A 57671-nucleotide genomic window follows, 5' to 3' on the forward strand; every position below is an offset into this window, starting at 1 on the left:
TAAAGGGCATTTTCCACAAGAGGTTGCAACACCAACTTGGGTAAGACTAGGTTACCAAAAGCAGGATCTTCAGCAATCTCATACTCCAGCTTTTCACCATAGCGTTGTTTCTGGATAAAGAGGTACTGGCGGACATGATTGATTTCATCAGAAAGAGAAATCAAATCCTTTCCTTGATTGAGCGCCAAGCGGAAATAGGTTGCCAAGGACTTGGTCACCTGAACCACTCGCTGACTATCCTGAAACTCAGCCATCCAGATGATAGTGTCCAAAGTATTATAGAGGAAATGGGGGTTAATCTGGCTCGACAATGCTTGAAGTTCATACTGCCGGGTCGCTTCTTCCTGCCTGCGCACATCTGCCATCAACTGGTCAATCTGATCCAACATGGCATTAAACTGGCGAGTCACTTCTCTCAGTTCATAGGCGCCAGCTTCCTTAGCACGCAGATTTTGTGTACCAGAAGCAATTTCCAGCATGGTTTCTCTTAGATCCTTCAAAGGGGCAATCCAGCGTTTGAGACTGAGCCAAACCAAGCAGAGACAGGCAAGAAGAGATAAGGCACTAGCACCAAGCAAGGTCCACATGAGTTGACTCCGAACCTGGTCTAACTTCTCCAACGAAGACACGCCTATAACCGTCCAATCTGTTCCTGCAATCTTTTCCTGACTGACGTATGATTGATGGTCCAGCGTATAGCCCTGCCCCGTATCGATGTAGGGTTTCATGGCCTCCATTTCACTCGCTGAGCTATAGACAGTACGTTTAGGATGGTAGACAAATTCATGGTTTTCATTGATGATAAAGGCAAACCCCTGCTGACCCAACTGGAGTTGGTTGAGATAGGCTTCCAGAGTTTCGTAGGAAATATCCAAACGAAGTACGCCAAGATTGGCCCCCTCTGCATCAACAAGTTCTTGAGTGACAGAAATAACCCACTGACTATCTGATTTACGAGCTGGGGTTAAAACTGGCTTAGCTCCCTGATGAATAGCCTTTTGGTACCAATCCTCAGCCATCATATCTGAGGAAGTTTTCATCTGCACACTATCATCTGTAGAAATAACCTGACCGGATTTGGTGACCAGTACCACCGTTTTCAAGTCCTGGTCTGCCTTTAAGATCGTCAAAAACAGATCTCGGATTCCCTTGGCTTGGTCTTGGTTAGGATTCTCAGCATAGGCTAAGACATCCTTCTGCTGGGTCAAACTGGTAGAGGTAGTTTCTAATTTTTTGATATATGACTGAATAAAGTGGCTAGTTTGGCTGATAGTTGTTTGGCTATTGCCCTCAATAGTGGCCTCAATGGCTGATGAACTAGATTGATAATAGAAAGTCCCAACCAGAGCTAGGAGAATGAGAAAGACCAGAAAGATGGAAATAACCATTCTGACTAAGAGAGAAGAACGCTTCATCGGCCTTCTCCCTTCTTAAACTGACGAGGTGTCACACCTGCAATCTGTTTAAAACGTTGAGTAAAATAGTTCATATCTTCAAAACCAACCTTTTCGGCTATCTCATAAATCTTTAAATCTGTGGTCAGAAGCAAGAGCTTGGCCTGTTTGACACGCTCTCTCACCAGATAATCCTGAAAAGGCAAGCCCAACTCTTTCTTAATTAAGGAACTCAGATAAGTCGGACTAAAACCTAGGTCACTGGCCAAAGACTTCAAACTAAACTGACTGTCAGCTAGATGGGACTGGATTTTCTGAGCAATATTTCCCTCAAACTTATCGGTTAATAAATCTTGTAACTGCTCTTCTTTTTCTTCCTTGTCTAGTTTTTGCTTGATTTTCCCTAACATTTTCTCAATATCCTGACGCGAAAAGGGCTTGAGCAAGTAGTCATCTACACCGAGTTTGACAGCAGACAAGGCGTAATCAAAATAATCGTAACCTGTCAAAAATACCAGATGCACCTGAGGATAGGTTTCTCGTACCAGACTGGCCAACTGGATGCCATTTAGCTGAGGCATATTGATATCAGTTAAAATGATATCTGGCACCTGCTTTTGGATCAAGTCCCAAGCCTGCCTTCCATTTTCGGCCTGACCGATGATTTCCATATCGTAGGCTGCTACATTGACCAACTTGGTCAAGCCTTGTCTTACTAGATATTCATCCTCTACGATTAAGATTGTGTAGGTCATGCTCTGCTCCTTTGTCACTTACTAGTATCAGTATAGCAAAATTCTCCACTAACTGCTTAGGAAAGACTTCTTAATCGACATAATCTAGTAAATAGGCATAGCCTTTTTCTTCCATTTGGTCTTTGGGAATAAATCGGATAGAAAGACTATTGATACAGTAGCGCAAGCCACCCTTGTCCTGAGGCCCATCTGTAAAGACATGGCCAAGGTGAGAATCTCCAACTCGACTTCTCACTTCCATGCGCGTCATATTGTAAGACTTATCTTCCTTGTAAGTGACAACATCTGGACTAATTGGTTGGGTGAAACTAGGCCAGCCACAACCAGACTCAAACTTGTCTTTTGATGAAAAGAGGGGTTCGCCAGTTGCCACATCCACATAGATACCAGATTCGAATTTATCCCAGTAGCGGTTTGAAAAAGCTCGTTCTGTTTGATTTTTCTGGGTAACTGCGTACTCCTCAGGTGACAAGGTCTTTTTCAATTCTTCATCGCTTGGTTTAGGATATTTGCTGGCATCAATGACGGGATAGGCAGCTTGATTGACATTTATATGACAGTAGCCATTTGGATTTTTCTTGAGATAGTCTTGGTGATAATCCTCCGCCACCACAAAATTCTTCAAGTTTTCCTTTTCAACTGCCAGAGGTTGGTCATATTTCTTAGCAACTTCATCAAAGACTTGGTTGATTACCTCCAAATCCTTGTCATCTGTGTAATAAACGCCAGTACGATACTGGGTTCCCACATCATTTCCTTGTTTATTTTTGCTGGTTGGATTGATAATGCGGAAGTAATGAAGCAGGATCTCCTTGAGGGAAATTTGATTGGCGTCGTAAGTGACATGGACGGTTTCCGCATGACCTGTTTGGTTAATCAATTCGTACTTGGTTGTTTCCCCTCTACCGTTTGCATAGCCAGAAACGGCATCTGTCACTCCAGGCACGCGTGAGAAGTATTCCTCCACTCCCCAGAAACATCCTCCAGCTAGATAAATTTCGTGCAAGTCTGCGTCTTTACTCACTTCTGTTTTTTTCACTGTTTTTCCTCCTTGGCTAACTGACGCTTTCTCAATTTGCGAGCTGTCTGTCTGCCCTGCATTTCGCATCAATAGAAAATAGAAACCGGTTAGGACTAGGAGAATGACCCCTGCCAAGACAAAAAGTTTTACTTTATCATTCATAGCCTTTCTCTACCCCATTTCTTTCAATTCTTTTAAAATCATTTCCTTATCCATAAAACCTGGTTGCGTTTTGACCAGCTTGCCTTCCTTGTCTATAAAGGCTTGAGTCGGATAAGAACGGACACCATAACTTTCCAAGAGTTTACCTGATGGATCAATTAAAACTGGAAAATTTTTATAATCCAATCCCTTGTACCAATTCTTAAAGTCCGCTTCAGATTGCTCCCCCTTGTGTCCAGGAGACACCACTGTCAAGACCACATAGTCATCACCAGCATCCTTAGCGATTTCATCCGTATCTGGAAGGCTGGCTAGACAGATGGAACACCAAGAAGCCCAGAATTTAAGATAGACTTTCTTGCCCTTGTAATCAGACAAACGATAGGTCTTGCCATCTACACCTGTCAGTTCAAAATCAGCGACTTCCTGACCTTTAGTCGCAGTTTTCGAACTAACTTGTTCTGTTTTGGTTTGCTCCTTCATAGTAGACTCGTCTGCCATGTTTTTAGCCGAACAGGCTGCCAAGCAACAGATTGAGCCTACTCCAAGGAGACATGTTTGCCATTTTTTCATTTCTTTTTCCTCTCTATTCAAATAATGTAGTCAAAATGGAAGCATTTCCCAAAAGAACCAAGATTCCCATCACGATAATGAGGAAACCACCTACTTTTTTGAGGGTTCCGAGATAAGGATGGAGTTTTCGGAAATGTTTCAAAACATAGCTAGAGGCAAGAGCTAGAACCAAAAATGGTAGCGCCAAACCCAGCGTGTAAACCAACATGAGACCAGCACCCTGCAAAGCTCCTGAACCACCTGAAGCCGCCAAGGCCAAAACAGAGCCCAGAACTGGCCCCACACATGGCGTCCAAGCAAAACTAAAGGTCAACCCCAGTAAAAATGCCTGACTATAGCCGTTACCCTTTTGCCCCTGTCTCTTTAATTGTAGTCTTCTTTCCTTGTAAAGCCCCTGCAAATGTAGGACTTCCATCTGGTGTAAGCCCAAGAGAATGATAATCGCACCTGTCACATACTGAAACCAGGAAGCATAAAGCAAATTGCCTAAAAAACCAGCTCCATAACCCAGTAAGATAAAGATAAAAGAAATCCCCGCTATAAAGGCCAAAGTTCGCAATAAACTAACAAGTGAGATTGAAAATTTTCCACTAGAAGCCTGAGCATCATTCTTATCATCCAACAAGACCCCCGCATAGACTGGCAACAAGGGTAAAATACAAGGAGAAAAGAAGGAAAGAATTCCAGCAAGAAAAACACTAATAAAAAAGATTACATTGTCCATTGCCTTCCTCCATTCTTTGATTTGATAGGTCTATTATATCCCCAAAACTCCAGAAAAAACAGGGACAATGATAGGGAAAAATAGGAATTTAATCAGTTTATTTAGAAATCTGGCACAAAAAAAGCCAGACAAGGTCTGACTTTGGTAGAAACAGAAAAGAGAATCACCTGTCCTCCCTACTTATCTGGTAATAAATAAGGTCCGCAACGTAGTCTTTTCTCTCCACACCATTGGCAATGGTTTTTAGATAAGACATTCCCGCTTTTTCCATCACACGGCCTGAAGCTGGGTTGAGACTGGCGTAACGAGCTCTGACTTTTTGAAAGCCTGCTTGAGTAAAACAGAAGTCTAGCACAGCTTTCAAGGCCTCTGTCATCATACCTCGGCCCCAAAAGTTTTTTCCTAAAACATACCCAATTTCACAACTTAAATCTTCCTCGTGCATTTCAATGATGCTGATATCTCCTATCACATGCTCTGGGTTCTCTTTGAGACAAATGGCCCATTTGTAATAGTTGGGATTGGTATAGGATGCAACCCAATTTCGAATCGAGTTCCGAGTCACCTCGACATCAGGATGAGGATCCCAAGAGACATAGATTAGATTCTCAGCAGACGAAGCCCAATTTTGAAACATGGCTTCCGCATCACTCTCCACAAATCTTCTCAAGATTAATCGGTCTGTCTGTAACATTTGCGTACCGATTGCTTTCATAATGTTACCTCGCTTTCTAAGCTTAAGGCTCAAGCTAAAAAGGTCCCCCGGACCTTCCTCGCTTTCTCATTTCCAGGCTCAGGGTAAAAAGGTCCACAGGACTAACTCTCACTTTTTTATTTCAAGGTGAGAGGCTAAAAACCTCCACTGGAGGTTTTTACTCCCAAAAGTCATCAAAGACGGTAATTGGTAGGTGGCGTTTGTGTTGGCCTTTGTGCCACCAGTTTTCGATAGTTGCTTGGGCTTCTGGACTGATGGTTTTGCCTTCAAGGTAGTCGTCAATTTCATTGTAAGTGACTCCCAAGGCTACTTCGTCTGCAAGTCCAGGTTTGTCTTCTTCTAGGTCTGCTGTTGGGATTTTTTCATAAAGAGCTGAGTCTGCACCAAGTTCCTTCAAGAGTTGTTTCCCTTGACGTTTATTGAGGCGATAAAGTGGGAGAATATCTGCACCACCGTCACCAAACTTTGTAAAAAAGCCTGTGATATTTTCCGCAGCATGGTCTGTTCCAATGACGGCTCCGCTATGGGCACCCGCAAGGGCATATTGGGCAATCATACGACTACGAGCTTTAATATTGCCCTTGTTAAAGTCTGAAACAGGACTTCCTGTCGCTTCAACTGCAGCTGTCATAGCATCAGCTGATTCCTTGATATTCACAACCAAGCTGACATCTGGCTGGATGAAAGCAAGAGCTTTTTGAGCATCTGCTTCATCAGCTTGCACTCCATATGGCAGGCGGACAGAAATAAATTGGTAGCTGTCATCTCCTGTCTCTGCTCGCATTTCTTCCATAGCTAATTGCGCCAAGCGCCCTGCCAAGGTTGAGTCCTGACCCCCAGAAATCCCTAGTACAAAGGTTTTAAGGAAAGGATATTTTTTCAAGTATCTCTTTAAAAAGTCAATGGAACGACGAATTTCCTCTTGGGCGTCAATCACTGGTTTGACACCTAGTTGCTGGATAATGACCTCTTGCAAACTCATTCTTCTTCTCCTTCACCAAGGGCTTCTTTGCGCATCTTGTCAATCAAGTCCATTTTGTCCTGCCAAATATCACGCGCCAAGTCCACTGGATAGTGTTGCGGATTGAGTACCCGTTTATACTCATCCCAAAGCTTGTCAAATTCCTTACGAGCATAGGCTTGAATCTCAGTTAAACTAGGCAAGTTGTAAACTAATGTTCCTTCTTTGAAAATTTCCACCAAGAGAGGAACGGCATCAAAATTTCGAACGGTCTTCTTGATGTAAGTATAAGTTGGATGGAACATCTTGATTTCAGTCATGGCGCTCACATCCACACCATCATAAGTAATGTAGTCACCTTCTGACTTGCCTTTTTCACGGCTGGTAATGCGCCATACCTGCTTCTTACCTGGGGTCGATACTTTTTCAGCATTGCTTGAAAGCTTGATGGTATTGCGCATCTTACCAGTTTCATCTTCGATAGCCACAATCTTATAAACTGCCCCAAGAGCTGGCTGATCATAGGCTGTAATCAGCTTGGTACCCACCCCCCAGACATCAATCTTGGCGTGTTGCATTTTGAGGTTAAGGATGGTATTTTCATCGAGGTCATTGGAAGCGTAAATTTTGGCATCTGGATATCCAGCCTCATCTAACTGTTGGCGAACTTTCTTGGAAATATAGGCTATATCCCCTGAGTCGATACGAACGCCTTTAAAATTAATCTTGTCTCCCAGTTCACGAGCTACCTGAATAGCAGCTGGCACACCGATGCGAAGCGTATCATATGTATCTACTAGAAAGACACAGTCACGATGGGTTGAAGCATAGGCCTTAAAGGCCTTATAGTCGTTTCCATAAACCTGTACCAAGGCATGAGCATGAGTACCTAAGACAGGAATACCAAAGAGCTTCCCTGCTCGCACATTGCTAGTCCCGTTGGCTCCACCAATCACGGCTGCGCGTGTTCCCCAGATAGCTGCATCCATTTCTTGCGCACGACGTGTTCCGAATTCCATCAAAGGCTCATCTTCAATGACTGAACGAATACGTGCTGCCTTTGTCGCTATCAAGGTTTGAAAATTAACGATGTTTAAGAGAGCCGTTTCGACCAATTGGCATTGGGCTAGAGGGCCTTCAACTTGAACAATTGGCTCATTAGCAAAAACAAGGTCCCCTTCTTGGGCAGAACGAACCGTCAACTCCAACTTGAGATTGCGGAGGTAGTCTAAAAATGCCCCATGATAGCCAAGCGTCTCCAAGTAGTCAATATCGCTATCTGAAAAGCGCAAGTCTTTAAGATAATGTACAATTCTTTCCAAACCAGCAAAAACTGCATAACCGTTCTGAAAAGGTTGCTGACGGAAGTAAACCTCAAAAACCGCCTTCTTATTGTGAATTCCTTGGTCAAAGTAAACTTGCATCATGTTAATCTGGTACAAGTCCGTGTGCAATGTCAAACTATCATCTGGATACATCTGTTTTCCTTCTTCCTACTTTACAAAGGTATGAACGTATTCTACCACTTTCACACCATCCGATAAATTAGTACTATTATAACACATTTTACTGAGATTGATAAAAAGCTAACAAGCTATTCTCCATTCTCAAGTTCATCCATATCTTGCTCAAACTTTTTTTGAGCCCATTCGCCATAACTTTTAAGGCCGAGATTGCCGATAAAAACCCAAGGAAGGTAAATTAGATAAGTAATAACCCAAGCAGACAAATATTTAACGTTCAGAGGATTGTGCTGATAAATTTCAATATTGAATTGATAATTCTGCAACATCAAAAGAGTCGTAATAGCGAGAGTTACCAGCAAACACCCTATAATTGTAAAATGAAAACGACTATAGTAGTTCACACCCAAATCTCGAGCACGATTGAAAAAGAAGAAAATTCCTAAAAGAAGGGTAACCAGAAGAATATCAGGATTAAAAAGAGCAGGTGCTAATACAGCCACCAGATAGCTTAGCAGAATGAGCCCGATAAACATATAAAAAGACTCTGTCCCAGCTTTGTTAAACAGTTGTTCTTCTCTTTCGTCTAATAATTGATAATAAAAAAATCTATTTTTCATCTTCTTCCTCCCAAAATAGTTGGTCTAATGTTTTGCCTAAGCATCTGCAGATGGACTGGCAAAGGGAGAGACTTGGATTGTATTTCCCAGCTTCAATCAAACCTATAGTCTGCCTAGTAACACCTACAGCCTCTGCCAAATCCCCTTGTGTTAAATCACGCTCTACCCGAGCTAATTTTAATTTTAAATTTTTAGCCACTAGCGTCCTCCTTCACATTTTTAAAAAGTTGCGCTTCTTTTAAAAACATTATACCATATATCTAACTTAATGCAATATATAAATGTCATTTTGTAAGATTTTATTAACAAAAAACTCTCTATCATCTTACATGATAAAGAGTATTCGTTCTTATTTGATACTCAGCTAAGCTCCTCTTCAAAAGATAGAAGTCTAAGTCACAAATCCTTTTGGTAATAGTATCTTTGTCCTGTATAGGGATAGTCTTGCAAGGTAAAGACTTCCTTGTAGCCATGCCTTTTATAAAAATCTGGCGCTTGAAACTGGTAAGTATTCACGAAAGAAAAACGACAGTTTCGATTCTTGGCTTCACTTTCTGCTTGCTGCAGTAGTTTTGAACCAATTCCTTGTCCCCGTAATTCCTCTCTTACAAACAAATATTCGATTTCCAACCAATTTCCGAAAGTCTCAGCTACTAATCCTGCCATGAGATTGCCCTTTTCGTCTTCGACATAAAGATTCAGTGGCTCGCTCTCAGACTCTTCTCTTTTAGAACGATTATAAGCACGAATCAAATCCCCTATTTCTTGCGCTTTATGCGACTCCTTATTTTCCAATCTAACGTGCATTCAAACCTCCTAATAAACTGCTACAGCTTGATTATAGTCTTATTTCGATGGACTGTCAAACTAGAAAAACTCACCAAACAGAGTTGATGAGTTCATGATTTATTTTCTAAATTTCCACTGACTATAAATCCCAAAAACAAGGATCCAGATAGCAGAACCAACTGCCCCCATGAAAGTGGACTCTTGCAAAAAGAGAGTCACAAAAACAAAGACAAAAAAGAGAATGGTTAGGGGATTAAGCAAGCGATACTGAGGCATGAGGTAGCCATCAGCCATGAAGTCTTGAGACTTGCGGTATTTGAGATGGGCCACCATAATCAAGATATAAATAGCGATGTAAACACCTGATGAGGATGCGGTGATCAAAGCAAAGGCATCTGAAACACCTGGTAGCACGTTGATAAAGGCAGCGAGAGCAATCAAGATCGCTGAGGCGATGATGGCATTTTGAGGTACATTGTGGCGAGAAAGGGTATCGACCTTGATGGCCTTTAAGAAACGATTGGGCGAATCATGGGCAATCTGATATAGGTGTCTCCCTGTTGAGTAGAGAGTTGAGTTAAGAGCAGAAGCTGCTGAGGTTAAGACAACAAAGTTGATTAGAGCCGCTGCCCACTTGATCCCCGCAAGTTCAAAGACCGTTACAAATGGAGAATCTGAAGAATTAAGATAAGACCAAGGAATAATGGCCATAATCGCAATAAGAGCTCCCCCATAGAAGAAGATAATTCTGAGAGGAATTTCCTTAACAGCTTTGGGCAAGACCTGACGAGGGTTCTTTGTTTCAGAAGTTGTCACCCCGATAAACTCAATCATCAGATAGGCAAAAAATACCATTTGAAAGGCCATGACAAAGTTCATAACTCCGTTTGGAAAAAGAGAGAACTGGTCGCTGATATTTGCCAAACTTGCAACACCATGGGGTGTCTTAAAGCCTGTCAAAACCATAAAGACCCCAGTGGCGATCATGGCTAAAATCGCCACAATCTTGACCATAGCAAACCAAAACTCGACTTCTCCAAAGAGCTTAACCGCAATCAGATTGACCAAAGCCAAAATCGTTAAAAAGACAAGCTGAATCAGCCAGCTAGGCCAGGTAGGGAACCAGAAGCGGACATAGTCTGAGATGGCAGTGATTTCTGCCATACCGATAAAGACAACTGACAGCCAATAAGACCAAACTGAGAAATATCCCCAGCCTTTCCCCAAATGACGGGTGATAAAGTTGATAAAGGTATGCTGTTCTGGATCCTGATACAGCATCTCTCCAACAGCCCTCATCATCAAAAACATAAAGGCTCCTGTAATCATGTAAATCAGGATGATAGAAGGTCCTGTAAGACTGATAGAGCGACCAGCACCTAGGAAAAGTCCAGTTCCGATTGTTCCCGCAATGGCCATCACCTGAACATGGCGATTGGTTAAACCACGCTCCATTTTATTTTTCTTCTTATTTGAACTCATATAGTCTCCTTTTTATCCAAAAAACCAAAAAGGAGTTGAGCAAGGCAAAACCTTCACTACTCCTTTTTCATTCTATTTAAGCTGTTTTCTCAACCTTTAAGATTTTGACTTCATAGCTACCAACTGGTGTTTCAATCGTTGCAGTATCGCCAGTCTTCTTGCCAATCAAAGCACGACCAATCGGACTTTCATTTGAGACTTTACCAGCAAAAGCATCTGCACCTGCAGAACCGACGATGATGTAGACCTCTTCTTCGTCTTCACCGACTTCTTGGATTGTTACTGTTTTACCGATTGCTACCTCATCTTGGGCAACTGCATCGCTATTAACAATTTCAGCATAACGAATTTTTGTTTCTAGACTTGAAATTTGTCCTTCAACAAAAGCTTGTTCATCTTTCGCTGCTTCATACTCACTATTTTCTGAAAGGTCTCCATAGGAACGAGCAATCTTGATACGCTCTACGACTTCGGGACGACGGACGAGTTTCAACTCCTCTAATTCTTTTTCTAGTTTTTCCTTTTCTTCAAGGGTCATTGGGTAAGTTTTTTCTGCCATTTTTTAACTTTCTTTTCTATTTACTTTTTTAAAACAAAATTATGTGGAAAACCACATAATTTTAGTTTGAACTACTTGCTTGAGGTAACTTGCTATTGATATGCTCTGCAACGTTTTGATCATGTTCTTCTTTTGTTGTTGCAAAGTATACTTTACCATCTTCAACATTGGCTACAAAGTACAAGTACTCACTCTTTGTCTGGTTTACACTTGCTTCAATCGCATCCGAACTTGGGCTATCAACCGGTCCAGGCATGAGGCCAAGGTGTGTGTAAACATTGTATGGTGAATCAATCGTTGTATCAATTCCAGCGTCATCTGCTAAACTAATCTTTTGACCAAGTTTTCCTTGAGCATATAGGATAGCGATATTACTTTGAAGTGGCATACCGGCATTCAAGCGGTTATAGAAGACACCTGCGATTTTCTTGCGGTCTTCGGTCTTAGCTCCTTCTTTTTCGACAAGAGAAGCAATGCTGAGCAATTCATTAACTGTCAGATTCTTTTCTTTGATCGTAGCGTAATATGGTGACATAGCCTTATCCATAGCAGCCACCATCTCATCAATCAAACTTTCAACAGTTGTACTGTCTTTGATTGTATAGGTCGCTGGGAAAAGGTAGCCTTCAAGACGATAACGAACGCCACTATCTTTTGTTGGAAGACTTCCAAGTAGGTTTGGATACTTGGCTACTAATTGTGAGATAAAGGTCTCATCTTGAGCTTTTGCCAAGAAAGCATCCGCAGTAAGAGGTTCTTTAAATTCACCTTGAAGTTGTCCTACTGTTTGAGCGATTTGCTCTAATGTATAGCCTTCTGGAATGGTCAAGTTTGCAAGAACAGGTGCCTGAGCTTCAGGAGTCCCACCTTTTTGCAATTCTTGAATCAACTCATCCGTACTCATACTCTTCTTCAAGTTGTAATAACCTGACTTCAAGTTAGCATGGCTATAGTATTTAGCATAAAGACTAAAGATCAGTCCATGTTTAACCAAACCAGATTTTTCCAAGGTGCTTCCAATTTCTTGAACATTTGCACCGTCTGGGATTTGAACCGTTACGTAATCCTTAGAGCTAGCATCAACAGGTTTCAAGGAATCTTGAACGTAACCATAACCAAAGTAACCACCAACTACAACGAGTACTAGGAGAGCTAAAACTGTTACTAGGCAACCTTTGGCTTTTGATTTTTTCTTTTTCTTAGTTGATGTTGCACCTTGACGACGACTACGACGTGGAGCATCAGCTAATCCACTGCTGGATTCTGTAGAAACAGGCTCTACTCTTTCAGGCATTCCTGGGGTGATTTCCTCTTTCTTGTCTTCTGTTTTATAGGTTACGGCAACCTTAGTCGGAGTATCGTTAAATTCTTTTTCTTCAGATTTAAGCTCAACTGGTTCTACCTTAGGTTGAACGGGTTCCACTACAGGTTCTTCAGCCAGATGAATAGGCTCTACTAGAGGTTCTTCAGATTCTACAACTTCAATCTTATCAATGATTGGCTGTCTAATCTCTTTCTCTTCTTGGTCATCCGTTTCATCAGTTCTAGCACTTGAAAGTGGAGGAACACTTGGTGCATTTTTTAGGATTTTATCGACAACAGATAGGGAATCAGCCATCAACTCTTCTGTTGATGTTTCTGGTTCAAGATCTGAAGGAGTTGCTGAACTAGCTTGAGATGATGAAGCCGTCAGATTTGGAATCTCTACTTCTTTCTCTCTTCTATCTTGTTCTTTTACTCTTTCTAAATCACGTAGAATCTGCTCTTTAAAGCTTAATTTTTCTTCTTCTCTTGATTTTTCAGTCAAAAGCATTACCTCCTTGTTGACAATCCATAATATTATATCTTAAAAGTCGTAGAAAAGCAACCAACTAGGGCATTCCCTAGCTAGTTTTATTGATTTTCAGGCTGCCAGACCATATCATACCATGTTTCCCCAGCAAAGTTTGACTGGGATATTCCTTCATTAACAAAGCCATGTTTTTCGTAATAGGCGATAAGGTAATCATGACACGTCAAGTTAATGCCCTCTCGCTCATATTCTAAAGCGACTTCTTTCAGAGTCTTTAATAGTCTTTTCCCTACCCCCAAAGCTTGTGCTTCCTTGGCAATAGATAGGCAAGTCACAGAAATATAACCTCCAGGTTGATGGCTATAGTCTTTTATTTCTTCTGTAAAAGACTGATCATCTAGATGGCGGTGTGGGACGACTGGACCTTCGATATAACCAAGAATACGCCCCTCTTTTTCAGCTAAAAGAAAACTGGTCTGAATTTCCCGCAAATGCGCCTCAAAGACCGAACGAGGAATAGCTTCTTCAAGGGAAAAATTCTCCAGCTCTATCTCTATAATCCGATCTAAATCCGAAAATCTTGCTTGTCTGATTTTCATATTTCCTCCTGATAAAAAGGATTGGCCCAAATCAGATACCATTCAGAACCACTGCAAAAATGACTCTCTGTCACTTCTTCTTCAACAAAGCCATTCATTTCAAAATATGATAGTAGTTCATCAGGACTCTGCAAAAGAATACCTTGATAATCTAGTTCGACTGTCACCTGTTTCAAGGCTGCAAGAAGAAGAGTTCCCAGCCCCTGTCCCCAATGGTCAGGATGAATGGTCAATAATTTTATTTCTATCCATTTGGGATGAATAGACTGAGCATCTCCCAAAACATAGCCTAGGAGCTGATTTTCATCCCCAGCTACAAGAAAGGTACCCGCAGACTTGCGGATACTCTCTTCTAAGGATTGGCGGCTAAGTGTCTCTTCTGATGAAGGATTGGCTTCTTCAATCGCCAACATTTCTTCTAAATCTGATAGGGTAGCTTGCCTTATTGTGATTGGAATTTCCATCTGTTTTCCTTATTGGACGTTGCTTGTCAAGTTAGACAAGAGACGTTCAAATGAATATTCATAGGTTTGGATGTCTCCAGCACCCATAAAGACATAAACAGCATTATCATGGTCTAGGAGTGGAGAAACATTTTCAACAGTGATAACCTGGTGTTTCTTGTTAATTTTATTGGCTAAGTCTTCTACTTTGACATCACCATGGTCCACCTCACGAGCTGATCCATAGATTTGCGCTAGGTAGACGGCGTCTGCTTGATTCAATGCATGGGCAAATTCGTCCAACAAGGCAATGGTTCTTGTAAAGGTATGCGGTTGGAAGACTGCCACGATTTCTTTGCTTGGGTATTTTTGACGAGCCGCATCCAAGGTTGCAATGATTTCTGTTGGATGGTGGGCAAAGTCATCAATGATTACTGTATCATTGACAATTTTTTCAGTGAAACGACGCTTAACACCTGCAAAAGTTTTCAAGTGTTCACGGACCAAGTTCAAATCAAATCCAGCTGTGTAAAGAAGACCAATAACAGCTGTCGCATTCATGATATTGTGACGACCAAAGGTTGGAATGTGGAATTGACCCAATTCTTGTCCACGGAAGTGAACGGTGAAGGTTGAACCAGTCGTAGAACGAAGGAGATCGCTAGCTACAAAGTCATTGCCCTCAGCTTCAAAACCATAGTAATAGATTGGAGCATTGGCTGTGATCTTACGCAACTCAGGATCTTCACCGTATACAAACAAACCTTTGGTAATTTGTTTGGCATAGTCGTTAAAGGCATTGAAAACATCCTCTAGACTTGTAAAGTAGTCTGGATGGTCAAAGTCAATGTTGGTGATGATAGAGTATTCTGGGTGGTAAGGCATGAAATGACGCTCATATTCGTCTGATTCAAAGACAAAATATTTGGCATTAGCTGAACCACGACCTGTCCCGTCTCCAATCAAGAAGCTGGTGTCTGTGATATGAGACAAGACGTGAGACAGCATACCTGTTGTTGAAGTTTTGCCATGAGCTCCTGCCACTCCCATGCTGACAAAATCGCGCATAAAGCTACCTAGGAATTCATGGTAACGTTTGTAGCTGATACCGTTTTGATCTGCATAGGCGATTTCAACGTTGTTATCTGGACGGAAGGCATTCCCCGCGATAATCTCCACATCACCTTGTAGGTTCTTTTCATCAAAAGGAAGAATCGCAATCCCTGCCTGCTCTAGTCCACGTTGAGTAAAGTAGTATTTTTCAACGTCTGAACCTTGAACCTTGTGTCCCATTTGGTGCAACATCAAAGCTAGGGCACTCATCCCTGATCCTTTAATTCCAATAAAATGATATGTTTTTGACATGCTTTTCTCCCCTACTCAGTAATTCTTGTCAGATTCAACTCTTGGGCAACCTGACGTTCCTGTTCTGTTTGCTTATTCTTTTTATTATAGATTTGACTCTTCTTTAGAAAATCATAGTTGTTCTTGTTAGCTTTTTCCGTTTGGGTTTTCGGAGTTGGATTCGCCACTTGGCCAACCTCCTCAGCTAAGATATAGTGAGACTGGCTCAAGTTTTTACTAAATTTGGCAAACTCACCTGGATTTTCCTTTTGAAATGGTGCTGTTAGTTTGTTTCCTTGACGAACAAGTGTTGAACCATTGTGTCGTCTAGTATGACTAACATCCTGAGTCAAATATTTAGCTGAACGTTTCCTCTTCAGATCCGCTCGCGCCTCTTCTCGAGCCAATTCAGCATAGGTTTTTTCAACTTTTTTAGGTTCTGAGCTTGGCTTTGACTCCTTATTAACCACTGGAGAAACTACGGTTTCTTCCTCATTGATAGGAGACCATTCCAAATAGTTCTTATCGCGGTAATCACCTTTGATATTGCTAATAAAGTCTGACTCATCGTACAAGTCCATGACTGGCATTTTAGTCAGCATGATCTCATCATCTGACACCAATGGAAATCGATCTTGTTTCATTTTGTATTTCCTTTCAACACTTCATTATAGCGTATTGTCTTGATTTTTCAAGTGCTGGCTTCAGAAATTCCCAAAATTTCACGAATTTCTGCCAGACTGAGACTCGCACGCGACTCCGTACCATCTAAAACTTGGGAAACCAAATGTTTCTTTTGTTCTTGAAGTTCTTGGATTTTTTCTTCAATGGTCCCCTTGGTAATCAAACGATAGACCTCGACCATCTGCTCCTGCCCCATGCGGTGAGCTCTTCCGATAGCCTGGGCTTCGACAGCGGGATTCCACCAAAGGTCAACTAAAATAACCGTATCAGCTCCCGTTAGATTGAGACCAACACCACCCGCCTTAAGGGAGATGAGAAAGGCATCTCTCTCCCCTTGGTTAAAGGCCTTGGTCATCTCCTGTCTGTCATGAGCAGGAGTTGAACCTGTGATTTTGAAGGAGGTCAAGCCCAAGACTGGGAGTTCTTGCTCGATTTTTTCCAACATTCCTTTGAACTGGGAGAAAATCAAGACCCGATGCCCACCATCAGCCACTTGTAGCAATAAATCTCGGAGACTATCGAGTTTACCACTGGCTCCCTGGTAATCGTCCATGAAGAGGGCAGGCGTATCGCAGATCTGGCGCAATCGCATGAGACCAGATAAGATTTCTACCCGACTTCTTTGGAATTCTTGATCTGTCACTTGCGCTAGGCGGTCTCGCATCTGTTGCAACTGGGCGAGATAGATGGCCTTCTGTTGGTCTTCCAGTTCATTTTTATAGACGACTTCGATCAGATCAGGCAGTTCTGTAAGAACTTCTTCTTTCTTACGCCTCATGACGAAAGGCTTGATAAACTGCGCGACTCGGTCAGCCGGTAATTTCATAAACTCCTTTTTACTTGGTAAGAGCCCCGGTAGCACAATTTGGAAGATAGACCACAACTCTCCTAAATGATTTTCGATGGGCGTACCCGACAAAGCAAAGACTGCTGGCACCACAAACTGGCGCAAACTCTGAGCAATCTTAGTCTGGGCATTTTTCATGACCTGGGCCTCATCTAAGAAGAGAAAATCAAAAGCTATCTCTTGATAAAGCTCGCTGTCTTGACGAAAGGTGGCATAGCTAGTCACATAGATTTGGTGATTTTCAGAAAGAATTGCTTCTCGATTCGCTTTCAAACCATGAACGACAGCCAAATCCAACTGTGGTGCAAATTTCCTGAATTCATCTGCCCAATTGTAGATTAAACCTGACGGCGCTAAAATCAAGATCCGACTGTCTTCTGTCACCTGACTGGTCAAAAAAGCGATGGTTTGCAATGTTTTTCCCAGTCCCATATCATCTGCCAGAATGCCACCAAAGCCATAGTGATGAAGCATCTGGAGCCAACGGACTCCCTTTTCCTGATAGTCTCTCAAACTCGCCTGCACCCGTATATCTCCCAAAGGAAAATCCTCTGGATGAGTCAAATCATGAGCTAAATGCTGAAATTCTTCCGAGAAGGAGATCCTGTCTCGACCTTCAAAAAGCTGAGAAAGGCTATAAGCTAGAGATTTTCGCGCTTGGAAAGAACCATCTTTTAGCTCAACCCCCAGTTCCTGCAAATTTTGACGAATCTGCTTGGTTTCCTCATCAAAAAAGTACACTTGGTCAGAAGAACTGATATAGAAATCCTGATTGCTGGTCAGGGCTTTAAGAGCTTGATCAATCTCTTCTTGGGCAATCCCTTGGAAATCAAACTGAATCTCCAACAGTCCTCCCTTGGACTCAATCTGAACCTGAGGAGCTTGGACGCTGTAGAGCTGATTGATTTCATCAGATAAGAAGACCTGACCCAACTTCTCAAAAGCTGGAATCGTACGGTGAAAGAAAGAATAAACTGCCTCTGGCTTCAAAGCCTGTCTCCAAGACTGAAAATCAGCCTCAAAACCAGCCCCTAAACAGACTTGAAATAGCTGGTTTTCCAAGACGGCATCACTTGAAAATGGTAATTGTTCCAGCTGTTGACGACTAGTCACCTTAACATCTCCATAGTCAAACTGGATATCCAAGCGGATGCGGCCGTCATCCTCCCTATCAAAGTAAAAGATTGATGAAAAGGGTCTGATTTGCAAGCGCTCGGGGGCAGACACTGTTCCTAGCTGTCCAAACAAAGACAAACAGGCGGCTAGGCGATCACGATCACTGTTGTCAAACTGGAGGCATTTTCTCCCTCTCTCCTCCTGAGGAAGCTCCTTGATTTCCTTTAGGAGGCTGATTTGTTTAGGGTTTAAGAGATAAAGATTCCCCTTACGAAAGAGAACCGCTCCCCCATAGAATACGTTAACTCGCTCACTTTCAGAAATCTTCATCTCAAAATAATCGGGATACTCCTGCAATGAAAAAGAGAACAGTTTTGCATCGGGATCTAAATCATGAAAGAGAAGATTTTCATAACTAGTAATCTGGTGTTCGAAATGAAAATTCTCCAAGTTCATCAGCAACTCCACTCCCTGCTCAAAAAAGGTCAGAGGGAAAAAGAGGTGACGACCTTGATTGGGGAAAAAGAGCTCTTGACTCAGTCCCTCATCAATCAAGCCACATAAAAAAGTAAGAACTTCTTGACTAGCTGTATCAAAAGCATCCCAAGACAAGTCATTTTCATAGTGTTTCCCAATCATATATGGCTTTCGATGGACTAAGACCTTCAAAAAGAGAGGAATATCACGGATGACATAATATTTTTGACTATCAACTAAACCGATTCGGAGTGTCCAAAGGAGGCGATTGGTTCCAGCTTCTACCTGACCTTGAGCCGACAAAGTGTAGATTTTTTCTCGCTTCTGAGGTTGGATCCGCTCCAAAAAACTACCGCCAAAACTAACCTTGGTTTCGACCTCTTCTTGCTCTTCATGTCCTTTTTCTAAGGCTTGTAAAATCACCTGGCCTTCTTCATCATTTTTCAGATAATGCTCGAGCGCTGCGAGGTGAACACAGTAACCTCTTTTTTGGAAAAAATCGCAAGCACAAAAAACCAGATCATCCTCTAAACTGTAGCGCAAGTCTTCTCCCGCCACACGAGTATAGAGGCGATTCCCTTTTTCCTTGATAATCTCAATGTCGCCTGTTTCATAGAGTGTAACACCCTCCATGCGCAACTTCCCCGGAATCAATTTAGCCATAGTTACCCCTTTATCTTATCTTTTCATTATACCACATTTTCCCCTATGAAAATAGCCTTCTAGGAAGACTTTTCTCCTAGAAGGCTGGATTTTTAAAGTGTAGCAAAAGTGGTCACGATGCGTTGGCAAACCTCTTCCAGTACTGACTTCGGCATAGCCACATTGAGGCGGGCATGAAGAGTTCCCTCCTCTCCAAAGTCCAAACCTCGGTTCAAGATAACCTTGGCTTCATTCTTCAAAAGCTCTTGCAAGCGGTCATCCGTTAGGTCATAGGCTGAAAAATCAAGCCAAATCAAGTAGGTACCTTGTGGTTTCATGACCTTAATCTTGGTTTCGTTGCCCAAAATATCCACTACATAGTTAATGTGGTCCTCGATGACTTCTTTTAACTCTCCTAACCAGTCCTTACCATAACGGTAGGCAGCTTCTGTCGCCAAATACCCCAAGCCTGAGATTTCATGCTGGTTATTGGCCAACTGGCGTTTTTGGAAAGCCACACGAAGCTTGGGATTTTCAATAACTGCATAGGAATTCTTGGTCCCAGCAATATTAAAGGTCTTAGTGGCACTGCTCAAGATAAGGGCGAAGTCTTTAAAAGCAGGATCAATGGTGTTAAAAGACTGGTGTTTGTGACCAAAGAGTGCCAAATCTTGGTGAATCTCATCTGAAACAAGCAAAACACCGTGTCTTTGGCAGAGATGACCAATCTTTTCTAACACTTCCTTTTCCCAAACACGTCCACCAGGATTGTGGGGATTGCAAAGGATATAAAGCTTCACATCCTCTTCCACCAATTCCTTCTCCAACTGGTCAAAGTCAATCTCAAACAGCCCATCCTTTTCCACCAAAGAATTGGTAATCAATCTGCGATTGTTCAGTTTGACACTGCGGGCAAAAGGAGGATAGACCGGTGTGTTAATCAGAACAGCCTCTCCCTCTTTTGTAAAGGCTTGAATGGCTGTTGAGATGGCTGGTACCACTCCCTCGATAAAGACGAGGGCATCCTTGTCAAAGCGATAGCCGTGTTGACTGGCTTCCCAATCCTGAACCGACTCAATCAAAGCATCGCTAGCATAGGTATAGCCATAGACCAACTGATCTGCGTAGGCTTGTACAGCTTGTCGAACCTCAGGCAAAACCACAAAGTCCATATCTGCTATCCAGGCTGGTAGAACTTCTCGGTCAGCTTCTGCTTCTTTCCATTTATAGGTATGGTGCCCAAAACGATTGGGCAGACTTGTAAAATCATATTTCCCCATATCTGTCTTATCCTTCCAAAGCTTGGCGCAAGTCCGCAATCAAATCTCTAGCATCCTCAATCCCAATGGATAAACGCAAGAGGTCATCTGTTAAGCCATAGGAATGGCGCACTTCTGCTGGAATATCCGCATGGGTTTGAGTCGTCGGATAGGTGATCAGACTCTCCACCCCACCCAAACTTTCCGCAAATGAAAAGACCTTCAAGCTATTTAAAATATGAGGAATACGTTTTTCATCCACTACTTTAAAGGAAATCATACCCCCACGTCCAGTATAGAGCACTTCCTTGACAGCAGGTGAATCCTTCAAAAAAGCAACCACTTCTTGGGCATTGGCTGTAGAACGCTCCATACGAAGAGGCAGGGTTTTGAGACCACGAATCAACTGATAACTATCAAATGGTGATAAGACCGCACCAGTCGTATTCAAATTGTAGAACAGTTGCTCATATAGTTCTAAACTATTAGTCACAACCACCCCAGCTAAGACATCATTGTGCCCTGCTAGATACTTGGTTGCTGAATGAAGAACGATATCCGCACCGTCTTCAATCGGACGTTGGTAAATCGGACTGTAGAAGGTATTGTCCACCACTACCTTGGCACCCTTGGCATGAGCTAGTTTGGCTAGTTTGGCAATATCAAATTCCAACATCAAGGGATTGGTTGGTGTTTCAATATAGAGAACATCCACATCTTTCTCCAACTCAGCAATTAACTCTTCTTCTGTATTGGCATAGGTAAAATGGAAACGGCCTTCTTGCTCGACTTGATTGAACCAACGGAAAGAACCCCCATACAGATCGCGTACAGCCAAGACTTTACTTCCTACTGGAAAAACACTAAAAGCCAGTACAATCGCAGCCATTCCTGAGCTTGTCGCTAGGGCATAATCTGCTGATTCGATTGCCGCCAAAACCTCCTCCGCCTTACTGCGAGTTGGGTTTTTGGTACGAGTATAGTCAAATCCCGTAGACTGACCGAACTCTGGATGCTGATAAGTGGTTGAAAAATGAAGCGGTGTTACCAAGGCACCTGTAGCCTCATCTGACTTGATCCCAGCCTGGGCCAAAATTGTGTTGATGTGTAGTTCTTTGCTCATACAATACCTCCAAATCTATAGTAACTATTGTACCACTTATTTTTACTAACTCATTTTCTTGTTTTCAAGAGCTAGTTATAGTTTCAAACTATATAAAAACGATAGTTCCTTGAGAAACTATCGTTTTTCCTGTTGAATAGACTGGTTATTTAACGTGTTTTGCCAGTTCTTCTTGGGCTTTTTTATTTGATTCTTCTTTTTCTTTCAGCCATTTTTCTTTAGCTTTTTCATACTCATCAGCCGTTACAGTCTTATCTTGTAACTTGAGATACTTGTATGATTCGACACCCTTATTTCCAGCTTGTGAGAATGGTGATGAGAATGGAACTGTCTTTCTCAAGGTCGGTGTCCCACCCTGAGAAACGTTTGGAATTGCAAGGGCGCTATCAACGAGCCAAGCTTGAATTTCAGCATATTTTTCATAACGTTTTGCTGGATCTTGCTCCTTGTTCGCTTCTTCTAACATTTGAGTGTAAGTATCCAGACCAACTGCCTTAGCCTTGTCATTGACCTCACCTGGTTCTAGACCAAGATTTTGCAACATACCGCCGTTATTGACATTTAGGATATCTAGATAGCTTGATGGATCCAAGTAGTCCGCACTCCAACCGCCATTATAGATATCAAAGTCTTTTTGAGCTGCAGTTTGAGCGAGGTAGCTAGAGTTGTTAAACTCATCTGTTGATATCTGTTGGATATCGATAACCACATTCTCAGCTCCTAGAACAGATTCGATGGATTGTTTCAAAGAACTTGCTTCAAGTACACCTTTTTTAGCTGATTGGTCAACTGATACATCCAAGTGGATTGGGAATTGCACACCCTTAGCTTCCAATTCTTTCTTAGCTTCCGCAAATTTAGCCTTAGCTTTATCAGGATTGTAGTATGGATCTTGCGCGTCCGCAAAGTTGATTCCTTGCCATTCTTGGCCATAGTTGACCATCTTTTCTGAAACAACATCGCCAAAGTCTTTTCCGTTGATACTTACAAATGTTGGAGGTACAACCAAATTACGAATAATCTTCGTTGCTCCGTCCTCCCCTTGAGATTGTGCTCCATAGGCAGTACGGTTATAAGCATAGTTGAAGGCTTGACGGAAGTTTTTATTCAGAACTGCTTCTTGGGTTGATTTCTTTTCGATATCTGAGGACTTAGAAGTGAAGTTATAAGATTTTCTGTCCAAGTTGAAGTTCAAGTAATAAGAAGTTGCATTTTGCATACTATAGATGATGTTATCCTTGTTCTTCTCTTTAATGCCTTCAAAGCTTGAGCTATTTGGATAGAGACGCGCGTAGCTATAGACTCCTTCTACAAAGTTACGTGCTAGTGCATCTTGGTCACTACCATCATAATAGGCCAATTTCACACCATCCACAAAGACATTTTTTTCATCCCAGTAGTTGGGATTTTTCTTGAATTCGATAACAGATTTTGAAACAAAAGATTTCATCAAGAAAGGTCCATTGTACAAAATACTAGAAGGGTCTACCTTACCAAAGTCATCCCCTTTTGATTTTAAGAAATCTGCATTGACAGGGAAGAGAATGGTTGAAGTTGTTTTAGAATTCCAATAAGATTCTGGACGTGTCAAAGTGTACTGAACTGTTTGGTCGTCAATCGCCTTGACACCGACAGTTGAAAAGTCAGTTGTTTTCCCGTTGATATAGTCATCCAAACCTGCTACAGAGTCTTGAACCAGGTACAAGGCTTCGGATTTTTTATCAGCAGCATATTTCAAACCTGTCACAAAGTCTTGGGCCGTTACAGGGGCGTATTCTTCACCCTCATAAGTATACCATTTTGCATCCTTACGCAATTTGTAAGTATAGGTCAAACCGTCCTGAGAAACAGTCCAATCCTCTGCCAATGATGGAACATAATTACCGTATTGGTCATTTTCCATCAACCCATCCACCAAATTGGTCACGATGTCATTGGTTGTTGCACGGTTTTCTGCAAGATAGTTCAAACTAGATGGATCGCTCGAATAAACATAGTTATATGTTTTAGAAGCGCTACTTGAATTTCCACATGCGCTCAGTAGAATACCAGCGCTTAACACGACACTTGCAAGTGTCAGATACTTGGCCTTAGACTTTTTCATTTCCAGAACCTCCTGTTTAAAAGTTTTGTCTTATTATACAGCTTTGGTTTTATTTAGTCAAGTGATTTCTGAAGAAAAACTTAAAAAAGCATATTTTTTGCTCTTGATTTTAGAAAAAGTTCTCTTTTTTTAAGAAAAATGTAGTATAAAAACCTTTCTGTTAAAGAAAGGTTAAATTCATTACTTTTATTTATAAATCTTTTTACGATATTTTCAATCGTGTACGTAGTCGGTCTGCTTGAGCTTTGCCGATTATCTTGTCCAAGAGTCGTGTCCGTAGGCTCATCAAACCATAAAGACCTCCTCCAATCCCTCCGATGAGAGCCACATAAAGGAAACTCCAGAAACGCCCACTTGGTTGGAAGACAAAACCGAGTAGCCACTGCAAGAAGCCAACTAGGATAAACATGACAAGGGTCAAGATGGTAATCAAAATGGTTCTCTTCAAGATTATCTTTCGACGAGCACCCGTTACCTGGCAGATGTCACGGTACATCAAGACATTCGGAATAATCAAGCCGATAGTCGTTGAGATCAAGGGACCGTAGCTGTGGAAAATAGCTATGGTTGGCAATTGCAAGACGATCTTAGCAATGGAACCATAGACAAAGTAAAGAACTGCCTTGCGGTTTCGGAACATGGCCTGAAGCATAGGAGACAAGACCATATACAAGCCTAGGATAGTAGACTGCAAAACTGCAAAGACAAATAAACCCATGGCCAAACTATCTGGCTTACCGTAAAAGACTGTATAAAGAGGCTCCCCTACCATGACCACTCCAACCGTTGCCGGCAGTAGAAATAAGAAGAGCATGGTGAGGCTATCTTGGACTAGGCGAGCCGCCGCCTGCAAGTCACCTTTTACATAGTTTTCCGTCAACAGCGGCAAGCCGACACTCCCAATTGAAACTCCCACAGAGATTAAAATCATAGTAATTTTATTAGGATTGGCTGAGAAATAAGAAAACATGACAACCAAGTCTTCATTGCTGTAGTTGGTAAACCACTTCATACTATTGATAAAGGTCATCTGGTCTAAAATCTGGAAGAGCTGGATGGCTGATCCTGTCAGGATAAAGGGAATGGCTTCCTTGATCGTATCGACTAAGAGTCGCTTACTATTGATCTTATCCCGTGTTTCAAAAACTCTTTTAAGCAAACCTTCTTGGGCAAGGAAGTAGATCAAAACTGCAAAACTTGCTACCATCCCCACAAAGGCTGCAAAGGTCGATTGGGTAACGGCTGATAAGTAGTCACCAGAACCCATCTTCATAATGAAGAAGGTTGCCATCAACATCCAGATAACACGGATCACCTGCTCGGCGATTTGACTCATAGCATAGGGTTTGAGGTTATTCATCCCTTGGAAGAAACCTCGGATGACACTCATAGACGGGAAAATCAAGACCGCCCAAGCCAAGCTCTGCATGATGGGAATCAGGTCTTTCCCCACACCTGACAAATCTGCTAACCAAGGAGAAAAGAGATACAAGACCAAAGCAAAGACTATGCCTAAGCCCGTCATAAAGCTTAGGAAACTCCGAATCAAGGCAAAGCTATGCTCTTCTTCTCGCATGGTATTGTACTTAGCCACTTGTTTGGCGACCGCAACTGGGATACCCGCTGTCGAAATCAGCAAGAACCAGGCGTAAATATTGTAGCCCATGGTAAAGAGACCATTGGCCTTGGCAGCATAGGTCCCCATCCAAATATACCAGGGAATAATGTAGATAGCCCCAAGGAGGCGACTAATAAAGTTACTAGCTGTTAGCCAAGCAGTCCCTCGCAACATCTGGGCCTGCTGGTGATTGTTTTCGTTAGACATAGCTTCCTCATTCAATTTTGATAACTAGGAAATTTTCCTCATCTTCCATTATAAACTTTTCCTTGTTACTTGTAAAATTCAGACTTTCGGTTTACAATAGAAAGTATGATAAAGATTGAAACCGTATTAGATATATTAAAGAAAGATAGTCTCTTCCGTGAGATTATCGACCAAGGACACTACCACTACAACTACAGTGAAGTTGTTTTTGACAGCATCAGTTATGACAGCCGAAAAGTAAAAGAAGGCACTCTTTTTTTTGCAAAAGGTGCTGCCTTTAAAAAAGAATACCTCCTATCCGCTATAACGCAAGGATTAGCTTGGTATGTCGCAGAAAAGGACTACGAAGTCGGTATCCCCGTCATCGTTGTGAACGATATCAAGAAAGCCATGAGTTTGATTGCTATGGAATTTTATGGTAATCCGCAAGAGAAACTAAAAATTCTCGCTTTCACAGGGACAAAAGGAAAGACAACATCTGCTTACTTTGCTTACCACATCCTATCTCAACGCTACCCAACAGCTCTCTTGTCAACTATGAATACAACTCTAGATGGCAAGACCTTCTTTAAATCTTCCTTCTCAACACCTGAAAACATCGATCTTTTCGACATGATGGCTCAGGCTGTTAAGAATGGAAGAACCCATCTTGTAATGGAAGTCTCTAGCCAAGCCTATCTTGTTCATCGAGTCTATGGCCTGACCTTTGATGTAGGTGTCTTTCTTAACATCACTCCTGACCATATCGGTCCGATTGAGCATCCAAGCTTTGAAGATTACTTCTACCACAAACGTCTCTTGATGAAAAATAGCCGAGCAGTTGTCATTAATAGCGACATGGACCATTTTTCTGTATTGAAAGAACAAGTGGAAGATCAAGAACATGACTTCTATGGTAGCCAGTCAAGTAACCAAATCGAGAACTCCAAAGCCTTTAGCTTTTCCGCTACAGGTAAACTCGCTGGTGATTATGATATCCAACTCATCGGCCACTTTAACCAAGAAAATGCCGTTGCTGCAGGACTTGCCTGTCTTCGTCTAGGTGCCAGTCTTGAAGATATCAAAAAAGGGATCGCTGCAACCCGCGTCCCTGGACGTATGGAAGTTCTCACTCAGAAAAATGGAGCCAAGGTCTTCATCGACTACGCCCACAATGGTGACAGTCTGAAAAAACTGATTTCTGTTGTTGAAACTCATCAAACTGGAAAGATTGCTCTGGTTCTCGGTTCGACTGGAAACAAGGGTGAAAGTCGTCGCAAAGACTTTGGACTCCTCCTCAATCAACACCCTGAGATTCATGTCTTTCTCACCGCTGATGACCCCAACTATGAGGATCCAATGGTCATTGCTGAAGAAATCAGTAGCTATATCAGTCATCCTGTTGAAAAGATTGCCGATCGTGAACAAGCCATCAAGGCGGCCATGGCCATCACAAATCAAGAACTCGATGCCGTGATTATTGCAGGCAAGGGAGCTGATTGTTACCAAATCGTCCAAGGAAAGAAAGAAGACTATCCTGGAGACGCAGCTATCGCAGAACGTTATCTATAAAAAAAATCAAGGGAAACATTCCCTTGATTTTTTTAGTCTTCTTTTTTAAATGAATTTTTAAGACCTTCAACGGCACCTTCTACAGCACCTTTAGCATCTTCTACAACTTCTTTTGCTTTGGCAACTGTTTTTTCTACAGTGCCTTCTGCTTCTGTCTTGCTATCGCCAGTAACTTTACCAAATCCTTCTTTGATAGCACCAGTTGCTTGATCCAATTTATTTTCAAGTGACATAGTTCTGTCTCCTTTGCTTTTAATACGATAAACGTTATCGCTTACATTTAGTTTATGCTTATTCTTTAGTAAAGTCAAACAATCTGCTCAAAATGAAGCAATTAAGGTAAATAGAAAATCAACCGTTCCTTGTCGAAATCAACAGCCAACTCATACTTCCCTTCTTCGTTTTGCACAATATAGCCTAAGACGACTAGACTCTCAACGAAAATATCACGGCGTTTCTGCATCAGCTGGTCTTTTTTGAGAAACTTCAGTAAAAAGGTCGTCATATATTTGAGGGCATACTCAGGGTTAACATCTCCTAAAATATCATAGAGTTTCTGCTGTTTTTCTGTCAAAGGATATTGGTGCTTGACCTTGTAGAAATAGTTGGATAGGGTCATCTTTTCTCTTGCAAAGTCCGTACCTTCGACTAAAATGGCAGCATTAGTTTGATTGCGTAATTCTGTCTCATAAGTCTTCTCCAGCAAGGCTTGATAGACTGGGCTGTCCTCTCTGATAAAAATCTCTTGGTCAAGGGATAGATTACCTATCGATTCTAGAAAAGGGAGATTAAGGGAATAACGTTTGTTTTCCCTTAGGATCAAGCCTGCCTTGATAAACTCTTCCATGAGCTTATCAACTGCTACATCTGGAAACTGAGCCTTAATTTCTCGGAGGATCACATCATCATGCTGGTCCAGATAGTCCACCAAATCTATAAAAAATGGCTGTCGAGTCAAACGAGATGGGTTAAAAATCTGAATCATGAAGATTCCTTTCTTTACATTCTAAAAGAGGGGATGCTGCTAGTTGACTAGGATTGGTCCCTGGCTGATTCAGAGGCACAGGAAATTTGAGTTTCCTGTAATATTCCCTCCAAAAATCACTAATCTCCTGCTCCCCATCACCAAATTTCATGGGAATAGTTTCAAAAATCGGTAGGATTTCAGCGATATACTGGGAGCAATAAAAGCCATTCCCATCCGGATAAAAAGAGGCATTATAGGGTGCACCCAAATGTTTGCTAGCTCTCTCCTTTACCAAGTCAGCTTCCAGCTCTGGATAGACATAAAGATCGTAGAGATGAGTTGGTTCAAAAAATTCAGCCGGTTCTTGACAAATGACACCAGCTTGTCCACTAGCATGGTAAATGAAACCGTCCAAAAAGATGGCTACATGACTATAGTTCCCAGTAGAATCCTGGATAGCCTGACCCATATCTGAAAGGTCCTTCACAAAAATCAAATCGCCATTTTCTAACATCTTTCTCTCCTAGAAAAAAAGGAGCCGAAACCCCTTTAGCTATATGGAAAACACCGTTTTCTCGTGTCAATCTCCAGTCAAATAATTACCATTTAAATAATTCATTAACTATATTATAAGAATCACTCTAGCTGAAAATAATAAAGCAGACCCAAACTTCCAAAAGACAGAGCTAAGTATAGGATTCCTATTTGCAATCCATACAAATGCCAAAAACTACCACTAACTAAAATAAAAATCGATGTTTCAGCAACGAGGCGATGCCATTTTTTAAAAGCATGTGGAGATTTTGGTGCCATATATCGCGCCCAAAATAAGATTAATAGAACTGCTAGAAGAAAAAATAGGAATTTTTCCAGCCAAGAAATTTGTATCACAGATACGGAGAAAAGACCAAGGATTGCCACAACCTCAACCAAAAAGCGCAGTCCTTCAATCAATCGCATCATGCTATCACCTTCTATAAATAGTCAAATTAACAGTTCCAAATATTCCTTAAAAATTACCCATTAAAGCTTTCAGTCAACTGAGGCACCACTTGTTTCTTACGTGAAACAGCACCTGGAAGGAATGCGTGGTTGTTTTCAAGTTTGAAGTTAAAAGCTGTTTCCACCTTGTCCATGTTTGATCCAAGAGCCAAAATTTCTGAGTTTGAGTTGACGATGTCTGTAATCATCAAGACAAAGTCTGAGTAGCCGTTTGCTGCATTAGCCGCTTGCATTGCATCTTCAATTTCTGCTTGGCGTTCCAAGACTTCAGCAATATCAACTGTATTGACTTGGGCAACACGAACCTTATTTCCGTTGAGTTCAAAAGTCTTAGCATCGATATCAATCAATTCTTCAGCAGATTTACTAGCCAAGTTTGTGCCAGCTTTCAGCATAGCAAGACCGTACTCTTCTAAGTTGACACCAGCCAATTCAGCCAATTCAGGCGCAATCACTTTATCAGATGGGTGAGTTGTTGGTGATTTCAAAAGAAGAGTATCTGAAATCAAACCTGAAAGCATCAAACCTGCGATTTCTTTAGGAACAGCTACACCATGCTCTTTGAACATGCGGTAAACGATAGAAGACGCTGATCCAACTGGTTCCAAGCGCATGTAAAGTGGGCTGGCAGTTTCAAAATTAGCCACACGGTGGTGATCCACAACTCCGTAAACTTCTACTTCAACAATATCTGACACTGATTGTTGGAATTCATTGTGGTCAGTCAAGATGACTTGCTCTGCACCTTCTGCTTTAGCAGATGTGATAACGCGTGGTGCTTCTACACCAAAATAGTTCAAAACGAAGGCTGTTTCTTCATTAGGAGTTCCAAGTGCTACTGCTTCTGTGTCCAATCCATAAGCTTCTTTTGCAAGGTAAGCAAAGGCTACAGATGACCCGATGGCATCTGAGTCTGGATTTTGGTGACCAAATACTAGAATCTTAGACATGATAATACCTCTTTAAATTTATTCATCTTATTGTAGCACTTTTTTCCTCTTTTGACAAAAGTAAGAGGAGCCAAAAGACTCCTCCTTAGACATCAATATGGTTGACTAGATTTTTCTCTTGATTTTCAGATAAAAATCGTTCTTTCTGAGGACGTTTCTTTCGTTTGAGGAGAGCCTCGGCAGACATGGCTTCTTCCTTACTGGCAAAACCCTCTACATAGATGAGTTTGACTGGCAAGCGAGCTCGGGTATACTTGGCTCCCTTACCACTATTATGAACGGCAAGGCGCCTCTTCACATCCGTTGTATAGCCCGTATAGTAAGAACCGTCGCGACACTCCACCACATACATATAGGCCTTATGATCCATAGTAAATCTCTTGAATTTCTGGTGTATAAGAACCATCATCATTGTGAACGATGAGTGGTGGCAAGACCTTAAAGCCACTGGTCGATCCATCCTTGATAGCTTCGATTAAGAGCATATTAGCCTCCTTCTCACGTTTAGGATAGACAAATTGCAGGCGCTTGGGTGCCAAATTATGGCGTTGAAGCATGTCTAAGATATCCAAGAGCCGATCTGGACGATGAACCATGGCCAAACGGCCATTAGACTTGAGAATACTCTGAGCACTACGGCAAATTTCTTTTAGGTTAGTCGTAATTTCGTGTCTGGCCAGAAGGTAATGTTCACTCTCGTTCAGATTAGAATGCGGATCCACCTTAAAATAAGGCGGATTGCACAAAATCATATCCACCTTACTTCCCTGAATGTGGGCAGGCATATTTTTCAAATCATCACAGATGACCTGCATCTGCTCTTCCAAGCCATTCAACTGAACCGAACGCTCTGCCATATCCGCCAAGCGCTCCTGAATCTCTACAGATATTATCCGCGCCTGAGTACGTGAACTAGCAAAAAGTCCCACTGCACCATTTCCAGCACAAAAGTCCACAATTAAACCCCGTTTAGGGAAGCGAGGAAAGCGTGATAAAAGAACACTATCCACCGAATAGCTAAACACCTCTCTATTTTGGATGATTTTGATATCTGTCGAAAAGAGCTGATTGATTCGCTCTCCTGGTTTTAATAATTGTTCTTCTTTCATACTTTTATTATAACAAATGATGTTAATATTACAAATGGTTTAGATAATCGTATTTATGGCTTCTTCTTTAAATGCTCTAATGCCTCACGCGTCCAAACAGGCATCATTCGTCCAAGTGGTGCAAAACCGTGCTTGATCCGATCATTTGAAAAACGTCTCCGTCTTGGCAATTGATGTTTTTCCTCTTCCAAGGTACGGATAGAAAGACTGGCCTTCCCAGTGTATTCGTCAAAATCCACCACCTGAACTTGAACTTCATCGCCAATTTTTAAAATGTCATAGATATTTTCAATAAATCCCGTCCGAATCTCCGAGATGTGAATCAGCCCTGTCACCCCTGTCTCTAACTCGACAAAGGCACCATAGGGCTGAATTCCTGTAATACGCCCGTTTAGCTTATCACCAATTTTCATTCTAGTCCTCAATTTCAATCGTTTCAATTACTACATCTTCAACTGGCTTGTCCATTGCACCTGTCTCAACAGCTGCAATGGCATCCAAGACCGCAAAAGATTCAGCATCTAGCAACTGCCCGAAAACAGTATGACGACGGTCAAGGTGAGGAGTTCCACCTTGTTCTGCATAAATCTCAGCTATTGGTTCTGGCCAGCCACCACGCGCAATCTCTTTCTTAGAGTATGGCAAATGTTGGTTTTGCACGATAAAGAACTGGCTACCATTGGTATTTGGACCAGCATTGGCCATAGAAAGGGCACCACGGATATTGTAGAGTTCTTCTGAAAATTCATCTTCAAAAGAGTCGCCGTAGATTGACTCACCACCCATACCAGTACCAGTTGGGTCTCCACCTTGGATCATAAAGTCCTTGATAATTCGGTGGAAAATCACACCATCATAGTAACCGTCTTTTGACAGAGCAACAAAGTTTGCTACTGTTTTGGGAGCCTGTTCAGGGAAGAGCTTGATACGCAAGTCTCCGTGATTTGTTTTAATGGTCGCAAGAGGACCTTCTACTGTTTCAATGTCTACTTGTGGGAAATGCAATTCTTTTTCTACCATACCAAATCCTTCTAAGGCATCAAAAATGCCATCTTCTTCTACTGTTTTTGTAATATAATCTGCTTTTTCTTTGATTTTATCATGGGAAACACCCATAGCAATACTGATTCCAGCATAATCAAAGAGTTCCAAGTCATTGAGACCATCCCCAAAGACCATGACATTCTCTGGTTTCAAGCCTATATGTTCTACCACCTTGGCTACACCAGTTGCTTTGGATCCTGAAATCGGCACGATATCAGATGAATGTTCATGCCAACGCACCATGCGAAGTTTATCCGATAAAGACTCTGGTAGGTGCAAATCAGCCCCTTTATCCTCAAAGGTCCACATCTGGTATATATCCGTTTTTTCATGGAAGTTAGGATCCACATCCAAGTTTGGATAAATCGGATCAATAGCCTCACTGATCAGTTCTGTTCGCGCGGAGAGTTTGGCGTCATGACTACCAACCAGGCCGTACTCAATTCCCTCTTCCTTCGTCCAAGAGATATACTCCTCAACATCTGACTTGTCAATCTGATGTTGATAAATGACCTTACCTTTTTTATCTTCTATATAGGCCCCATTTAGGGTTACAAAAAAGTCCGGTTTGAGCTCACGAATCTCTGGAACAACACCAAAAATACCACGCCCAGAGGCGATTCCTGTTAAAATTCCTTTTTCACGCAATTGTTTAAAGACAGTGGGAATTGTAGCTGGAATAAAACCTGTCTTTGACGTACGCAAGGTATCATCAATATCAAAAAAGACGATTTTAATCTTCTTTGCCTTGTATTTTAATTTCGCATCCATCTCTCTACCTCTTTTCCATCACTCCTTCCATTATACCATAAAGCTGTTGAAATTCCTTTTTTGGAAAAAGATGAAAATCCTATCAAAAAGAGAGCCAGTATAACCAGCCCTCTCTTTTCATTCTAGAACATCTCTAGAGCAATCATGGTAATCATCGTTGCATCATAGTAGCTCTCTATAGGTAAATCTTGTGTAAAAATGTATTTATTTTGCTGAAGAAGTTTCAGATAGCCTTCTCCCTTGTCAGACGCATAGGTAATCGGTGCCAAGAAGCTACCTGCCTGGTATTGATTGAGGGCCGTTCCATTCAAGTCATATCCCGCATAAATACGCTGCTCTTTCATAAAGAAATCCATCATCTTTTGAACGAGTTTTTGGCTTCTTTCATCCTGGCTCTGAGACAAGTGATAAGGCAAACGGCAAGCGTTATAAGAATACGCTCCATCATATTGAGATTCGATAGTATTAGCATCAACAAGACGTGCCCCAGACTTCTCAGCCCAGATAAAGTCTGGTAAGAGGCCCGTTTCAGAATGAGAACTGATTTGCTCCAATTGCCCAAGCATCTTATCCTTAACATCTAACCACTGTTTGTTTCCAGTCAGGTCATAAAAAGATTGGAAATAGTGGGGAAGAGTATCAGACGTCCGCATCAAGTAATAATAATCGGAATCCTTGTTTGCCCAGTTCCCTACTGTCAGGACACCAGTTTCCTCGTTGTAATTGTACTTAAGGATATCATCCAAGATTTTTTTAGCTTGCTCTTGGTATTCCTGCGCCTTATCTGGCCACTGCTTGGCAGCTTCAATCAAAGAATAAGCGATGTAGAGATCACCATCGGTTGCGTTTTGCTTCTCAACCGATTCGCTACCATTTGTGATTACTTGCTTCCAAGACATCAACTGCGTTCCCTCGATACGATGATTTTGGTAATAGCGATAAAGGTTATCAAAATCTGCTTGTGTTGCTTGCCCTTTTTGGGCTGCTAAAACCGTTATGAGCATGCCGTAACTTTGGGCCTCTGATAAAACTGTTGTTTCCTCAGAATCATTCGTCGTACGAACATAAGACTGATCGCCTTTTGTAACAAGAAACTGCTGGCTCCATTGGCTGTAAATTCGATTCCGCATCTCGATTTTAGTCCTTCCTCTTACTAAAAACAAGGCTAAACAAAAGATAGAAAGGATGAGCACAAACCAGACATATTTTAATTTATTCGTTTTCATAGAACCTCCTATCCTGCAAATCGCTTGGTTTTAACCCACTTGGTTTCTTTTCGTCGGAGTACCTTGTCCAGAACGATTGAAGAAATGGAATCAATGGAAACAACGATAAACATCTGTGCATAAGTGAAATAGGCAGCCAAAGCCAACCAGATTTGCTTTGTAGTAGCTTGTCCAAATTGACTTGCCAATGCTGTCATAATTTGCATCAAATAAAGACCAATCATGAGAATCCAGTTAAAGAGCATGAGCTGGGCGATGTAGATATTGTCCGCATCAAAAGCAAATGGAACCCTGACATCTGGGAAGAAAAGATTAAGGCAGATCGCTAGCACATTCGCTAGGAAAATCAAATCCGATAGGACAATGGCAAAGTTAAACCAAAAGAAAACACAAGAATAGTTAAAGACTTCTAGTTTAACGCGCCAGTTTGCTCTGCCAAATAGATGCTTAAAGTTTGAGAGAACAACTTCATAATTTCCTTTTGCCCAGCGTTTTCGTTGCATATAGTAACTCTTTAAAGTCTCAGGTTCTTGTTGGAAAGCCTCTGAGTTATAAGCAAGGGCGATCAATTTACCACTCTGCATGATTTTGAAGGAAATATCGGTATCCTCGGTTAAGGCACCATTTTTCCAACCACCGATACTCTTTACAAAGTCGGTTTGAATGATAAAGTTGGTTCCTGGGATACGCCCAATTTTAAAGAGATGCCACATCCCAACGTGGTGCACGCGCTGAGTAACAACGATTTCCTGGTTGATACAACGAGTCAAGAAATTTTGATTGGCATTTCGAGTCTTGTTGCGGCCGAAAGATGCCACATGACGTTCTGGATCCTTCATCACTTCTTTGACAAGGAAATAAAGGGCATTTTTTTCAGGCATGGCATCCGCATCATAAACACAGATGTATTCACCTGTTGCCATCTCCAAAGCATCATTTAGAACGCCCGCTTTTCCTCCCGTACCAGTACGGTCGATAATGGTTAGATTTCTTCCTGCATATTCAGGCATGGCTTGTACAGACAAACATTCTGCATAGATGTTATCCGAACAGTTATCCGCAAATAAGAGCAACTCCACACGGTCGTGAGGATAGTTCATATCCAAGATAGCTTTTGCCGTTTGGGCAATAACCACATCCTCATTATGGGCAGGAACAACAATGGTGACCTTCGGATAATAAGGTAGCGGCGAAGTGTCTACACGAAAATCACTGTGTTTAAACCAAAAGTGTACTGCCGAAAAGAGAATTACCAAGCCCCAAGCTAGAGAAATCCAAATTGTAAGCAAGGTAAAAATCATTAACATTTGACTAATCATGATTCACCGCCTTAAAATTTTTGTTCACTCGATGGTAAAGAATATTGTATGCAATAAATAGTATGATAAAACAAATGCCAAAGGCGAGACTGAGTCCCAAAGCAATACCAAAAAATAGTTCGGTTAAAGTCATGTTTCCCTCCTAATATTCTACAATTACATCTGTCTCTAGTTGACGTTTGAGATGACTGGCAACATCTGCGTAGTCTTGGTATTTATCTTTATTATCAGAGTTAATCACCAAATAGCCTGTTTGGAACTGAATTCCTTGATTGCCATCTTCTCCATGAAAAACTAAACTGCTTAGTTTCTCCTGCAAACCATTCAAATAAAGTTCCTTCAAAGAATATTGGTTAGTACTCGATAGAACGAGAAAATTACCATCCGAAACGTAATAGAGCTTATCGTTGTAACTCAATTCCTGAGCAATTACCTCTTGAATACGACTGAGCATCTGGTTATGTTCTTTTGGTTTAATCTGGAAGAACAAATCTTCATGTGCCCAATGAATCAATAAAGATTGAACCGTAACATCACTTTGTTCAGTGACCATAGCTTGGTAATCTGCTCGAGCTTCGTCCTCCTGTTCTTGGACCTTTGAGGCCACCTTGAAGAAATAATAACGAACCTTAAGTAGAATCCCAATCAAAAGTGGAAAACTGATCAATAAGAAGATCAGTTGAATGATTGGGATATAAACCACACCCGCAACCAAAACGATAAGTCCAAAGCCAAATGCTAAGATAAGGGTCCAAGTAAGCAAAAGGTCAGATAATACCAACACTGCAAACAAGGCTAAAGCTAAAAACAAGATTTGTTCTAAAATGATTGCTCGAGCATACAAAAAACAAAGCACCAAAAGAATGACCTCACAGGCAAGCAAAGCCATAAGCCAGTTTTTAAATTGACTCCAATTTTTCATTTTATCTTATTTCCCCCCCTTGAATTCAGATACCGAAGTCGCTGCCCCAAAGTACTGTTGAATGGATTGTACGATTCGTTCAGAGGCTCTTCCATCTCCATAAGGATTTGGTGCCTGAGACATTTGTCTATAAAGAGTTTCATCTGTTAAGAGTGCTGCCATCGCTTCTTTCACACATACTGGATCCGTACCAACTAGCTTCAACGTACCTGCTCTTACTCCTTCTGGACGTTCCGTCGTGTCACGAAGGACAAGGACAGGTTTGCCGAGAGAAGGCGCCTCTTCCTGAACACCTCCAGAGTCAGTCATGATAAAATAGCTTCTTGAAGCCAAATTATGAAAATCAAGTACATCTAAAGGCTCAATCAAGTGAATACGATCGTGACCAGCTAAGATATCGTTTGCTGCTTCTTGCACAGCAGGGCTAAGGTGAACAGGATAAACAACTTCAATTTCCTGATGAAGATCGACCATCTCACGTAAAGCTGTAAAGACATTTCTCATTGGATGACCTTGATTCTCACGACGATGCATGGTTACCAATACAAGTTTCTTATCTGGATCCAATTGATCTAGAACTTCATGATAGTAATCCGATTGAACGGTTAGTTTCAATGCATCAATGGCTGTATTCCCCGTAATGACAATAGCAGACTCAGGGTGATTTTCCTTGAGGAGATTTTCTTTACTCTCACTAGTTGGAGCAAAATAAAGATCCGCTAGGTTATCAGTCATCTGACGATTCATTTCTTCTGGAAAAGGAGAATACTTATCAAAGGTCCTTAGACCAGCTTCAACGTGGCCGATACGTACCTGATTATAGAAAGCAACTAAACTTGCTGCAAAAGTTGTCGTTGTATCTCCATGAACAAGAATCATATCTGGAAGTTCTTGCTTAACAACTGGATCAAACTTTTCTAAAATTTTTCCAGTAATATCTAAGAGGGATTGATTTTTCCCCATAATATCCAGGTCATAATGTGGCTCGATGCTAAAAGTTTCAAGAACTTGATCTAGCATTTGACGATGCTGAGCTGTCACAACTGTGATTGTCTCAATGCTGTCACTATGTTTTTGCAATTCTAACACTAAAGGGGCCATTTTAATAGCTTCTGGTCGTGTTCCAAAAACAACCATCACTTTCAGTTTCTTCATTATGCTATCCTTCTACTATAACAAAATTTGACATATCAGATTAATCTTTATATCGAATTATTGCGCAAATCAATTAATTTGATTATCTTAATTATTTTACCGTCAATTAATTTATATGTCAAATTTTTTCCAAATTATATTATTGCATTTAATTTAATTTTAACAATTTGTAACCTTTTTGTAACAATATTATTTACAACCTTTAAAAAGCCTTATTTTAGGAAATTTTAAGACTTTTTCAAAAGAATCCGTATTTTAAAAAACTAAACCTTATATGTTTTTTTCGATATTTATTTTTATCTTGATATTTCAAACAATTATATTTTGTCACTTTGAGAAATAAATTAAACAATTTCAAACAAAAAAATCCCTTTTTCGAATGAAAAAGGGACTGTGATTGTTTACTATATTTAAAATTTAAATCTTATAAAATCTGTCTTAAAACAAATTTTTCGACAGATACAAGACCAATTCTCCGATATCTTCACAAACCGCATTCATGGCCGGTTGATGGTTCTGATACCAAACACCCGTCCCATCTGGAATATAGCCTCGTTTGATGTACAATCTCTGGGCAGGTCCATACCCTGAATGGAGCCCAACACCAAGGGTCACCTTATCTGATATGAGCCTAACTCGTTTTTCTGCTTCTTCCAGCAAGAGATTTCCAATACCTTGATTTTGAAAGGGCTCAAAGACATTGAAATCTGAAAGTTCTGGAGCCATTCCAGCAAAGGGACCCTGCTTAGCATCGGGTAAAATCGTAATGTAACCCGCTACAGCACCCTCAACCTCTGCAACTAAGACTTCTCTCTCCCCACTTTCTTGCTCCTTAAAGTATCGAGTTAAAATCTCCTCTCTACTTGGCCAACCTTGGCTGATAAATCCTCGAGATAGATCTTGTATGTCAGATTCTTGCATTTTTCTAATTGAACATATCGTCTTCATAAGTTGCTCCTTTATAGCTTTCTCCTACCATTATAGCACGATAATAAAGATTAAAAGAAAAACCTAGTAAGATAAAAGAATCTTACTAGGTCAACAGGGAATCCTTTCTAACAAAGTCCCATAAAAATCTGAAAAAGAGGTCCACCCAGACCGAACTCGCCTTCTCATTTCCATGCTCGTGAAAAAAAGACCCGTAAGGGTCTTAATTCGCTTTCTTATTTCCGAGCTCATGAAAAAGAGGTCCACTGGACCTCAACTCGCTCTCTCATTTCCATGCTCGTGAAAAAAAGACCCGTAAGGGTCTTTTCTTTAATCTTCGTTTACGAAAGGCATCAAAGCCATTACGCGAGCGCGTTTGATAGCTGTTGTTACTTTACGTTGGTTTTTAGCTGAAGTTCCTGTTACACGACGAGGAAGGATTTTCCCACGTTCTGAAACGAAACGGCTAAGAAGCTCAGTATCTTTGTAATCAACATATTCAATTTTGTTTGCTGCGATGTAATCAACTTTTTTACGGCGTTTGAATCCGCCACGACGTTGTTGAGCCATGTTTTTTCTCCTTTATAGTATTAATTGTCCATTAGAATGGTAAATCATCATCTGAAATGTCCAATGGATTGGTTGCTCCAAATGGATTTTCAGAACGTGAAAAGTCTGGTACTGGGTTTGCAGGTGCTGATTGGCCAGCAGTTGGTGCAGAATAAGCTCCACCTGAATGTCCTTCGCGCACTCCACGGCTTTCCAACATTTGGAAATTCTCAGCCACGACTTCTGTTACGTAGACACGTTGTCCTTGCTGGTTATCGTAACTACGAGTCTGGATACGGCCTGTGATCCCGATAAGAGAGCCTTTTTTAGCCCAGTTAGCAAGATTTTCAGCCTGTTGGCGCCACATAACGACATTGATAAAATCAGCCTCACGTTCGCCATTTTGACTCTTAAATGTACGGTTTACTGCAAGAGTAAAAGTCGCAACTGCTACATTTGATGGGGTATAACGCAACTCAGCGTCACGTGTCATACGCCCTACAAGTACAACATTGTTAATCATAATTTACCTTCTTACGCGTCAAGTTTGACGATCATGTGACGAAGAATGTCAGCGTTGATTTTTGAAAGACGGTCAAACTCTTTAAGAGCTGCGTCGTCGTTTGCTTCAACGTTAACGATGTGGTAAAGTCCTTCACGGAAATCTTGGATTTCGTATGCAAGACGACGTTTTTCCCATGATTTTGATTCAACAACAGTTGCACCGTTGTCAGTCAAGATAGAGTCAAAACGTGCTACCAAAGCGTTTTTCGCTTCTTCTTCAATGTTTGGACGAATGATATAAAGAATTTCGTATTTAGCCATTGATATGTTCCTCCTTTTGGTCTAATGACCCCTAGTCTTTGCAAGGGGTAAGTGAGGTTTGCTCACAATAAACTATTATACTAGAAAAACTGATAGATAGCAAGATAAAAGTGAAAAAAGAAGATGAAATTATCTTCTTTTTACTAGTTTATGGTTTGATACGGTGCAACATACGTGGGAATGGAATAGCTTCACGGATGTGTTTTGTACCTGCTGCGAAAGTGACCATACGTTCAATACCGATACCAAATCCACCATGTGGTACTGTACCATATTTACGAAGGTCAAGGTAAAATTCATACTCTGTACGATCCATTCCAAGTTCTTCCATTTTAGCAACAAGAGCATCGTAGTCTTCCTCACGCATAGAACCACCGATGATTTCTCCATATCCTTCTGGTGCGAGCAAATCTGCACAAAGCACGCGCTCTGGATTTCCAGGAACTGGTTTCATGTAGAAGGCCTTGATGGCTGCTGGGTAGTTCATAACAAATGTTGGCACACCAAAGTGGTTTGAAATCCATGTTTCGTGTGGTGAACCAAAGTCATCGCCATGCTCAAGATGCTCGTAGTCAGCATCTTCATCATTTTCATGCTCTTGCAAAAGGTCAATGGCTTGATCGTAAGTGATGCGTTTGAATGGCTCTGCAATGTAGCGTTTCAAGAGCTCTGTATCACGTTCCAAGGTTTCCAAGGCTTGAGGTGCACGGTCAAGAACACCTTGAAGAAGGGCTTTTACGTAAGCTTCTTGCAAGTCAAGTGACTCATCATGTGTCAAGTAAGAGTACTCCGCATCCATCATCCAGAACTCAGTCAAGTGACGGCGTGTTTTTGATTTTTCAGCACGGAATACTGGACCAAAGTCAAAGACACGACCAAGAGCCATAGCCCCTGCTTCTAGGTAAAGCTGACCTGATTGACTCAAGTAGGCTGGTGTTCCAAAGTAGTCTGTTTCAAAGAGTTCTGTTGAATCTTCAGCCGCGTTTCCTGAAAGAATTGGGCTATCAAATTTCATGAAGCCGTTCTTGTCGAAAAACTCATAAGTTGTATAGATGATAGCGTTACGGATTTGCATCACCGCTACTTGCTTGCGAGAGCGGAGCCACAAGTGACGGTTGTCCATCAAGAAGTCTGTTCCGTGTTCTTTTGGTGTGATTGGGTAATCTTGAGATTCACCGATCACTTCGATGTCTGTGATATCGAGCTCATAGCCAAACTTAGAACGTTCGTCTTCTTTGACAATTCCTGTCACATAAACAGAAGTTTCTTGGCTCAATCGTTTGATGACATCAAACTTCTCAAGTCCCACTTCCTCACCGAACTTTTCAATAAAGTTTGGTTTAAAGGCAACTCCTTGGAAGAAGGCTGTCCCATCACGCAATTGCAAGAAGGCAATTTTCCCTTTTCCAGATTTGTTGGCAACCCAGGCTCCGATGGTCACTTCTTGACCAACGTAGTCTTTTACATCGATAATTGTTACACGTTTTGTCATAATCTATCTTCCTTTTTTCGTTTAACTTGTCCGAAGACATCATTACCCACTATTTTACCATAAATGGACTGTGATAGCTAGGTTCTACTAGAGAAAAATCGCGAGATTTTCGTTACAAAAAATCTTCGCTAAAAAGGCGAAGATTCTAAGTTTTATTTTTCCATAAACTGGTGCAAACGACGAATAGCTTCTTTTAATGTGTCCAAGTCTGTGGCATAGCTGAGACGAACATTTTCTGGTGCTCCAAATCCAGCTCCTGTAATCAAGGCAAGGCCGACTTCTTCGAGAATAGCCGTTGTAAACTCTGTCACATCGGTATAACCCTTCATTTCCATCGCTTTTTTAACATTTGGGAAAAGATAGAAGGCACCTTGGGGCTTGACAACTTCAAATCCTGGGACTTGGCACAAGAGAGGATAAATGGTATTCAACCGTTCCTCAAATGCTTGACGCATGGTTTCAACAGAGTCTTGCGGTCCAGTTAGGGCTTCAATGGTAGCATATTGTGATACAGCAGTCAGGTTGGAGGTCGTTTGTCCTGTTAGTTTGCTCATGGCAGCAATAATTTCAGGATTTCCCACAGCATAACCTACCCGCCAACCAGTCATGGCATAGGCCTTAGATACACCGTTAATCACGATGGTTTGCTTGCGAATGGCTTCTGACAGACTAGAAATTGGAACAAATTCGTTCCCGTTATAAACCAAACGACCATAAATATCATCTGCTAAGATAAGGACATCATGCGCAACAGCCCAATTTCCGATAGCCAAGAGTTCCTCACGAGAGTAAATCATACCGGTCGGATTCGATGGTGAATTGAGAACTAAGATCTTGGTCTTATCTGTTCGCGCTGCTTCTAGCTGCTCTACTGTTACTTTAAAGTGATTGTCTTCCTTTGCCTGGACAAAGACTGGCACTCCTTCTGCCATTTTGACCTGGTCTCCATAGCTGACCCAGTATGGTGTAGGGATAATGACTTCATCACCTGGATTGACCACAGCCATAAAGAAGGTGTAGAGAGAGAACTTAGCACCAGTGGCAAAGGTAACCTCGTTGGCTGCAACAGAATACCCATAATAGCGTTCAAAATAGGTATTAACCGCCGCTTTTAACTCTGGTAGGCCTGAAGCAACTGTATAAAAGGAAGCTCGTCCATCTCGAATCGCTTCTACCGCTGCATCCTGAATGTTTTCAGGAGTATGAAAATCAGGCTGTCCCAAGGTTAAGAAAAGAACATCCTTTCCCTGAGCTTTTAATGCTTTGGCTCTTGCATCACTAGCTAGAGTGATGCTTTCTTCCATTTCTAGTACACGTTTGGATAGTTTCATATGCCCTCCTTATTGGATCACTGCTCCTGTTTCAAAGTCAACCAGATAGTACTGTTTTCCTGACTTAACTTCCCAAATCGGCTTGTCCTGATAGCGACCAAAAGTAATCTTGTCAATGTCGCTAGCTCCTTTTTCCCTCGAAATCGTCGCTGCCTTGTCTTGAGAAATCCCTTTATCAAGCTGATAAACATAAATCTTGTGGTCATTCTTTTCAATCAGTACGGCAATGGCCTCTTGCTTTTTATTATGTCCTAAAACGCTGTAATAACCTTCTAGTCCATTATAAAAATCAACCTGATCTGCCTTTTCCAATTCTGCATACTGCTTGGCTAGTTTTTCTCCCTCAACTCTAGCATCTTGATAGGGTTTCATGCTGAGTGATATCAGATAAAGGAAGGAAGTGGTCATGACTAGTACTACCAGAGCAATGCCGATTCCATACTGTAAAAGTAGCTTGTTTTTTGCTTTTTTCTGTCTTAGTTTCACTCGTCTATTTTACCATCTCTCCTTCTTTATTACAAGTGAAGACGGGAACATTCTAAGATTCTTTTCCTATAAAATATAAGTTCTTGTTTTTCTCTCTCATTATTGATAAAATAGCCTTATGAAACAATATTTGAAAGAGAAAATTTCCGATAATCAACTAGACTTAAAAACGGCTATCGTCCTCAATAAAGCCATACGAACTTTTAAACCATATGAAGCCAAGGCTGCTAAAGAACACGGGCTAACACCCACCCAATTTTCAGTTTTGGAAACCCTCTATAGCAAGGGGGAACTACGCATTCAGGATTTGATTGAAAAAATGTTGGCCACTTCTGGAAACATGACTGTTGTCATTCGAAATATGGTTCGAGATGGATGGATTTCTAGAACTTGCGACCCCAAGGATCGTCGCTCCTTTTTCCTGAAATTAACACCTGCAGGACGCAGAAAAATCGAGGAGGTTCTTCCTGACCATATCGATTCGATTGTAGAAGCACTCAGCATCTTGGAAGATGGCGAAAAGGAAGACTTAATCCAGATTTTAAAAAAATTTAAAAATTTGTGAGCAAAATTATTGCTAATTAGTATCATTTGTTGTAACATGGATGGTAACAAAAGAGTTCGCTCTTTGAATTTTAAACTAAAGGAGACACATCATGTCTAAAAAAGTATTATTTATCGTCGGTTCACTACGCCAAGGTTCTTTCAACCACCAAATGGCCCTCGAAGCTGAAAAAGCACTTGCTGGAAAAGCAGAAGTTAGCTATCTTGATTACTCAGCTGTTCCTCTCTTCAGCCAAGATTTGGAAGTTCCAACTCATCCAGCTGTAGCTGCTGCTCGTGAAGCAGTCCTTGCTGCGGATGCTATCTGGATCTTCTCTCCAGTCTACAACTTCTCTATCCCTGGAACAGTGAAAAACTTGCTTGACTGGCTCTCTCGCGCCATTGACTTGTCTGATACACGTGGTGCTTCTGCCCTCCAAGACAAGTTTGTTACTGTCTCATCTGTAGCCAATGCTGGTCACGATCAACTCTTTGCTATTTACAAAGACCTCTTGCCATTTATCCGTACACAAGTCGTTGGTGATTTTACAGCTGCTCGTGTCAATGACTCTGCTTGGGCAGACGGAAAATTGGTGTTAGAAGAAGCAACTGCTTCATCACTTGCAAAACAAGCGGACGACCTTCTTGTAGCCATCAACTAATCTAGCAAAAACCAGCTCGAATGAGCTGGTTTTATGCTTGTTTCACAAAGACGAGTTCTAAATCACTTGATAAATCAGGTCGGTAGTCAAAGCCGGCAAAGCGGAGCTTGCGAGCTTGTTCGACTGTATGGACTTGCCCCTCTATCAAGGCGGTTAAAAAGGCACCACGGGCTTTTTTTGAAATGGTTGAGTGGATTTTCAGCTGGCCTGCCTTGTCCTCCATAAATTTGAAGGTCACTATCTTTTCTCTAATTTCCTTCGAAAATACGGTTTCAAACTCTGATGATAGGAGTGAGAATATCAAATCCTCATCCTCTAGTGCCTCATCGTAGGCTGACTTCCAATGACTCTTTAAAGTCTTCCCAGCAACTTTTAACTTCATCAAGAAGTCCAAACGGTGAGGAGCCATGGGCGACAAGGCGGGGACAACACCGTATAAAGCCGAGGTAATTAGGACATGATTTTCAAGATAGGTTTGTTCAGCCTTGGTTAACTCATCTCGTTTGATGTGACGATACATGAGACCATCGAAAAGTTTCAAGGCTGGATAATGTTTAGCCCTGTGATCTTTTAAAGCTTGAATATGAGCGTACTCTTCTTCTGCTTTCTCGGCAGATACCTTATAAAAAGTCTCTAATTCACTGGCTGAGTAGTGCGCCAGTGAGTCAAGGACTACCTGACTTTCTTCCCTCAAGGGGAGCGCTTCGATACAAGGATGGTCTGTGTTCATTTCTTTTGCTGTTGGGATTAAAATTTTCATATTGTTAGTGTAGCATATTTTTCAACCACGACCAAGAATTTCATCTTAAAAACCTCGGTTCACACCGAGGTTTCTCTGTTTATTTTGGCCATCCTAACCAGATAGCCACGAGAACAAGGGCTGTGCCAGCTAAGCTTGTTAAGATAGATAAGAATTTATCTTTTTTCTCCTTGAACTGAGAAAACCTATTTTTATACTCAATGAAAATCAAAGAGCAAACTAGGAAGCTAGCCGCAGGCAGTACTTGAGTACGGCAAGGCGACGCTGACGTAGTTTGAATTTGATTTTCGAAGAGTATTATTGTACTTTAAAGGTCTTGAGATAATTATCTTTTCCAACTTGACCTTCAAAGGATTGCCCATTTTCAAGGTAAGGAAGGTCGTCTGACACGGAAGCCTTGACTTTATAAATCTTGCCATCAACTTTGAAGAAGTAGACGGTGTCACCCTTGATAACAGCTGATTTAAGGTCTGAAACCACTCCCTTGATGTTTTCTACCGTTTCATTATCCAGCTCGAGGTCGTTTTTATTGGCATATTTGCTGAGGAGTTCATCTACTGTAGCTGCTACGATGACGTTTTGGTACTCTACTGCATCAACCAAAGCATACTCCTTGACCAAACCTGCATTGTCCTTCAATCCCATGATGTAGAGCGGTTTGTCATTGAGATTGACAAGGATAGGGAAGGTCGCCTTATAGGCTTTTTCCTGCACTGCTCCTTCTGCGGAAGCACGGGCTGATTCTTCGGTTGCTGAAGCTAGATTGTACTTGGTGATTTCACCAGTGCGCATATTTTCAAGGATAAATCCTAGATTACTTTCGTCAGCGTTGGCTGAAGTCACCCCAGTGTAGAGATAAATGTCATTTCCGATAGAAAGATAGTTATAGCCCTCGGTCGTTTGGGTAACGTTTTTCTTAGAAATCAAGGCATTCCAGAAGCCGTCTTTATACTTGCCGTTATAGTTGATTTGCTGGATGGTTTCTTCTGCTGGATAGACACGATCCACCCATTCTGGTACTTCATCCAAGCTGTATTCCTTGGTTTCTCCATTGGTGGCGTCTAAGATAATAACAGACGAAGGGCGAGGAACTCCTAGACCAAACTGCTTTTGATAAACGGTTGCTACATAGAAAGGATTGCCTTCATCATCCACCTCAAAGGAGGGCGTTTTAAAAATCTTGGTTGGGTACTTGATCCGAAGATGACGTTTGACGTCTCGGTTAAAATACTCGGAGTCTGAATACTTCATTGGCGTTTTTAAATCCACCAATTCCGCATTTCCTGTCACCATATCAACCTTGATATACTCGCCAATTCCCTTGGACTGATTATTAAACCATTTGATCGGGTCGGCATACTCCAAAGGAGTTACTCGATAAGGTTTGCCATCAACCGTCAGCTGGGTATAAGTATCTGCTGCTACGTACTGGGAGACCTTATCCGTCAGAGAGCCTAGATAACGATCTCCAATCTTCTCTGCAGTGCTCCGATCTAGGATTGGAACCTTACTGGTATCACTCTTAGGAAAATCTTTAAAATCTTTTTCTGTGATAGACACCACATTAGCATAATTTTTTGCTTGGAAAAAGCTAGAGGTTACTAGGCTTACCAGACCAGCAAGGGCAAAAATGATAGCTGCAGTCAGAAACAATCCTCTACTAAGTTTGGTAAAAAGGAATCCTTCTAGATTGAGATCTTTGGTAGCCTTGCCATGGCGTAGGTGAACAGTTTTGAGGAGATTGGTATCCTTGCGGAAACTAAACAAAATCCCCATCACCACCAAATGCCCACAGAGAAAGAAGATGAATTCCCAACTAGTCAGATTGAAGGGTGGTAAAAATATATACCAGGTCGTTGCGATAAAAACAAGTTCAAATAGTATGCGTTTCATCTGAATTCCTCCTAAATAATCCGTCCTTCCAAATGATCCAGTTCATGTTGGCAGATCTGAGCTGGAAAACCTGTTAACGTAATGGTCTGTTCCTGCCACTTACTATCTCGATAGGAAACCGTAATCGTTTCATAACGAGTTGTTGATCGCACCCCAGTCAAGGACAAACACCCTTCCTCTGTCTCGTAAGGTCCTATGTAGGAAAGGAGAACGGGATTAAACATAACCATGGGAACCAAGCCAAGATTAAAGATAATGACACGCTTCTGCACACCAATCATATTGGCCGCTAGACCGACACAGGTCTCGCGATTAGCCAGCAGGGTATCCTGCAAATCCTTAGCCAGATAAAGGTCTTCCTGACTTGCAGGTTTCGAGACCTGCGACAAGAATAAGACATCTCGGACAATTTTCTTTTCCATTCTCTTACGCTCCTTACATCTTTACTTTATTATAGCACAAAAGGGGGCAACTTCTAGTCCTTTCCCTCAAATGCAAAAAAAGCCATCCGAAGATGACTTTCTTTTTAAATCGCGTTCTTATCAAGACCAAGTTTACGTTGAACAAACTTGACGATTTCGACGATAAGTATCATTGAGAAGCTTCCAGCTAGAACAATAGCCCATTGTGACAAGTCTAGTTTGGTTACGTGGAAGATACCTTCAAGTGGTTCTACAACGATGGTCGCCATCAGAAGGATGAAGGATACCAAGATGGACCAGTTAAAGGTCTTAGACTTGAATGGGCCAACTGTCAAGATGGATTGGTAAACAGACTTGACATTGTAGGCATGGAATAGTTGAATCAAACCAAGGGTTGCAAAGGCCATAGTAAGGGCATCCGCATGAATGGCATGATTGTCACCCACATGAACTGGGTAAGCAATTGCAAGTCCATAAACACTCATAACAATAGCTGCTTGGAGTACACCTTGATAGATGATAGAACTCAAAACACCACCTGAGAAGAAGCTTGACTTACGTCCACGAGGTTTGTGGGTCATAACACCTGGCTCAGCAGGTTCAACACCAAGAGCGATAGCTGGGAAGGTATCGGTTACCAAGTTGATCCACAAAAGATGAACTGGCTGCAAGACGTCCCAACCAAACAAGGTTGATAAGAAGATAGTTAATACTTCAGCAGTATTGGCAGAAAGTAAGTACTGAATAGTCTTTTGAATGTTTGAGAAGACCTTGCGTCCTTCTTCAACTGCGACGATAATGGTCGCAAAGTTATCATCTGCAAGAATCATGTCAGAAGCCCCCTTAGAAACCTCTGTACCAGTGATTCCCATACCGATACCGATATCGGCTGTTTTCAGAGCTGGCGCATCATTAACACCGTCACCTGTCATAGCAACAACCTTACCTTGTTTTTGCCAAGCCTTGACGATACGAACCTTGTGTTCTGGAGATACACGCGCGTAGACAGAGTATTGACCAACGACTTTTTCAAATTCTTCATCAGAAAGTTCGTTGAGTTCAGCACCAGTCAAGACATGGTCTTCCGAGTCATTTTCATCGATGATTCCCAAACGTTTGGCAATGGCTTCCGCTGTATCTTGGTGGTCACCAGTGATCATGATTGGACGGATTCCCGCTTCCTTAGCGACACGAACAGCTTCTGCTGCTTCGGCACGTTCAGGGTCAATCATTCCAATCAATCCAGTAAAGATCAAGTTGTTTTCAAGCTCTTCAGAAGTCAGGTTTTCTGGAATGCTGTCTACAATCTTATAAGCACCCGCAAGAACACGCAAGGCTTGGTGAGCCATTTCAGAGTTGTTTGTGTGAATTAAGTCATTAACTTTCTCATCAATCGGAGCAACATCTCCAGCCTTATCACGAGCAACACAACGTTTCAAAAGTTGGTCAGGGGCTCCCTTGACTGCTACGAGGAATTTACCATCTGGTAATGGATGAACCGTTGACATGAGTTTACGATCTGAGTCAAATGGTAACTCAGCTACACGAGGATATTGCTCTAAAAATCCTTTAACATCATAGCCCTTGTCCAAGGCATACTGGATGAAGGCTGTTTCCGTTGGATCCCCAATCAGGTTTCCTTCTGCATCAATCTTAGTATCATTAGCCAAAACAACAGAACGAAGAAGAGGCATTTCAAGACCTAGTTCAATATCATCAGCTGAATCATGTAGGACTGCATCATAGAAGACTTTTTCGACTGTCATCTTGTTCATGGTAAGCGTACCAGTCTTATCAGAAGCGATGATCTCAGTTGAACCAAGTGTTTCAACTGCTGGCAACTTACGAACGATAGAGTTTCGTTTTGCCAAAACTTGAGTACCAAGGGCAAGAACGATGGTCACGATAGCAGGAAGTCCTTCTGGGATGGCTGCAACAGCAAGCGCAACAGATGTCATCAACTCACCAAGTGGATTTTTACCTTGAATGAAGACTCCGACTACAAAAGTAACAAGGGCAATGACCAAAATTGCATAGGTCAAGACCTTAGAAAGGTTGTTCAAGTTTTGTTTGAGTGGTGTATCCGTCTCATCCGCATCTTGGAGCATGCCAGCGATATGACCCACTTCCGTGTACATACCTGTATTGACAACAACGCCAAGACCACGACCATAAGTCACATTTGAGTTTTGGAAGGCCATATTGACACGGTCACCAATACCAGCATCTGCAGAGAGCTCGACAGTCAAGTCTTTTTCGACTGGAACAGACTCACCTGTCAAGGCTGCTTCTTCAATTTTAAGAGAATTAGCTTCTAGCAAACGTAGGTCTGCTGGCACTACATCACCAGCTTCAAGGGCAACGATATCACCTGGTACCAATTCTTTGGAATCAATCTCAGCCATGTGCCCATCACGAATAACGCGAGCAGCTGGACTAGACATAGACTTGAGGGCTTCGATGGCTTCTTCTGCTTTTCCTTCTTGGTAAACACCAAAGGCAGCGTTGATGATAACCACGGCTAGGATAATGATGGCATCTGCGATATCTTCCCCACCAGAAGTTACGACTGACAAGATAGCCGCAGCAACTAGGATGATAATCATCAAATCCTTAAATTGCTCGATAAACTTGACTAGGAGAGATTTTTTCTCACCCTCTTCCAGTTCATTGCGTCCATATTCAGCTAGACGTTTCTGCGCTTCGCTTGACGAAAGACCTTGCTCAGTTGCTTCAACTGACTTCAAGACCTCTTCAGGACTTTGAGTGTAAAACGCTTGGCGTTTTTGTTCTTTTGACATGTGTCTCCTCCTTGACATTGTGTGCAAAACAAGTTCTCTTTTAGTTTTATGACAAACAAAAAGAGACCTGTTAATCATAACAAGTCTCGCTGTTTAAGATAGTGCCGGAAAACATACTTTTCAGTATACAATTCGGAATGACGACACTATCACAGGTTTCTGCCAGCTACTCCCTTGAGTAGTACTATTATATCAAAATTTGAAAAGTTTTCAAGGGTTAAAATCAGATGAAACAAGACTAAATTTGAATTTTCCCTTGAAAACCAGTATAATGGTAGAATACTATATGACTAGAAAGGAAGTCCGATGAACCAATCCATGTCAAATCTCAAATTGGCAGAACGTGGAGCCATTATCAGCATTTCGACTTACCTCCTCTTGTCTGCAGCAAAATTGGCAACTGGTCACCTCCTGCATTCTTCCAGTTTGGTGGCAGATGGTTTCAACAACGTATCTGATATTATTGGAAATGTTGCCCTCTTGATTGGGATTCGGATGGCGCGCCAGCCTGCTGACCGTGACCATCGCTTTGGTCACTGGAAAATTGAAGATTTGGCTAGCTTGATTACTTCCATCATCATGTTCTATGTTGGCTTTGATGTGCTTCGGGACACTATTCAGAAAATCCTCAGTCGAGAACAAACACCCATTGATCCTCTGGGTGCAACTCTAGGAATCATTTCGGCAGCGGTCATGTTTGCTGTTTATCTCTATAACACACGCCTCAGTAAGAAATCCAAATCCAAGGCTCTGAAGGCAGCTGCTAAGGACAATCTTTCCGATGCTGTCACCTCGCTTGGGACTTCCATTGCTATCCTAGCCAGCAGTTTCAATTATCCAATCGTGGATAAATTGGTCGCTATCATCATCACCTTCTTTATCTTAAAAACAGCCTATGATATCTTTATCGAGTCTTCCTTCAGTCTGTCAGATGGTTTTGATGACCGTCTGCTAGAGGACTATCAAAAGGCCATCATGGAGATTCCAAAGATTAGTAAGGTCAAGTCCCAAAGAGGGCGTACCTACGGTAGCAATATCTACCTTGATATCACCCTGGAAATGAATCCTGACCTATCAGTCTATGAAAGTCATGAGATTGCAGACCAGGTCGAATCCATGCTGGAAGAGCGTTTTGGAGTCTTTGATACCGATGTCCATATCGAGCCAGCTCCCATACCTGAGGACGAGATTTTAGACAATGTCTATAAAAAACTACTCATGCGTGAGCAATTGATTGACCAAGGAAATCAGCTAGAAGAACTCCTTGCTGAGGACTTTCTCTATATCCGTCAAGATGGAGAGCAGATGGATAAAGAGGCTTATAAGGCTGAAAAAGAACTTAGTGCTACGATTAAGAACATTCAGATTACCTCCATTAGTCAGAAAACCAAGCTCATTTGCTATGAGCTAGATGGCATCGTCCACACCAGTATCTGGCGTCGCCATGAGACTTGGCAAAATATTTTCCACCAGGAAACAAAAAAAGAAGACAAACAGTGACCCTATCCAGTGGATAGGGCCTTTTTGATTATTCTACTTTAAGCAAAGACAGACTATGACAGTTTGGAAGATTTGCTTTTCGAAGCTTGTTTTGCCTTTTTTCTTGCTTGACGATTTTGTTCGATGCGCCATTCTCTTTCATAGTACTTCATGGCCTCATAGACCCTTTCAGGAAGTCCTACATCTAGTAGAAAGATCGGGATAATCAAATCTGCTGACGAATGAAAAGGGAGAATCCTTCTCTTCAGCAGAGCTAGAAAGGATTGGGATTTCACATTTTCCTTGTTTTTAAAATAGACTTCAATCCGATAAGAATCCCTATACTTCCCTCGAATCCGAGAGAAGGAAAAGTCCTCTACATCTGCCCAAGCATAGAAACGACTAGGTTTCTTTGGATTTTGTTTGTAGTAAAACCCCTCGACTGTACATTTTAAATATTCCTTATCAGAGCTTAACAGTCTGTATGTCTGATAAATGACTACTCCAGCACAAAAAAGTACAACCAGCATTAACAAAAGGCTTATCGTATGAAGTTTAGTCCCCTTTTGAGAGTACAAACGAAGATAAGAGAGAGGCAGCAAGAAGAAAAGCACTGAAGCCAAGCCAAACAAGGCATTCCAAATGATTTTCTTGGGACTATGTTTAATGACTTTTTCTTCCATCATGCCAACTCACTTAGGTATTCATAGCGCTCGTATTTTTCAAGGAGTTCTTCATTTTTCTCGTCTAGCTCTTTTTGAAGAGTAGCTAGTTTACCAAAGTCAGAGCCGTTTGCCTGCATTTCTTCTTCAATAGCAACGATACAATTTTCCAAGGCTTCAATATCGCCTTCAATGCTTGCCCACTCCTGCTTTTCTTGGTAGGTCATGCGTTTCTTATCTTCACGGACCTTGACCACTTTTTCCTTTTCGGCCTTTTGAACTTGATTGGCCATATCAGTTTCAAAGTTTTTTTCATCAAGGTAGTCGGTGTAATGACCAAAGAAAGGACGAATCTTGCCATTCTCAAAGGCGAGAATCTTGGTCGCTACCTTATCCAGGAAATAACGGTCGTGGCTAACTGTCAAGACAGGACCTGAAAAGCTCTGCAAGAAATTCTCCAAGACTGTCAAGGTTGCAATGTCTAGGTCATTGGTCGGCTCGTCCAAAAGAAGAACATTTGGTTTTTCCAAAAGCAATTTGAGAAGATAAAGGCGTTTTTTCTCGCCACCTGACAATTTCTCAATCAAGGTTCCATGCGTCGAACGTGGGAAGAGAAACTGCTCTAGCAACTCTGCAATGGAAGTCGTAGAACCACCACTGGTCTTAACTTCTTCTGCTACTTCCTGCAGGTAATTGATAACGCGCTTGCTTTCATCCAAACCTTCAATTTGTTGAGAAAAATAGGCGATGCGAACCGTCTCACCGATGATAACTTGACCTTTAGTCGGCTCAAGACTTCCTGCGATGAGATTAAGCAGAGTTGACTTCCCGACACCATTATCCCCAACGATTCCGATACGGTCTTTGGCTTGCACCAAGAGATTAAAATCTTGCAAAATTGGCTTGTTTTCATAGGCAAAGGAAACATCCTGAAACTCGATGACTTTCTTCCCAATCCGACTGGTTTCAAAGTTCATGGTCAAGTCTGTATCAGCAACGCCACCTGAAACTTCCTTTTTCAAGTCATGGAAACGATTGATACGGGCTTGTTGCTTGGTCGCACGCGCTTGCGGTTGTCTACGCATCCAGGCCAGTTCTTGCTTATAGAGTTGTTCTTTCTTGTGGAGAAGGGCAGCGTCACGCTCATCTTGTTCAGCCTTGAGGCGAACATAGTCCTGATAATTTCCCTGATACTCGGTCAAGCCTGCTCGGTCCAACTCGAAAATCCGCGTTGATAGTGCATCTAGGAAATAACGATCGTGGGTGATAAAGAGAACAGTCTTCTTGGAATTTTTCAAAAAAAGTGTCAGCCACTCAATGGTCGCAATGTCCAGGTGGTTGGTCGGCTCGTCCAGAAGCAAGAGGTCGTGGTTTCCTAGGAGAACTTGCGCCAACTGGACACGTCTTCTTAGACCACCTGACAATTCCCCAACAGGAGTAGATAAGTTCTGAATACCCAGCTTGCTGAGGACCGTCTTGACCTGGCTTTCAATTTCCCAGGCTTGGAGAGAATCCATCTCTGCCATGACCCGTTCCAAACGAGCCTGCTTGTCCTCACTGTAATTGAGCATGATTAACTCATACTCACGAATCAACTGGATTTCCTTGAGGTCGCTGGAGAGAACCGTATCCAAAACTGTCTTGCTATCATCAAAATCAGGATCCTGGGTCAAGTAGCCAATCTTATAGTCATTCTTTGCCGAAAAGGGACTGACATCCCCATCAAAGCCAGAAACACCAGAAAGAACGTCTAACAGAGTGGTCTTACCCGTTCCATTGACACCTATTAGACCGATTCTATCCAAGTCATGGATGATAAAAGAAATATCCTTAAAAACGGTCTTATCACCGACGGATTTGCTTAGTTTTTCAACGATAAAATCACTCATTTTTTCTCCCTCAGGTAAGTATGGATGGCTTGACGGTCGTTTTCCAACTCTCCATCGACAATGGCAAACTCAATCTCTGTTAAAATCTCTCCCAAGTCTGGTCCTGGCTGGTAACCATATTCCTTAATCAAAATTCCACCGTTAATCTGAATTTCTTTCTTATCATGAATGGTCAAACTATGGTAAGTTTCTTTGATGGCTTGTGGGTTGACTTCTTTTCCTTGAGCCTGACGAAGACTTTCGGCTTGTAGAAGGGAATCCAAATCAAAGCGGTAACAATCGCGCTTGCTCAGCTCTCCTTCTTCTCGCAAAGCCAAAATGGTCAGCAAATCCTGAACCTGCTTGGCAAATTGTCGTGAGGTTTTCCATGCCTTCAAAAATGGCTGAGCATCCTTAATCTCCAAAGCCCACAAGAGGGCCGCCCAGGCTTGCTCAGAAGACTCAAAGGTGAAATCCGCCTCTAAATCAAACAATTTTTGAAGCTTTTCTCGACTGGCTGCCATATCAGGGAGATAATCATAAGCTTGACTCTCAATCATGGAAGACAGACCAACTCGCCAAAAAGGTGCCAGCAAGAGCTTATCAAACTCAACAAAGGTTCGCTCCACAGAAATTTTCTCCAAGAGTGGCGTCAAAGTCTTCATCGCTTCAAATGTTTCTTGCTCAAGTTCAAAACCAAGACTGGCCTGAAAACGAAAACCACGCATAATGCGCAAAGCATCTTCATTGAAACGTTCACTAGCCACTCCAACTGCTCGCAAGACTTGGTTTTCCAAATCCTCTAAACCATGGAACAAGTCAATAATTTCGCCTGTCTCATCCAAGGCAAAGGCATTAACTGTGAAGTCACGGCGCTTGAGGTCTTCTTCTAGCGAACGCACAAAGGAAACCGCACTGGGTCTGCGATAGTCTACATAGACATCCTCTGTCCGAAAGGTGGTTACCTCATACTCCTCGTCCCCATCTAAAACCAAGACAGTTCCGTGCTCGATTCCGATATCAGCTGTGCGGGAAAATATCTGCTTGGTTTCCTCTGGATAAGAAGAAGTCGCAATATCCACATCATGGATGGGACGATTGAGGAGGGCATCTCGAACAGAGCCCCCAACAAAATAGGCCTCAAAGCCTGCTTCTTTAATTTTTTCTAATACTGGTAAAGCCTTCTGAAATTCAGAAGGCATTTGCGTTAATCTCATAATAAGTGTTCTAATCCATAGACAAGCTCATGACGCTTGACAACTTCTTTGATTCCCAAATTCACCCCTGTCATGAAGGAGCTGCGATCATAGGAGTCATGACGGAGGGTCAATCCTTCTCCCTGATTGCCAAAGATGACTTCCTGATGGGCTACCAAGCCTGGTAGACGAACTGAGTGGATGCGCATGCCATCAAAGTCAGCACCACGGGCACCCGCAATCAATTCTTCCTCATCAGGCGCACCTTGCTGGATTGATTCCCGAACTTCCGCCATCAACTCAGCTGTTTTGATAGCTGTTCCACTCGGAGCATCTTTTTTCTTGTCATGATGGAGCTCGATAATCTCCACATTTGGGAAATATTTGGCAGCTTGCGCCGCAAATTGCATCAGCAAGACAGCTCCCAAGGCAAAGTTAGGGGCAATCAAGCCACCCAAATCTTGTTTACGGGAAAATGCTTTGAGTTCTGCAATTTCTTCACTAGTGAATCCAGTTGTTCCTACGACAGGAGCAAAGCCATTTTCAAGAGCAAAGCGTGTATTTTCATAGGCAACAGCTGGTATGGTGAAATCCACCCAGACATCCGCTTCAAAACCAGCCAAGGCAGCCTTATCATTAAAGACAGGAATACCCTGCCACTCTGACTCAGACTCAAAAGGATCCAAAACTGCGACCAAGTCCAAGTCTGGATCAGCCAAGACCATCTGACAAGCGGCTTGGCCCATCTTTCCCTTAAAACCGGCAATAATTACTCGAATACTCATCTCTACTCCTGTCTAAGATACAAAGTCTGTAAGAACAATTTAGACGATTGGTGTATAGCTCAAAGCAATACTACCTTCTCCAAGGTGGGTCCCAATGACACTACCAAAGGTTTCAATTGGAATTTCAGCAGTCACACCACTCTCTATCAAAAGCTGACGTAAATCCGCTGCCTTTTGAGGAGCGTTCCCATGAATGACTGTTATACGGTAGTCCCCATCTTTTGTCAACTCCTTGATGATTTCCACCAAACGTTTGATTGCTTTCTTTTCTGTACGAACTTTTTCGTAAACTTCAATCACTCCTTGGTCATTAAAGTAAAGGATAGGCTTGATACTGAGGAGATTTCCTAAGATAGCTGCTCCATTTGACAAACGTCCTCCCTTAACCAAGTGGTCGAGGTCATCTACTATGATAAAGGCTGAATTATCAGCAATTTGGATCCCCAACTTCTCCTGAATCTGCGCAAAATCATCGCCTTGTTCTGCCCAATCAAAGGCACTCTCTACCATAAATCCTAGAGGGGAACTTGTGATATGGGTATCTGGAAAGGCAATGGTCAAACCTTCATACTCGTCTAACATATATTGGATATTCTGATAAAAGCCTGAAATTCCTGACGAAAGAAAGAGGCCCAAGACATGAGTATAGCCTTCATCTTTCAAGGAACTTAGAATCTCATCCAATTTGGCAATACTTGGTTGACTAGTTTTAGGCAATTCTGCAGACTGAGCCATTTTTTGATAAAATTCTTCAGCAGTCAGATTGACACCTTCAACATACTCCTCCCCATCAATATTGACAGGAATATCCAAGATAAATAGATTCTCTCTTTGCAGCGTCCTCTCCTCTAAATAGGCTGAAGAATCTGTAATGACAGCTAATTTCATGGCTAAAACTCCAAATTGATTCCTGGAAGATCCAAGGCGATTTCTGTTACTTCATACGTCAAACGATTAAGCATGTTCAAACATGGACGTGCCAAGGTTTCGACTTCTTCTTGGTTAAATTCGCTTGGTTCGTTGACAATACGACCTTCCACATGGTTCACTTGGGAAATTGTTCCGCTGATGACAAATTTGTCAAAGACAATCATAAAGCTCAAGATAACGACTAAAGAAGTCACTTGGTTTTCTTGGTCATGTTGGAGTAACTGAAAGTTCACGTCTACCTTGGTTTCAGGAGCTCCATTTTCATTTTCCCATTCAAAGTTACGAGCATCAAAGTGATACTGGCTAACAAATTCTTGTTCTCGTTTAAGATTCATTTTTCTCTCCCATTGCTACAATTTACTATGCAATTGTACCACATTTTTATCATTTCATCTAGTTTTCTAGGCTTTAGTCAATTCCGATTTCATCTTTAACCACAGCAGCAATCGTATCTACATAGTAGTTGACTTCTTCTGTTGTTGGTGCTTCTGCCATGACACGCAAGAGGGGTTCTGTTCCACTTGGGCGGACAAGGATACGACCGTTGCCTGCCATCTCTTCTTCCATCTTT

59 protein-coding genes (2 of these 59 cut by a window edge) are annotated in these 57671 nt (G+C 41.8%); 4 read left to right on the forward strand and 55 right to left on the reverse strand.

Annotated features, from left to right (window positions below; genetic code table 11):
• The 23 genes from EL140_RS06475 to EL140_RS06585 form a co-directional block, all read right to left on the reverse strand.
• Nucleotides 1–1415, reverse strand: the 5' portion of a protein-coding gene (locus EL140_RS06475) for a cache domain-containing sensor histidine kinase (protein WP_000831085.1). The gene continues 277 nt to the left of window position 1, outside the view; only the first 1415 of its 1692 coding nucleotides appear in the window; its start codon is at nt 1413–1415; its stop codon lies off the left edge, out of view.
• Nucleotides 1412–2149: a response regulator transcription factor gene (locus EL140_RS06480; RefSeq protein WP_000222611.1), complete on the reverse strand. Its 738-nt coding sequence runs from the start codon at nt 2147–2149 to the stop codon at nt 1412–1414. Before EL140_RS06480 ends, EL140_RS06475 begins: the two co-directional genes overlap by 4 nt.
• 70 nt (nt 2150–2219) lie before the next feature.
• Entirely contained in the window at nt 2220–3332 is a 1113-nt protein-coding gene (gene msrB / locus EL140_RS06485; protein WP_000998589.1) for a peptide-methionine (R)-S-oxide reductase MsrB, read from the reverse strand.
• 9 nt (nt 3333–3341) lie between these two features.
• Nucleotides 3342–3905 carry a redoxin family protein gene (locus tag EL140_RS06490; RefSeq protein WP_000759247.1) on the reverse strand — a complete coding sequence of 188 codons (564 nt, stop codon included), beginning with the start codon at nt 3903–3905 and terminating at the stop codon, nt 3342–3344.
• Nucleotides 3906–3918: 13 nt separating this feature from the next.
• Entirely contained in the window at nt 3919–4629 is a 711-nt protein-coding gene (gene ccdA2, locus EL140_RS06495; RefSeq protein WP_000370907.1) for a thiol-disulfide oxidoreductase-associated membrane protein CcdA2, read from the reverse strand.
• A gap of 163 nt (nt 4630–4792) precedes the next feature.
• Nucleotides 4793–5344, reverse strand: a complete 552-nt coding sequence (locus tag EL140_RS06500; protein ID WP_000643822.1) for a GNAT family N-acetyltransferase — start codon at nt 5342–5344, stop codon at nt 4793–4795.
• A 157-nt stretch (nt 5345–5501) separates the two neighbouring features.
• Nucleotides 5502–6326 (reverse strand): ammonia-dependent NAD(+) synthetase, encoded by an 825-nt coding sequence (gene nadE / locus EL140_RS06505; RefSeq protein ID WP_000058069.1) that lies wholly within the window; start codon nt 6324–6326, stop codon nt 5502–5504.
• Complete coding sequence (locus tag EL140_RS06510; RefSeq protein ID WP_000283151.1) at nt 6323–7783, reverse strand: nicotinate phosphoribosyltransferase; 1461 nt, start codon at nt 7781–7783, stop codon at nt 6323–6325. Before EL140_RS06510 ends, nadE begins: the two co-directional genes overlap by 4 nt.
• A 116-nt stretch (nt 7784–7899) precedes the next feature.
• Nucleotides 7900–8388 (reverse strand): DUF6773 family protein, encoded by a 489-nt coding sequence (locus EL140_RS06515; RefSeq protein WP_000797142.1) that lies wholly within the window; start codon nt 8386–8388, stop codon nt 7900–7902.
• Entirely contained in the window at nt 8378–8587 is a 210-nt protein-coding gene (locus EL140_RS06520) for a helix-turn-helix transcriptional regulator (RefSeq protein WP_001107502.1), read from the reverse strand. Before EL140_RS06520 ends, EL140_RS06515 begins: the two co-directional genes overlap by 11 nt.
• Before the next feature lie 197 nt (nt 8588–8784).
• On the reverse strand, nt 8785–9195 hold the full coding sequence (locus EL140_RS06525; protein WP_000558476.1) for a GNAT family N-acetyltransferase: 411 nt from the start codon (nt 9193–9195) through the stop codon (nt 8785–8787).
• Between the two features lie 99 nt (nt 9196–9294).
• The gene (locus EL140_RS06530) at nt 9295–10659 is read right to left on the reverse strand and encodes an amino acid permease (protein ID WP_000097708.1); all 1365 of its coding nucleotides are present in this window, start codon (nt 10657–10659) and stop codon (nt 9295–9297) included.
• A 76-nt stretch (nt 10660–10735) separates the two neighbouring features.
• Nucleotides 10736–11218 carry a transcription elongation factor GreA gene (gene greA / locus EL140_RS06535; RefSeq protein ID WP_000818766.1) on the reverse strand — a complete coding sequence of 161 codons (483 nt, stop codon included), beginning with the start codon at nt 11216–11218 and terminating at the stop codon, nt 10736–10738.
• Between the two features lie 61 nt (nt 11219–11279).
• Nucleotides 11280–13031 carry an endolytic transglycosylase MltG gene (mltG, locus tag EL140_RS06540; protein ID WP_000927562.1) on the reverse strand — a complete coding sequence of 584 codons (1752 nt, stop codon included), beginning with the start codon at nt 13029–13031 and terminating at the stop codon, nt 11280–11282.
• 80 nt (nt 13032–13111) lie between these two features.
• Nucleotides 13112–13609, reverse strand: coding sequence for a GNAT family N-acetyltransferase (locus EL140_RS06545; protein ID WP_000702420.1), 498 nt, complete (start codon nt 13607–13609; stop codon nt 13112–13114).
• On the reverse strand, nt 13606–14073 hold the full coding sequence (locus EL140_RS06550) for a GNAT family N-acetyltransferase (RefSeq protein WP_000405314.1): 468 nt from the start codon (nt 14071–14073) through the stop codon (nt 13606–13608). The genes EL140_RS06545 and EL140_RS06550 overlap by 4 nt, the downstream gene beginning before the upstream one ends.
• A 9-nt stretch (nt 14074–14082) precedes the next feature.
• A complete protein-coding gene (murC, locus tag EL140_RS06555; protein ID WP_000048081.1) occupies nt 14083–15417 on the reverse strand; it encodes a UDP-N-acetylmuramate--L-alanine ligase in 1335 nt (444 codons plus the stop codon).
• 11 nt (nt 15418–15428) lie between these two features.
• Nucleotides 15429–16040: a divisome accessory protein ZapJ gene (locus EL140_RS06560; protein WP_000806748.1), complete on the reverse strand. Its 612-nt coding sequence runs from the start codon at nt 16038–16040 to the stop codon at nt 15429–15431.
• Between the two features lie 47 nt (nt 16041–16087).
• Nucleotides 16088–19183 (reverse strand): pilus expression-regulating Snf2 family helicase, encoded by a 3096-nt coding sequence (locus EL140_RS06565; protein WP_001096256.1) that lies wholly within the window; start codon nt 19181–19183, stop codon nt 16088–16090.
• A gap of 92 nt (nt 19184–19275) precedes the next feature.
• Entirely contained in the window at nt 19276–20442 is a 1167-nt protein-coding gene (locus tag EL140_RS06570) for a MalY/PatB family protein (protein ID WP_000521334.1), read from the reverse strand.
• Between the two features lie 7 nt (nt 20443–20449).
• Nucleotides 20450–21544, reverse strand: a complete 1095-nt coding sequence (locus tag EL140_RS06575; RefSeq protein ID WP_000031946.1) for a cystathionine gamma-synthase — start codon at nt 21542–21544, stop codon at nt 20450–20452.
• 145 nt (nt 21545–21689) lie between these two features.
• Complete coding sequence (locus tag EL140_RS06580) at nt 21690–23648, reverse strand: peptide ABC transporter substrate-binding protein (protein ID WP_000748538.1); 1959 nt, start codon at nt 23646–23648, stop codon at nt 21690–21692.
• 202 nt (nt 23649–23850) lie between these two features.
• Nucleotides 23851–25473: a putative polysaccharide biosynthesis protein gene (locus EL140_RS06585; protein WP_000064195.1), complete on the reverse strand. Its 1623-nt coding sequence runs from the start codon at nt 25471–25473 to the stop codon at nt 23851–23853.
• Between the two features lie 105 nt (nt 25474–25578).
• On the opposite strand from EL140_RS06585, the gene EL140_RS06590 reads away from it, so the two are divergent.
• Nucleotides 25579–27024 carry a UDP-N-acetylmuramoyl-L-alanyl-D-glutamate--L-lysine ligase gene (locus EL140_RS06590; protein WP_000590327.1) on the forward strand — a complete coding sequence of 482 codons (1446 nt, stop codon included), beginning with the start codon at nt 25579–25581 and terminating at the stop codon, nt 27022–27024.
• A gap of 32 nt (nt 27025–27056) precedes the next feature.
• On the opposite strand, the gene EL140_RS06595 is transcribed toward EL140_RS06590, so the two are convergent.
• The 20 genes from EL140_RS06595 to EL140_RS06690 form a co-directional block, all read right to left on the reverse strand.
• Nucleotides 27057–27257, reverse strand: a complete 201-nt coding sequence (locus EL140_RS06595) for a CsbD family protein (RefSeq protein ID WP_000051179.1) — start codon at nt 27255–27257, stop codon at nt 27057–27059.
• A 101-nt stretch (nt 27258–27358) separates the two neighbouring features.
• Nucleotides 27359–28009, reverse strand: coding sequence for a DUF1803 domain-containing protein (locus EL140_RS06600; protein WP_000614477.1), 651 nt, complete (start codon nt 28007–28009; stop codon nt 27359–27361).
• A complete protein-coding gene (locus EL140_RS06605) occupies nt 27993–28505 on the reverse strand; it encodes a YiiX/YebB-like N1pC/P60 family cysteine hydrolase (protein WP_000892233.1) in 513 nt (170 codons plus the stop codon). Before EL140_RS06605 ends, EL140_RS06600 begins: the two co-directional genes overlap by 17 nt.
• A gap of 122 nt (nt 28506–28627) precedes the next feature.
• Entirely contained in the window at nt 28628–28954 is a 327-nt protein-coding gene (locus tag EL140_RS06610; protein ID WP_000985025.1) for a DUF2568 domain-containing protein, read from the reverse strand.
• 53 nt (nt 28955–29007) lie between these two features.
• The gene (locus EL140_RS06615; protein ID WP_000036057.1) at nt 29008–29943 is read right to left on the reverse strand and encodes a manganese-dependent inorganic pyrophosphatase; all 936 of its coding nucleotides are present in this window, start codon (nt 29941–29943) and stop codon (nt 29008–29010) included.
• Nucleotides 29944–30028: 85 nt separating this feature from the next.
• Nucleotides 30029–30313: a GIY-YIG nuclease family protein gene (locus tag EL140_RS06620; RefSeq protein WP_000349631.1), complete on the reverse strand. Its 285-nt coding sequence runs from the start codon at nt 30311–30313 to the stop codon at nt 30029–30031.
• The gene (locus tag EL140_RS06625; protein WP_000657018.1) at nt 30303–31052 is read right to left on the reverse strand and encodes a tRNA1(Val) (adenine(37)-N6)-methyltransferase; all 750 of its coding nucleotides are present in this window, start codon (nt 31050–31052) and stop codon (nt 30303–30305) included. Before EL140_RS06625 ends, EL140_RS06620 begins: the two co-directional genes overlap by 11 nt.
• Before the next feature lie 53 nt (nt 31053–31105).
• Nucleotides 31106–31465, reverse strand: a complete 360-nt coding sequence (locus EL140_RS06630) for a S1 RNA-binding domain-containing protein (RefSeq protein WP_000689615.1) — start codon at nt 31463–31465, stop codon at nt 31106–31108.
• A 1-nt stretch (nt 31466) separates the two neighbouring features.
• Nucleotides 31467–32867 (reverse strand): bifunctional Cof-type HAD-IIB family hydrolase/peptidylprolyl isomerase, encoded by a 1401-nt coding sequence (locus EL140_RS06635; protein ID WP_000338986.1) that lies wholly within the window; start codon nt 32865–32867, stop codon nt 31467–31469.
• A 122-nt stretch (nt 32868–32989) separates the two neighbouring features.
• The gene (locus EL140_RS06640) at nt 32990–34093 is read right to left on the reverse strand and encodes a family 8 glycosyl hydrolase (protein ID WP_000856184.1); all 1104 of its coding nucleotides are present in this window, start codon (nt 34091–34093) and stop codon (nt 32990–32992) included.
• Nucleotides 34094–34101: 8 nt separating this feature from the next.
• A complete protein-coding gene (locus EL140_RS06645) occupies nt 34102–35412 on the reverse strand; it encodes a glycosyltransferase family 2 protein (RefSeq protein WP_000625486.1) in 1311 nt (436 codons plus the stop codon).
• 142 nt (nt 35413–35554) lie between these two features.
• Complete coding sequence (locus EL140_RS06650; RefSeq protein ID WP_000800619.1) at nt 35555–36334, reverse strand: hypothetical protein; 780 nt, start codon at nt 36332–36334, stop codon at nt 35555–35557.
• A gap of 6 nt (nt 36335–36340) precedes the next feature.
• A complete protein-coding gene (gene wecB, locus EL140_RS06655; protein WP_000734440.1) occupies nt 36341–37489 on the reverse strand; it encodes a non-hydrolyzing UDP-N-acetylglucosamine 2-epimerase in 1149 nt (382 codons plus the stop codon).
• A 438-nt stretch (nt 37490–37927) separates the two neighbouring features.
• Nucleotides 37928–38437: a GNAT family N-acetyltransferase gene (locus EL140_RS06660; RefSeq protein ID WP_002875475.1), complete on the reverse strand. Its 510-nt coding sequence runs from the start codon at nt 38435–38437 to the stop codon at nt 37928–37930.
• Nucleotides 38438–38746: 309 nt separating this feature from the next.
• Nucleotides 38747–38986, reverse strand: a complete 240-nt coding sequence (rpsR, locus tag EL140_RS06665) for a 30S ribosomal protein S18 (protein ID WP_000068664.1) — start codon at nt 38984–38986, stop codon at nt 38747–38749.
• A gap of 31 nt (nt 38987–39017) precedes the next feature.
• Entirely contained in the window at nt 39018–39488 is a 471-nt protein-coding gene (ssbA, locus tag EL140_RS06670) for a single-stranded DNA-binding protein SsbA (RefSeq protein ID WP_000609595.1), read from the reverse strand.
• 11 nt (nt 39489–39499) lie between these two features.
• A complete protein-coding gene (rpsF, locus tag EL140_RS06675) occupies nt 39500–39790 on the reverse strand; it encodes a 30S ribosomal protein S6 (RefSeq protein ID WP_001151782.1) in 291 nt (96 codons plus the stop codon).
• 148 nt (nt 39791–39938) lie between these two features.
• Complete coding sequence (gene asnS, locus EL140_RS06680; protein ID WP_000167133.1) at nt 39939–41282, reverse strand: asparagine--tRNA ligase; 1344 nt, start codon at nt 41280–41282, stop codon at nt 39939–39941.
• A 152-nt stretch (nt 41283–41434) separates the two neighbouring features.
• Nucleotides 41435–42613, reverse strand: a complete 1179-nt coding sequence (locus tag EL140_RS06685) for a pyridoxal phosphate-dependent aminotransferase (protein ID WP_000777434.1) — start codon at nt 42611–42613, stop codon at nt 41435–41437.
• 9 nt (nt 42614–42622) lie between these two features.
• On the reverse strand, nt 42623–43099 hold the full coding sequence (locus EL140_RS06690) for a cell wall elongation regulator TseB-like domain-containing protein (RefSeq protein WP_000776857.1): 477 nt from the start codon (nt 43097–43099) through the stop codon (nt 42623–42625).
• Nucleotides 43100–43217: 118 nt separating this feature from the next.
• On the opposite strand from EL140_RS06690, the gene EL140_RS06695 reads away from it, so the two are divergent.
• Both EL140_RS06695 and EL140_RS06700 read left to right on the forward strand, forming a co-directional pair.
• Nucleotides 43218–43664, forward strand: coding sequence for a MarR family winged helix-turn-helix transcriptional regulator (locus EL140_RS06695; RefSeq protein WP_000816316.1), 447 nt, complete (start codon nt 43218–43220; stop codon nt 43662–43664).
• Nucleotides 43665–43755: 91 nt separating this feature from the next.
• A complete protein-coding gene (locus EL140_RS06700) occupies nt 43756–44304 on the forward strand; it encodes an NADPH-dependent FMN reductase (protein ID WP_000039627.1) in 549 nt (182 codons plus the stop codon).
• A gap of 31 nt (nt 44305–44335) precedes the next feature.
• Here the strand turns inward: EL140_RS06700 and yaaA are convergent, their stop codons facing one another.
• The 5 genes from yaaA to EL140_RS06730 all read right to left on the reverse strand — a co-directional run bounded on the left by yaaA (nt 44336) and on the right by EL140_RS06730 (nt 50180).
• Entirely contained in the window at nt 44336–45064 is a 729-nt protein-coding gene (gene yaaA, locus EL140_RS06705; RefSeq protein WP_002874754.1) for a peroxide stress protein YaaA, read from the reverse strand.
• Nucleotides 45065–45143: 79 nt separating this feature from the next.
• Nucleotides 45144–45275 (reverse strand): DUF3953 domain-containing protein, encoded by a 132-nt coding sequence (locus tag EL140_RS06710; RefSeq protein WP_002874755.1) that lies wholly within the window; start codon nt 45273–45275, stop codon nt 45144–45146.
• Between the two features lie 86 nt (nt 45276–45361).
• Nucleotides 45362–46957 carry a hypothetical protein gene (locus tag EL140_RS06720; RefSeq protein ID WP_000821455.1) on the reverse strand — a complete coding sequence of 532 codons (1596 nt, stop codon included), beginning with the start codon at nt 46955–46957 and terminating at the stop codon, nt 45362–45364.
• A gap of 11 nt (nt 46958–46968) precedes the next feature.
• Nucleotides 46969–47379, reverse strand: a complete 411-nt coding sequence (locus EL140_RS06725; RefSeq protein ID WP_000412254.1) for a peptide deformylase — start codon at nt 47377–47379, stop codon at nt 46969–46971.
• A 104-nt stretch (nt 47380–47483) separates the two neighbouring features.
• Nucleotides 47484–50180: a cation-translocating P-type ATPase gene (locus EL140_RS06730; protein ID WP_000032436.1), complete on the reverse strand. Its 2697-nt coding sequence runs from the start codon at nt 50178–50180 to the stop codon at nt 47484–47486.
• A gap of 306 nt (nt 50181–50486) precedes the next feature.
• Between EL140_RS06730 and mntE the strand changes: the two genes are divergently transcribed.
• Nucleotides 50487–51680, forward strand: coding sequence for a CDF family manganese efflux transporter MntE (gene mntE, locus EL140_RS06735; protein WP_001076581.1), 1194 nt, complete (start codon nt 50487–50489; stop codon nt 51678–51680).
• A 53-nt stretch (nt 51681–51733) separates the two neighbouring features.
• Here mntE and EL140_RS06740 read toward each other — a convergent pair whose 3' ends face one another.
• The 7 genes from EL140_RS06740 to glmM all read right to left on the reverse strand — a co-directional run.
• Nucleotides 51734–52345 carry a hypothetical protein gene (locus EL140_RS06740; protein ID WP_000969653.1) on the reverse strand — a complete coding sequence of 204 codons (612 nt, stop codon included), beginning with the start codon at nt 52343–52345 and terminating at the stop codon, nt 51734–51736.
• A complete protein-coding gene (locus tag EL140_RS06745) occupies nt 52342–54210 on the reverse strand; it encodes an ABC-F family ATP-binding cassette domain-containing protein (RefSeq protein ID WP_001279100.1) in 1869 nt (622 codons plus the stop codon). The genes EL140_RS06740 and EL140_RS06745 overlap by 4 nt, the downstream gene beginning before the upstream one ends.
• Nucleotides 54207–55406, reverse strand: a complete 1200-nt coding sequence (locus EL140_RS06750; protein WP_002874759.1) for a CCA tRNA nucleotidyltransferase — start codon at nt 55404–55406, stop codon at nt 54207–54209. The genes EL140_RS06745 and EL140_RS06750 overlap by 4 nt, the downstream gene beginning before the upstream one ends.
• Complete coding sequence (dapB, locus tag EL140_RS06755; RefSeq protein ID WP_000027876.1) at nt 55403–56170, reverse strand: 4-hydroxy-tetrahydrodipicolinate reductase; 768 nt, start codon at nt 56168–56170, stop codon at nt 55403–55405. Before dapB ends, EL140_RS06750 begins: the two co-directional genes overlap by 4 nt.
• Nucleotides 56171–56209: 39 nt before the next feature.
• Nucleotides 56210–57058, reverse strand: a complete 849-nt coding sequence (locus tag EL140_RS06760; protein ID WP_000762170.1) for a DegV family protein — start codon at nt 57056–57058, stop codon at nt 56210–56212.
• Nucleotides 57059–57060: 2 nt separating this feature from the next.
• Entirely contained in the window at nt 57061–57435 is a 375-nt protein-coding gene (locus EL140_RS06765; protein ID WP_001050092.1) for a DUF1149 family protein, read from the reverse strand.
• A 73-nt stretch (nt 57436–57508) separates the two neighbouring features.
• Nucleotides 57509–57671, reverse strand: partial view of a phosphoglucosamine mutase gene (gene glmM / locus EL140_RS06770; protein ID WP_000521454.1) — the final stretch only. The gene runs 1190 nt beyond the window's last position; 163 of the gene's 1353 nt are visible here — the last part of the coding sequence; the start codon falls outside the window, past its right edge; the stop codon is at nt 57509–57511.

The sequence above is a fragment of the Streptococcus oralis ATCC 35037 genome (assembly GCF_900637025.1).
In the GTDB taxonomy this organism is placed as follows: domain Bacteria; phylum Bacillota; class Bacilli; order Lactobacillales; family Streptococcaceae; genus Streptococcus; species Streptococcus oralis.

Excerpts from the sequence above, each read along its gene's own strand:
- EL140_RS06700 (WP_000039627.1), top strand. The coding sequence starts at position 43,756 with ATGTCTAAAAAAGTATTATTTATCGTCGGTTCACTACGCCAAGGTTCT.
- ssbA (WP_000609595.1), bottom strand. The coding sequence starts at position 39,488 with ATGATTAACAATGTTGTACTTGTAGGGCGTATGACACGTGACGCTGAG.
- EL140_RS06720 (WP_000821455.1), bottom strand. The coding sequence starts at position 46,957 with ATGAAACGCATACTATTTGAACTTGTTTTTATCGCAACGACCTGGTAT.
- EL140_RS06525 (WP_000558476.1), bottom strand. The coding sequence starts at position 9,195 with ATGCACGTTAGATTGGAAAATAAGGAGTCGCATAAAGCGCAAGAAATA.
- EL140_RS06565 (WP_001096256.1), bottom strand. The coding sequence starts at position 19,183 with ATGGCTAAATTGATTCCGGGGAAGTTGCGCATGGAGGGTGTTACACTC.
- EL140_RS06550 (WP_000405314.1), bottom strand. The coding sequence starts at position 14,073 with ATGGAAATTCCAATCACAATAAGGCAAGCTACCCTATCAGATTTAGAA.
- EL140_RS06490 (WP_000759247.1), bottom strand. The coding sequence starts at position 3,905 with ATGAAAAAATGGCAAACATGTCTCCTTGGAGTAGGCTCAATCTGTTGC.
- EL140_RS06745 (WP_001279100.1), bottom strand. The coding sequence starts at position 54,210 with ATGAGTGATTTTATCGTTGAAAAACTAAGCAAATCCGTCGGTGATAAG.
- wecB (WP_000734440.1), bottom strand. The coding sequence starts at position 37,489 with ATGAAGAAACTGAAAGTGATGGTTGTTTTTGGAACACGACCAGAAGCT.
- asnS (WP_000167133.1), bottom strand. The coding sequence starts at position 41,282 with ATGACAAAACGTGTAACAATTATCGATGTAAAAGACTACGTTGGTCAA.
- EL140_RS06620 (WP_000349631.1), bottom strand. The coding sequence starts at position 30,313 with ATGGATCATAAGGCCTATATGTATGTGGTGGAGTGTCGCGACGGTTCT.
- EL140_RS06515 (WP_000797142.1), bottom strand. The coding sequence starts at position 8,388 with ATGAAAAATAGATTTTTTTATTATCAATTATTAGACGAAAGAGAAGAA.
- EL140_RS06760 (WP_000762170.1), bottom strand. The coding sequence starts at position 57,058 with ATGAAATTAGCTGTCATTACAGATTCTTCAGCCTATTTAGAGGAGAGG.
- mltG (WP_000927562.1), bottom strand. The coding sequence starts at position 13,031 with ATGCTTTTGACTGAAAAATCAAGAGAAGAAGAAAAATTAAGCTTTAAA.
- EL140_RS06610 (WP_000985025.1), bottom strand. The coding sequence starts at position 28,954 with ATGATGCGATTGATTGAAGGACTGCGCTTTTTGGTTGAGGTTGTGGCA.
- EL140_RS06730 (WP_000032436.1), bottom strand. The coding sequence starts at position 50,180 with ATGTCAAAAGAACAAAAACGCCAAGCGTTTTACACTCAAAGTCCTGAA.
- rpsR (WP_000068664.1), bottom strand. The coding sequence starts at position 38,986 with ATGGCTCAACAACGTCGTGGCGGATTCAAACGCCGTAAAAAAGTTGAT.
- EL140_RS06575 (WP_000031946.1), bottom strand. The coding sequence starts at position 21,544 with ATGAGCAAAGAACTACACATCAACACAATTTTGGCCCAGGCTGGGATC.
- murC (WP_000048081.1), bottom strand. The coding sequence starts at position 15,417 with ATGTCAAAAACATATCATTTTATTGGAATTAAAGGATCAGGGATGAGT.
- EL140_RS06695 (WP_000816316.1), top strand. The coding sequence starts at position 43,218 with ATGAAACAATATTTGAAAGAGAAAATTTCCGATAATCAACTAGACTTA.
- EL140_RS06660 (WP_002875475.1), bottom strand. The coding sequence starts at position 38,437 with ATGAAGACGATATGTTCAATTAGAAAAATGCAAGAATCTGACATACAA.
- EL140_RS06605 (WP_000892233.1), bottom strand. The coding sequence starts at position 28,505 with ATGTTAGAAAATGGCGATTTGATTTTTGTGAAGGACCTTTCAGATATG.
- mntE (WP_001076581.1), top strand. The coding sequence starts at position 50,487 with ATGAACCAATCCATGTCAAATCTCAAATTGGCAGAACGTGGAGCCATT.
- msrB (WP_000998589.1), bottom strand. The coding sequence starts at position 3,332 with ATGAATGATAAAGTAAAACTTTTTGTCTTGGCAGGGGTCATTCTCCTA.
- EL140_RS06635 (WP_000338986.1), bottom strand. The coding sequence starts at position 32,867 with ATGGATGCGAAATTAAAATACAAGGCAAAGAAGATTAAAATCGTCTTT.
- EL140_RS06600 (WP_000614477.1), bottom strand. The coding sequence starts at position 28,009 with ATGATTCAGATTTTTAACCCATCTCGTTTGACTCGACAGCCATTTTTT.
- EL140_RS06595 (WP_000051179.1), bottom strand. The coding sequence starts at position 27,257 with ATGTCACTTGAAAATAAATTGGATCAAGCAACTGGTGCTATCAAAGAA.
- EL140_RS06740 (WP_000969653.1), bottom strand. The coding sequence starts at position 52,345 with ATGATGGAAGAAAAAGTCATTAAACATAGTCCCAAGAAAATCATTTGG.
- EL140_RS06725 (WP_000412254.1), bottom strand. The coding sequence starts at position 47,379 with ATGGAAAAGAAAATTGTCCGAGATGTCTTATTCTTGTCGCAGGTCTCG.
- nadE (WP_000058069.1), bottom strand. The coding sequence starts at position 6,326 with ATGAGTTTGCAAGAGGTCATTATCCAGCAACTAGGTGTCAAACCAGTG.
- greA (WP_000818766.1), bottom strand. The coding sequence starts at position 11,218 with ATGGCAGAAAAAACTTACCCAATGACCCTTGAAGAAAAGGAAAAACTA.
- EL140_RS06510 (WP_000283151.1), bottom strand. The coding sequence starts at position 7,783 with ATGTATCCAGATGATAGTTTGACATTGCACACGGACTTGTACCAGATT.
- EL140_RS06750 (WP_002874759.1), bottom strand. The coding sequence starts at position 55,406 with ATGAGATTAACGCAAATGCCTTCTGAATTTCAGAAGGCTTTACCAGTA.
- dapB (WP_000027876.1), bottom strand. The coding sequence starts at position 56,170 with ATGAGTATTCGAGTAATTATTGCCGGTTTTAAGGGAAAGATGGGCCAA.
- EL140_RS06650 (WP_000800619.1), bottom strand. The coding sequence starts at position 36,334 with ATGAAAAATTGGAGTCAATTTAAAAACTGGCTTATGGCTTTGCTTGCC.
- yaaA (WP_002874754.1), bottom strand. The coding sequence starts at position 45,064 with ATGAAAATTTTAATCCCAACAGCAAAAGAAATGAACACAGACCATCCT.
- EL140_RS06685 (WP_000777434.1), bottom strand. The coding sequence starts at position 42,613 with ATGAAACTATCCAAACGTGTACTAGAAATGGAAGAAAGCATCACTCTA.
- rpsF (WP_001151782.1), bottom strand. The coding sequence starts at position 39,790 with ATGGCTAAATACGAAATTCTTTATATCATTCGTCCAAACATTGAAGAA.
- EL140_RS06585 (WP_000064195.1), bottom strand. The coding sequence starts at position 25,473 with ATGTCTAACGAAAACAATCACCAGCAGGCCCAGATGTTGCGAGGGACT.
- EL140_RS06560 (WP_000806748.1), bottom strand. The coding sequence starts at position 16,040 with ATGAAACAAGATCGATTTCCATTGGTGTCAGATGATGAGATCATGCTG.
- EL140_RS06545 (WP_000702420.1), bottom strand. The coding sequence starts at position 13,609 with ATGAAAATCAGACAAGCAAGATTTTCGGATTTAGATCGGATTATAGAG.
- ccdA2 (WP_000370907.1), bottom strand. The coding sequence starts at position 4,629 with ATGGACAATGTAATCTTTTTTATTAGTGTTTTTCTTGCTGGAATTCTT.
- EL140_RS06640 (WP_000856184.1), bottom strand. The coding sequence starts at position 34,093 with ATGAAAACGAATAAATTAAAATATGTCTGGTTTGTGCTCATCCTTTCT.
- EL140_RS06570 (WP_000521334.1), bottom strand. The coding sequence starts at position 20,442 with ATGGGGAAATATGATTTTACAAGTCTGCCCAATCGTTTTGGGCACCAT.
- EL140_RS06645 (WP_000625486.1), bottom strand. The coding sequence starts at position 35,412 with ATGATTAGTCAAATGTTAATGATTTTTACCTTGCTTACAATTTGGATT.
- EL140_RS06500 (WP_000643822.1), bottom strand. The coding sequence starts at position 5,344 with ATGAAAGCAATCGGTACGCAAATGTTACAGACAGACCGATTAATCTTG.
- EL140_RS06765 (WP_001050092.1), bottom strand. The coding sequence starts at position 57,435 with ATGAATCTTAAACGAGAACAAGAATTTGTTAGCCAGTATCACTTTGAT.
- EL140_RS06580 (WP_000748538.1), bottom strand. The coding sequence starts at position 23,648 with ATGAAAAAGTCTAAGGCCAAGTATCTGACACTTGCAAGTGTCGTGTTA.
- EL140_RS06615 (WP_000036057.1), bottom strand. The coding sequence starts at position 29,943 with ATGTCTAAGATTCTAGTATTTGGTCACCAAAATCCAGACTCAGATGCC.
- EL140_RS06625 (WP_000657018.1), bottom strand. The coding sequence starts at position 31,052 with ATGAAAGAAGAACAATTATTAAAACCAGGAGAGCGAATCAATCAGCTC.
- EL140_RS06480 (WP_000222611.1), bottom strand. The coding sequence starts at position 2,149 with ATGACCTACACAATCTTAATCGTAGAGGATGAATATCTAGTAAGACAA.
- EL140_RS06590 (WP_000590327.1), top strand. The coding sequence starts at position 25,579 with ATGATAAAGATTGAAACCGTATTAGATATATTAAAGAAAGATAGTCTC.
- EL140_RS06530 (WP_000097708.1), bottom strand. The coding sequence starts at position 10,659 with ATGAGTTCAAATAAGAAGAAAAATAAAATGGAGCGTGGTTTAACCAAT.
- EL140_RS06630 (WP_000689615.1), bottom strand. The coding sequence starts at position 31,465 with ATGAAAATTGGTGATAAGCTAAACGGGCGTATTACAGGAATTCAGCCC.